Origin of the sequence: Corynebacterium silvaticum, from assembly GCF_002162115.2 — a bacterium.
Taxonomy (GTDB): domain Bacteria; phylum Actinomycetota; class Actinomycetes; order Mycobacteriales; family Mycobacteriaceae; genus Corynebacterium; species Corynebacterium silvaticum.
In genome coordinates this window covers 2474914-2532584 of sequence record NZ_CP021417.2, presented here as the reverse complement: position 1 = coordinate 2532584, position 57671 = coordinate 2474914, and the positions used below count along the sequence as shown (strand labels likewise).

At 54.5% G+C, this 57671-nt stretch carries 40 protein-coding genes and 6 pseudogenes (1 of these 46 running past the window's edge); 26 read left to right on the top strand and 20 right to left on the bottom strand.

Going from position 1 to position 57671, the window contains the following annotated elements:
* Positions 1 to 844, top strand: partial view of a DUF1846 domain-containing protein gene (locus tag CBE74_RS24330; protein WP_087454775.1) — the 3' portion only. 650 nt of this gene lie to the left of the window's left edge; only the last 844 of its 1494 coding nucleotides appear in the window; its start codon lies beyond the left edge, outside the window; the stop codon is at positions 842 to 844.
* A 119-nt stretch (positions 845 to 963) separates the two neighbouring features.
* Here the strand turns inward: CBE74_RS24330 and CBE74_RS24325 are convergent, their stop codons facing one another.
* The gene (locus tag CBE74_RS24325; RefSeq protein WP_087454774.1) at positions 964 to 1602 is read right to left on the bottom strand and encodes a hypothetical protein; all 639 of its coding nucleotides are present in this window, start codon (positions 1600 to 1602) and stop codon (positions 964 to 966) included.
* A gap of 113 nt (positions 1603 to 1715) precedes the next feature.
* Here CBE74_RS24325 and CBE74_RS24320 point away from each other — a divergent pair.
* A pseudogene (locus CBE74_RS24320) lies at positions 1716 to 2424 on the top strand (aldose epimerase family protein).
* A 19-nt stretch (positions 2425 to 2443) separates the two neighbouring features.
* Here the strand turns inward: CBE74_RS24320 and CBE74_RS24315 are convergent.
* Entirely contained in the window at positions 2444 to 3118 is a 675-nt protein-coding gene (locus CBE74_RS24315; protein WP_225870219.1) for a TetR/AcrR family transcriptional regulator, read from the bottom strand.
* A gap of 149 nt (positions 3119 to 3267) precedes the next feature.
* On the opposite strand from CBE74_RS24315, the gene CBE74_RS24310 reads away from it, so the two are divergent.
* From CBE74_RS24310 to CBE74_RS24295, 4 genes and pseudogenes are all read left to right on the top strand, one after another.
* On the top strand, positions 3268 to 4752 hold the full coding sequence (locus CBE74_RS24310) for a flavin monoamine oxidase family protein (protein WP_087454772.1): 1485 nt from the start codon (positions 3268 to 3270) through the stop codon (positions 4750 to 4752).
* Between the two features lie 2 nt (positions 4753 to 4754).
* Positions 4755 to 5663 carry a universal stress protein gene (locus CBE74_RS24305; RefSeq protein WP_087454771.1) on the top strand — a complete coding sequence of 303 codons (909 nt, stop codon included), beginning with the start codon at positions 4755 to 4757 and terminating at the stop codon, positions 5661 to 5663.
* Positions 5656 to 7182 carry an APC family permease gene (locus CBE74_RS24300; RefSeq protein ID WP_087454770.1) on the top strand — a complete coding sequence of 509 codons (1527 nt, stop codon included), beginning with the start codon at positions 5656 to 5658 and terminating at the stop codon, positions 7180 to 7182. Before CBE74_RS24305 ends, CBE74_RS24300 begins: the two co-directional genes overlap by 8 nt.
* Before the next feature lie 12 nt (positions 7183 to 7194).
* A pseudogene (locus CBE74_RS24295) lies at positions 7195 to 8546 on the top strand (NAD-dependent succinate-semialdehyde dehydrogenase).
* A gap of 14 nt (positions 8547 to 8560) precedes the next feature.
* On the opposite strand, the gene CBE74_RS24290 reads toward CBE74_RS24295, so the two are convergent.
* Positions 8561 to 9970 (bottom strand): PucR family transcriptional regulator, encoded by a 1410-nt coding sequence (locus CBE74_RS24290; protein ID WP_225871193.1) that lies wholly within the window; start codon positions 9968 to 9970, stop codon positions 8561 to 8563.
* Between the two features lie 284 nt (positions 9971 to 10254).
* Here CBE74_RS24290 and gabT point away from each other — a divergent pair, with 284 nt between their 5' ends.
* The 4 genes and pseudogenes from gabT (at position 10255) to CBE74_RS24270 (ending at position 14848) form a co-directional block, all read left to right on the top strand.
* The gene (gene gabT / locus CBE74_RS24285; protein ID WP_087454769.1) at positions 10255 to 11589 is read left to right on the top strand and encodes a 4-aminobutyrate--2-oxoglutarate transaminase; all 1335 of its coding nucleotides are present in this window, start codon (positions 10255 to 10257) and stop codon (positions 11587 to 11589) included.
* Between the two features lie 10 nt (positions 11590 to 11599).
* Positions 11600 to 13054, top strand: coding sequence for an NAD-dependent succinate-semialdehyde dehydrogenase (locus CBE74_RS24280; RefSeq protein WP_087454768.1), 1455 nt, complete (start codon positions 11600 to 11602; stop codon positions 13052 to 13054).
* Positions 13055 to 13073: 19 nt separating this feature from the next.
* Positions 13074 to 14323: pseudogene (locus CBE74_RS24275) on the top strand (aromatic amino acid transport family protein).
* A gap of 183 nt (positions 14324 to 14506) precedes the next feature.
* Positions 14507 to 14848, top strand: coding sequence for a hypothetical protein (locus tag CBE74_RS24270; RefSeq protein ID WP_225870220.1), 342 nt, complete (start codon positions 14507 to 14509; stop codon positions 14846 to 14848).
* Positions 14849 to 14962: 114 nt separating this feature from the next.
* Here CBE74_RS24270 and CBE74_RS24265 read toward each other — a convergent pair whose 3' ends face one another.
* From CBE74_RS24265 to CBE74_RS24245, 5 genes are all read right to left on the bottom strand, one after another.
* Entirely contained in the window at positions 14963 to 15886 is a 924-nt protein-coding gene (locus CBE74_RS24265) for a dihydrodipicolinate synthase family protein (protein WP_087454766.1), read from the bottom strand.
* Positions 15887 to 15913: 27 nt separating this feature from the next.
* Positions 15914 to 16747: an ABC transporter ATP-binding protein gene (locus tag CBE74_RS24260; protein WP_087454765.1), complete on the bottom strand. Its 834-nt coding sequence runs from the start codon at positions 16745 to 16747 to the stop codon at positions 15914 to 15916.
* On the bottom strand, positions 16744 to 18777 hold the full coding sequence (locus tag CBE74_RS24255) for a dipeptide/oligopeptide/nickel ABC transporter permease/ATP-binding protein (protein ID WP_087454764.1): 2034 nt from the start codon (positions 18775 to 18777) through the stop codon (positions 16744 to 16746). The genes CBE74_RS24260 and CBE74_RS24255 overlap by 4 nt, the downstream gene beginning before the upstream one ends.
* Entirely contained in the window at positions 18777 to 19742 is a 966-nt protein-coding gene (locus CBE74_RS24250) for an ABC transporter permease (protein WP_087454763.1), read from the bottom strand. Before CBE74_RS24250 ends, CBE74_RS24255 begins: the two co-directional genes overlap by 1 nt.
* Positions 19743 to 20151: 409 nt before the next feature.
* Positions 20152 to 21774, bottom strand: a complete 1623-nt coding sequence (locus CBE74_RS24245; RefSeq protein WP_087454762.1) for an ABC transporter substrate-binding protein — start codon at positions 21772 to 21774, stop codon at positions 20152 to 20154.
* 375 nt (positions 21775 to 22149) lie between these two features.
* Between CBE74_RS24245 and CBE74_RS24240 the strand changes: the two genes are divergently transcribed.
* The 6 genes from CBE74_RS24240 (at position 22150) to CBE74_RS24215 (ending at position 30345) form a co-directional block, all read left to right on the top strand.
* Positions 22150 to 22926, top strand: a complete 777-nt coding sequence (locus tag CBE74_RS24240; RefSeq protein ID WP_087454761.1) for a FadR/GntR family transcriptional regulator — start codon at positions 22150 to 22152, stop codon at positions 22924 to 22926.
* Positions 22923 to 23837: an ROK family protein gene (locus CBE74_RS24235; protein WP_134316120.1), complete on the top strand. Its 915-nt coding sequence runs from the start codon at positions 22923 to 22925 to the stop codon at positions 23835 to 23837. The genes CBE74_RS24240 and CBE74_RS24235 overlap by 4 nt, the downstream gene beginning before the upstream one ends.
* A gap of 44 nt (positions 23838 to 23881) precedes the next feature.
* Positions 23882 to 24571 (top strand): N-acetylmannosamine-6-phosphate 2-epimerase, encoded by a 690-nt coding sequence (locus CBE74_RS24230; protein WP_087454957.1) that lies wholly within the window; start codon positions 23882 to 23884, stop codon positions 24569 to 24571.
* Positions 24572 to 24582: 11 nt separating this feature from the next.
* Positions 24583 to 25734, top strand: coding sequence for an amidohydrolase family protein (locus CBE74_RS24225; protein WP_087454760.1), 1152 nt, complete (start codon positions 24583 to 24585; stop codon positions 25732 to 25734).
* A gap of 12 nt (positions 25735 to 25746) precedes the next feature.
* On the top strand, positions 25747 to 26526 hold the full coding sequence (gene nagB / locus CBE74_RS24220; RefSeq protein ID WP_087454759.1) for a glucosamine-6-phosphate deaminase: 780 nt from the start codon (positions 25747 to 25749) through the stop codon (positions 26524 to 26526).
* Positions 26527 to 26976: 450 nt separating this feature from the next.
* Positions 26977 to 30345, top strand: a complete 3369-nt coding sequence (locus tag CBE74_RS24215) for a choice-of-anchor M domain-containing protein (RefSeq protein ID WP_087454758.1) — start codon at positions 26977 to 26979, stop codon at positions 30343 to 30345.
* Positions 30346 to 30690: 345 nt separating this feature from the next.
* Here CBE74_RS24215 and CBE74_RS24210 read toward each other — a convergent pair whose 3' ends face one another.
* Positions 30691 to 30993, bottom strand: a complete 303-nt coding sequence (locus CBE74_RS24210) for a hypothetical protein (RefSeq protein ID WP_087454757.1) — start codon at positions 30991 to 30993, stop codon at positions 30691 to 30693.
* A gap of 410 nt (positions 30994 to 31403) precedes the next feature.
* On the opposite strand from CBE74_RS24210, the gene CBE74_RS24205 reads away from it, so the two are divergent.
* Both CBE74_RS24205 and CBE74_RS24200 read left to right on the top strand, forming a co-directional pair.
* The gene (locus tag CBE74_RS24205; protein WP_087454756.1) at positions 31404 to 31994 is read left to right on the top strand and encodes a VanZ family protein; all 591 of its coding nucleotides are present in this window, start codon (positions 31404 to 31406) and stop codon (positions 31992 to 31994) included.
* A gap of 79 nt (positions 31995 to 32073) precedes the next feature.
* Positions 32074 to 33108 carry an HtaA protein gene (locus CBE74_RS24200; RefSeq protein ID WP_225870221.1) on the top strand — a complete coding sequence of 345 codons (1035 nt, stop codon included), beginning with the start codon at positions 32074 to 32076 and terminating at the stop codon, positions 33106 to 33108.
* Here CBE74_RS24200 and CBE74_RS24195 read toward each other — a convergent pair.
* Both CBE74_RS24195 and CBE74_RS24190 read right to left on the bottom strand, forming a co-directional pair.
* The gene (locus CBE74_RS24195; RefSeq protein WP_087454754.1) at positions 33105 to 33704 is read right to left on the bottom strand and encodes a response regulator; all 600 of its coding nucleotides are present in this window, start codon (positions 33702 to 33704) and stop codon (positions 33105 to 33107) included. The genes CBE74_RS24200 and CBE74_RS24195 overlap by 4 nt on opposite strands.
* Complete coding sequence (locus CBE74_RS24190; RefSeq protein WP_087454956.1) at positions 33701 to 34948, bottom strand: sensor histidine kinase; 1248 nt, start codon at positions 34946 to 34948, stop codon at positions 33701 to 33703. Before CBE74_RS24190 ends, CBE74_RS24195 begins: the two co-directional genes overlap by 4 nt.
* A 218-nt stretch (positions 34949 to 35166) precedes the next feature.
* On the opposite strand from CBE74_RS24190, the gene CBE74_RS24185 reads away from it, so the two are divergent.
* The 4 genes from CBE74_RS24185 to leuS all read left to right on the top strand — a co-directional run bounded on the left by CBE74_RS24185 (position 35167) and on the right by leuS (position 43775).
* Positions 35167 to 37719, top strand: coding sequence for a choice-of-anchor M domain-containing protein (locus CBE74_RS24185; RefSeq protein WP_134316123.1), 2553 nt, complete (start codon positions 35167 to 35169; stop codon positions 37717 to 37719).
* A 178-nt stretch (positions 37720 to 37897) separates the two neighbouring features.
* Positions 37898 to 38950 (top strand): ABC transporter permease, encoded by a 1053-nt coding sequence (locus CBE74_RS24180; RefSeq protein ID WP_087454753.1) that lies wholly within the window; start codon positions 37898 to 37900, stop codon positions 38948 to 38950.
* The gene (locus CBE74_RS24175; RefSeq protein ID WP_087454752.1) at positions 38947 to 39630 is read left to right on the top strand and encodes an ABC transporter ATP-binding protein; all 684 of its coding nucleotides are present in this window, start codon (positions 38947 to 38949) and stop codon (positions 39628 to 39630) included. The genes CBE74_RS24180 and CBE74_RS24175 overlap by 4 nt, the downstream gene beginning before the upstream one ends.
* A 1292-nt stretch (positions 39631 to 40922) precedes the next feature.
* Positions 40923 to 43775: a leucine--tRNA ligase gene (gene leuS, locus CBE74_RS24170; protein ID WP_087454955.1), complete on the top strand. Its 2853-nt coding sequence runs from the start codon at positions 40923 to 40925 to the stop codon at positions 43773 to 43775.
* A 112-nt stretch (positions 43776 to 43887) separates the two neighbouring features.
* Here leuS and CBE74_RS24165 read toward each other — a convergent pair whose 3' ends face one another.
* Positions 43888 to 44355 carry a hypothetical protein gene (locus CBE74_RS24165; RefSeq protein ID WP_087454751.1) on the bottom strand — a complete coding sequence of 156 codons (468 nt, stop codon included), beginning with the start codon at positions 44353 to 44355 and terminating at the stop codon, positions 43888 to 43890.
* Positions 44356 to 44884: 529 nt separating this feature from the next.
* On the opposite strand from CBE74_RS24165, the gene CBE74_RS24160 reads away from it, so the two are divergent.
* Both CBE74_RS24160 and CBE74_RS24685 read left to right on the top strand, forming a co-directional pair.
* Positions 44885 to 46828, top strand: a complete 1944-nt coding sequence (locus CBE74_RS24160) for a YhgE/Pip family protein (protein ID WP_087454750.1) — start codon at positions 44885 to 44887, stop codon at positions 46826 to 46828.
* A 178-nt stretch (positions 46829 to 47006) separates the two neighbouring features.
* Positions 47007 to 47527: pseudogene (locus CBE74_RS24685) on the top strand (VanZ family protein).
* Here CBE74_RS24685 and CBE74_RS24145 read toward each other — a convergent pair.
* Together CBE74_RS24145 and CBE74_RS24140 are read right to left on the bottom strand one after the other, a co-directional pair.
* On the bottom strand, positions 47524 to 49026 hold the full coding sequence (locus CBE74_RS24145; protein WP_087454749.1) for a bifunctional ADP-dependent NAD(P)H-hydrate dehydratase/NAD(P)H-hydrate epimerase: 1503 nt from the start codon (positions 49024 to 49026) through the stop codon (positions 47524 to 47526). The pseudogene CBE74_RS24685 and the gene CBE74_RS24145 sit on opposite strands and share 4 nt — an antisense overlap.
* Positions 49027 to 49088: 62 nt before the next feature.
* Positions 49089 to 49910: an Fpg/Nei family DNA glycosylase gene (locus CBE74_RS24140; RefSeq protein ID WP_134316127.1), complete on the bottom strand. Its 822-nt coding sequence runs from the start codon at positions 49908 to 49910 to the stop codon at positions 49089 to 49091.
* 62 nt (positions 49911 to 49972) lie between these two features.
* Here CBE74_RS24140 and dps point away from each other — a divergent pair.
* Positions 49973 to 50465, top strand: a pseudogene (dps, locus tag CBE74_RS24135) (DNA starvation/stationary phase protection protein Dps).
* 138 nt (positions 50466 to 50603) lie between these two features.
* Here dps and CBE74_RS24130 read toward each other — a convergent pair.
* On the bottom strand, positions 50604 to 52811 hold the full coding sequence (locus CBE74_RS24130; RefSeq protein WP_087454748.1) for an HtaA domain-containing protein: 2208 nt from the start codon (positions 52809 to 52811) through the stop codon (positions 50604 to 50606).
* A 246-nt stretch (positions 52812 to 53057) separates the two neighbouring features.
* The gene (locus CBE74_RS24125; RefSeq protein WP_087454747.1) at positions 53058 to 53717 is read right to left on the bottom strand and encodes a DedA family protein; all 660 of its coding nucleotides are present in this window, start codon (positions 53715 to 53717) and stop codon (positions 53058 to 53060) included.
* A 245-nt stretch (positions 53718 to 53962) separates the two neighbouring features.
* Between CBE74_RS24125 and trhO the strand changes: the two genes are divergently transcribed.
* Positions 53963 to 54898, top strand: a complete 936-nt coding sequence (trhO, locus tag CBE74_RS24120) for an oxygen-dependent tRNA uridine(34) hydroxylase TrhO (RefSeq protein ID WP_087454954.1) — start codon at positions 53963 to 53965, stop codon at positions 54896 to 54898.
* Positions 54899 to 54924: 26 nt separating this feature from the next.
* On the opposite strand, the gene CBE74_RS24115 is transcribed toward trhO, so the two are convergent.
* The 4 genes and pseudogenes from CBE74_RS24115 to CBE74_RS24100 all read right to left on the bottom strand — a co-directional run bounded on the left by CBE74_RS24115 (position 54925) and on the right by CBE74_RS24100 (position 57664).
* Positions 54925 to 55398 carry a hypothetical protein gene (locus tag CBE74_RS24115; protein WP_087454746.1) on the bottom strand — a complete coding sequence of 158 codons (474 nt, stop codon included), beginning with the start codon at positions 55396 to 55398 and terminating at the stop codon, positions 54925 to 54927.
* Positions 55399 to 55430: 32 nt separating this feature from the next.
* Positions 55431 to 56101 (bottom strand): annotated as a pseudogene (locus CBE74_RS24110) (SDR family oxidoreductase).
* Positions 56102 to 56142: 41 nt separating this feature from the next.
* On the bottom strand, positions 56143 to 57120 hold the full coding sequence (locus CBE74_RS24105) for a universal stress protein (protein ID WP_087454745.1): 978 nt from the start codon (positions 57118 to 57120) through the stop codon (positions 56143 to 56145).
* An 82-nt stretch (positions 57121 to 57202) separates the two neighbouring features.
* Positions 57203 to 57664, bottom strand: a complete 462-nt coding sequence (locus tag CBE74_RS24100) for a MarR family winged helix-turn-helix transcriptional regulator (RefSeq protein WP_087454744.1) — start codon at positions 57662 to 57664, stop codon at positions 57203 to 57205.
* Between the last annotated feature and the right edge of the window lie 7 nt (positions 57665 to 57671).

The window sequence follows — 57671 nt, the reverse complement described above, 5'->3', positions numbered from 1 at the left end:
CCTGGAGCACCCTGTTAACCTGGCCTACGAGGCCGCCACAGTGGATCTTAACGATGCCAATATCATTGACCCATTCCACCTTGCTGCCTATGGCGAGCAAACCGTCAACTACAACCGTGACGTAGAGGCTTTCCCCTTGCTAAAGACGCTGCTCGAGCGACTACTGGGCAAGAGCCCCTATGAGTCTCCTACGGATATGGGCGTCAATATGGCAGGCAAATACATTTCTGATGATAGTGCGTGCCGGGAAGCCTCCGAGCAGGAAATCATTCGACGCTATTTCAAGGCGCTCGTGGATGAAGCCCGTGCGGGTTCCGACTCCATACAATCGGACCGTGCTGCAGTTGTCATGGCTAAAGCTGGCATCAAGTCCGATGCGCGCGTTGTGGTACAGCCTGCTCGTGCCGTTGCAGAGCGCACCTCACTTCCGGGATGTGCCATTGAACTTCCTAGCGGCCAGATAGTCACTGGGGCAACATCAGATTTGCTGGGATGCTCCTCCTCAATGCTGCTGAACGCATTGAAAGTACTGGCCGGGATTGATTATGAAGTCCATCTCCTCTCCCCCGAGGCTATTGAGCCGATTCAGACGCTGAAGACGCATCATCTGGGCAGCACCAATCCTCGCTTGCATACAGATGAGGTCTTGATCGCCCTCTCTGTTTCTGCAGCTACGGATCAGAACGCACAGAAAGCTCTTGACCAGCTGAAGAACCTGCGAGGCTGCGACGTACACACCACTACGATCCTGGGTTCTGTGGATGAGGGGATCTTCCGCAACCTTGGCGTCTTGGTTACCTCGGACCCCAAGTTCCAAAAGAATAAGCTGTACCAAAAGCGCTAATTCCTGGTTAATTCCACCCCTTGGGCCCAACTTCGGTTGGGCCTTTCTGCTGGGTAGGGTAAAGCGTGCGAAATTAGATTGTGCACAATAATTGTGCGCAATCTAATGCGGTGCAATGACTATTGAAGCGGCCCCATTTCCATGATTGACTTCCACATCTGCCATTCCGGGTCGGATGTGTCTTGTCGGGTCTCTGTGGGGGTGATGATGGTGCCGTCGTCAAAGAAAAGTCCCCCATGTCCGGTAGCTCCATAGCGAACAACTGGCGTTAGGTTCATGCCATCAAAGGAGAGTCGGGCGTTGGGGCGCACGTCGTATCCTGCAATGGCTGCAAGGGTTGGTGCAACGTCCAGACTGGATACGAGCTCCGAGCATTCCCATGAGGTGCTGGATACCTTGGTGTGGGGTAGGTTGGCATCGGTAACACCTGGCCAATGGAGTGACATGGCAATCTGTTCTTGTCCCTCGGGGTGTCCAACAAAAAAGACGGCGCGTTTGGAGGCTAGGGCTTCCGCGATGAGGGTGCCGTCGATAGTTGCGCGTTCAATGATGGGGATTCCGGAACGGGAGAAGTCATCGGTGACGTCGTCGATAAGCGATGCAAAGCGCGTGAGTGGATGCCGTTGGGGGTATTGCCCGGTGAGGAGTGCTACTCGGGCGGCGCGATAATCGGCGGAGGGGGCGAATGCTCGATTAAAGCGGAGGCCGGGGAGGGAATGAGGATCGAGTACGCGGCCGGTGACTACGGCAATATTCATGCCCTATAGTCTGCCACGTTCGGAAACCTTCCGGGATGTGCTGGTAGAAACTCATAGTTTCACGTGAAACATGGGCTGTTGTTGCCCATTGTACAACGGTAGGCTGGGAAACCATGACGACGACTCTCACTATGCCCGAAGACCGCGGCCACCTTATCTCCGCCAACACCTCTGCGTGTGGAGAAATACTCTTTATGTCGAGCATTCCAGATATGGCATTAGGCGGTTCTATTCGCGGCGGCGTGCCCGTTATTGCCCCGTGGTTTGGCAAACTTATGGGCCACGATGAACTTCAACATGGGTGGGCGTGCCGAAAGGAATGGGAGGTGCTGGAGACTTCGGGCGGGATTGATGCTCGAATGAATCACGATGATTGGGATCTGCGCCTGGCCGTTCAGTCGACGTCGCACGGCTTTGCCATGATGCTGAAGTGTAGGAATGCTTCTAGCGTTCGTCGAAACCTTCAGCTGGCATTTCACCCCTATTTTTATGTCGCTGATGTGCTGAACACCACCGTGGCAGCACCTCATGAGACCTTTACCTCGGACGGCAGCTTGTTAGAAGAATTCCGCCTTTCCGCTCCCGCGCCTTTGCTTATCGACGATGGCCAGCGACGCATCACGGTCAAAGGGCAAGAAACCGACCACTTTATTGTGTGGAACCCTGGCGAATGAGATGTCTGACATGGGTGCCGGGGAATGGCGGAACTTTGTTTGTGTTGAGCCTGCCCTCTTGGGAGAAGGCTCTGAGGGAGTGTCGGTGGCGCCGTGGGACTGGGTTCATATTGGTATGACTGTCCAGGTTGAAGCGACTCCCGAGTAAAGCGTGTGAGGTTGTGGGGCTAGAGGTCTGCGAGCAAGGCGTTGAGCCCCACTGTGAAGGGGGCTTCTGCGTAGATATTCTGCGAGGCTGTCTGGTCGGGGGGACGGACGGAATTGTGAAACTTTACAACTGCGTCGTGGAGGAAATCGGGGGTTGGGGTCATTCCGGTGGTGTCAAAAATATTTTCCGGAGCGTGCACATCAAATGCTGAGCCGTAGATAAAGGATTCTAGGGCGATGAGTCTCGGGAGGATGAGATGCGGCTCCAGGGCTGTGAGTTGTAAAACGTGGGCGGCTTTGTTGTATATCTTTACGGTTTCTGGTGCCCCAATGATGGGAAAAGTTGCGATGATTTGGACTAGCGGGAGGTGCTGGGAGAAGACGTCGCGATAGGAACGCGCCCAGGCGGCCAGGGCCTTCTTTGGGGATAGGGTGCCTGTGATTGCTGCGTCGAGGGGGGAGGTGTCCACGGAGGTCATCACCTCGTCTTGTATCACGATGAGGAGATCGGCTTTATTTCTCACGTGATTGTAAAGGGCGCTGGGGGCTACGCCTAGGTGGCGAGCTAGTGCTGCCATAGTCAGGGCTTCATACCCTCGGGTACTTGCGATGGAAAGTCCGGCCTGGGCGATTGCTGCCCGTGTGACCACTCCTTTTGAGGGTCGGCCGCGACCGCGCGGAGAATTCATTGCCATATACCCCTTGTTTCAACTCTCATATGTACTGTACAGTGACCCGCAACACAAAATGAATGGCATTCATTAATGTGCTGTAGTCCTTCTCGACTGGTTGATTTTCTCACAAATCTTCCAGTAGATCGTGCGGAGTAAAGGAGTTGGTAGTGATGACGAGTCCACAAAAGATAGAAAGCGACGTAGTAGTTATTGGAGCTGGACCGTCAGGACTTATGGCAGCCCGCACCCTCAAAGCGCAAGGGCTGAAAGTATGCGTGCTTGAAGCTCGTGCTCGCGTGGGTGGCCGGACCTGGAACGGAAAAGTCAAAGACGCTGACGGCGTAGAACACTTTATTGAGCTAGGCGGACAGTGGATTTCCCCAGACCAAACGCGACTTATAGAGCTGGTTTCAGAGCTGGGATTGGACACGTTCCCCCGCTATCGCGAGGGAAAATCGGTGTACGTGTCCCCCGATGGCACACGACATGTGTACCAGGAAGAATTCCCGGTTAGCCCCACTACGGCCGAGGAAATGGATCGGCTTATCCGGGAACTCGATCAGTTGACCTCGGAGATCGACCCGGCATCACCATGGATGCATCCGCGGGCTAAAGAACTAGACTCGATTTCTTTTCGCAGCTGGTTGGAGCAGCTTTCTAGCGATACCGAGGCGATAGACAACGTATCCATCTACGTCGCCTCGGGCATGCTCACAAAGCCGGCGCATACCTTTTCGGCATTGCAGGCGGCGCTCATGGCGGCGTCGGCAGGCTCTTTTAGCAACCTCGTAGATGAAGACTTCATCTTGGATAAGCGTGTTGTCGGCGGAATGCAGTCAGTATCGCTGGCCATGGCGCAGGAACTTGGCGATGCCGTGATTCTTGACTCGCCCGTACGTCGCTTAGAGTGGGCTACTCCCGATCCTGATACTGAAGATCCGCTCAATGGAGTGCTTGCCGACGTCCGCAACGGGGTCCCCGATAACGGCGCTCCGGGAAACGTGACTGCGTACTCGGACAAAGCGATAGTGAGCGCTCGATACGCTGTGCTTGCCATCCCTCCCAATCTGTACAGCAGGATTGATTATGTTCCGCCACTCCCCCGCGACCAACAGATCGTGCACCAGCACATCTCCATGGGGCTGGTCATCAAAGTTCACGCGGTCTACCCGACGCCCTTCTGGCGGGAAGAAGGCCTATCGGGAACCGGTTTTGGCGGAGGACACCTTGTTCAAGAGGTCTACGACAACACCAACTACGGTGAGAATTGTGCCTCGGGGCAACCCGACAAGGAAGACACATACGGCACCCTCGTGGGCTTTGTCTCCGATGTCTACGCCGAGGACATGTGGCACCTTTCTGCGTCGGAACGCAAAAAACGCATCCTTGAGGCGATGTCCATGTACTTGGGGCCCAAGACTATGGAACCGATAGCTTTTTACCTTTCCGATATGGCTGCGGAAGAGTGGACGCGAGGCGCCTATGCCACCAGCTATGACCTCGGTGGACTTTCTCGGTGGGGACATTTGCAAAACCAGCCAACCGGCCCGATCTACTACTCGTGTTCAGACATCGCTGCTGAGGGATATCAGCACGTGGACGGGGCGATACGCATGGGCGAACACGTCGCGCGTGCGATTGCCGCGAGGGGTTAACCATGGATTTTCCCCATCGACGTGCCTCAGGGCGGATATTGGTCGCTTATGTTGCCACCGACTACGGCAAAGACGCTCTCAACCTTGGGATAGCTCTGGCCAAAGAACGGGACGTAAGCCTGGACATCGTGATGATTGCTCCCCGCAGTAATTCCTTTTCTGGGGTATATCCACATGACCGAGGCTATTCCTCGATTCTGGAAGAGCACATTGCAACGTGGTTAGAAGAAGCCCTTGCCAGCATCCCCAAAGACATCGATGCGACAGCCCGAATCGTCCTGGGAGACTCAGAGGCAGAAGCCCTGAACGACGCTGCGGTGGAACTGAACTGTGACATGATCGTTGTAGGTGCACGTAAAGGCGGGATACTCAGCCGGTTCCACATGGGTGCTGCGGTCAACGCTTTGCTGCATTCCGCGACGGTTCCCATTGCTTTGGCACCTAAAGGGTATGCGTATCCAGGGCCGATTTCTCGTCTTACCTGTATGTTTGGCCCTCGTGCGGGAAGCGTGGACGTGATAAGTAACGCCATTGATCGGGCTAGCAAGCGCGGCGTGGAACTCAGACTAGTGTCTCTGGTCATTCATGGGGAATCGGACTTGCAGGGCCTAGGCAATGATGTCCCCAACGCCATCCGACAGTATGCCGACCGCGTTCTTGGTGATATAGCCCAGCACATGCTTGACGACGGAAAAGCGAGCACCGTAGTAGCCAGCGGGAATTCCGTGGAAGACGCGGTATCAGACCTTGCGTGGGATCCCGGAGAGATCGTTATTGTTGGCTCCTCGCGGTTGGCTGTTCCTGGGCGTTTGTTTATTGGTACGACGGCTTCCCGGATGCTGCGCTCAGTGCCTGTGCCCATGGTCGTCATCCCCAACGGATATATGAGGGGAGGTGAGACAGATGGCTGAGATCATTATTGAATCCGAAAAAGGCCTGGCAAAAAACCGTGTGGGACTCATCGGCGCGGTGATCATTGGTATCAGTTGCATTGCCCCCACTTACACGCTGACGTCGGGTTTAGGTCCCACCATTTCAGCGGTGGGCAAATACGTTCCTTCGATCCTGTTGTTGGGCTTTATCCCTATGCTGCTGGTTGCGTTTGCATACCGAGAGCTCAACAACCGAGTCCCTGATTCCGGCACCTCATTTACGTGGGCAACAAAGGCTTTTGGGCCCTGGGTCGGCTGGATAGGCGGATGGGGGCTTATCACAGCAACCATTCTGGTTCTTTCCAACCTAGCCGCCGTGGCGGTGGACTTCTTTTATCTCTTGCTAGCCCAGGTACTAGGTAACCCCGCGATCGGTGAGTGGACGCGGAATCTGTGGATCAATATTCCCACGACACTCGTGTTCATCGCGATTGCCGGTTATGTTTCTTATCGCGGTCTGGAGTCTACGCAGAAGCTGCAATATGTACTGGTGGCAGTGCAGATCATTGCGGTGGTGGTTTTTGATGTTGTGGCAATTTTCCGGGCCTATCATCATGGCGGTTTTGATTTCACGCCGTTCACCATGCAGTGGTTCAACCCACTAGACATTGGCAATTTTTCCCTGGTCGCTGCTGGCATATCGCTGTCTATCTTCATGTTTTGGGGCTGGGATGTAACGCTGACCATGAATGAGGAAACAAAGAACCCGGAGAAAACGCCTGGTAGGGCAGCTACCATTACGGTAGTCACGATTATTCTCCTTTATTTGCTTACCGCTGTAGCCGTGGTTACGTGGGCCGGAACGGGCGACCAAGGACTTGGAGCGGGTAACCCGGAGAATCAGTCCTCTATTTTTGCAGCTTTGTCCTTTCCCGTTCTCGGAAACTATGCAGTCTTGATTTATATTGCAGTTCTGTTCAGTTCTTTTGCATCGCTGCAATCGACGATGGTGGGGCCTGCGCGGACGCTTTTGGCTATGGGCTATTATCGTGCACTGCCGCCAGCTTTTGGTCGAGTGAGCCCTCGGTTTAGAACCCCCAGCGTGGCCACAATTGCTTCCGCTGTGGCTGCAGGAGTTTTTTACACCATCACTCGCATCATCTCCGAGAATGCACTGTGGGATACGATCTCTACCCTCGGGCTGATGATTTGCTTCTACTATGGGGTCACTGCGGTGGCATGCATCTGGTATTTCCGCACGGAACTCTTCACCTCAGCGCACAACATCATTTTTAAATTCCTTTTCCCCGTTTTAGGTGGAGGATCCCTCCTGGTGATGTTCTTTATCACCGCGTTTGACTCGATGTCCCCGGACTATGGTTCGGGTTCGTCCCTGATGGGAATGGGAACTGTTTTTGTGTTGGGGATGGGCATTTTGATCATGGGCATTCTTCTGATGATTTTTACTCGCGTTGCACATCCCGATTTCTTTTTAGGAAGGACGTTAAGACGTAACACCTCCCGCGCCGATGACAACCTCACGTTGATTACTACATAAAGGAGCACAACGATGTATCGAGTTCAAAACCCTGTGAACAATCAGATCGTAGAGAAGTTTGATAACGCCACGGATCTCGACGTGGACAAAGCGCTAGAGAGTGCGGCTGCTGCCTATCGAGACTGGGGAGCGCGGACCTTTGCGGAGCGCGCGCAGATCGTTGGTCGGGTGGCTGACTTGTTCCATGAGCGCAAGGAAGAGCTGTCTCATATTGCTGCCGCTGAGATGGGTAAGCCGCTTTCAGAGGGAATCGAAGAAGCGGAGTTCTCAGGGGACATAATTCAGTACTACGTGGATAACGGCGAAAGCTTTGCCAAGGATCAGAGCATTCCCACTGGTGAGGGCACAGCAAGGTACGTCGCTTGCCGATAGGCCCGCTCGTGGGCATCATGCCATGGAACTTTCCCTTTTATCAGATCGCGCGTTTTGTAGGGCCTAACCTCATGCTGGGAAACACGATCGTCTTGAAGCACGCTGAGATTTGTCCCCGTTCTGCGCTGGCTGTGCAACAGATTATGGATGATGCTGGGGTACCCGAAGGCGTGTACACCAATCTCTTTGCCACTCATGATCAGATTTCGCGAATCATCGAAGAGGGAGTATCCCTCACTGGTTCCGAACGCGCCGGGGCAATCGTGGGTGCCAAAGCGGGTGCTAGCCTCAAAAAGGCGGTACTGGAACTTGGTGGCTCAGATCCTTATATTGTGTTGGATACTGCAGACGTGAAGGCGGCCGCGCGCACTGCGTGGGATACTCGAATGTATAACACCGGGCAGGCGTGTAATTCCAACAAACGCATGATCGTGATGGCCGATATATATGATGAGTTCGTCGACGAGCTCGTTTCTCTTGCGCAGCAGTCGGTGCCTGCCACACCCGATACAGCTGGTGATAACACGTATTGCCCCCTGTCCTCCAGGGAAGCTGCGGAAAATCTGGATAAACAGGTGAAAGCTGCCGTTACCGCAGGTGCGAAACTTCTTGCCGGAGGGAAGCTAGCAGAAAAAGGTGCGTACTACTCCCCCGCCGTGCTTGTTGACGTCCCCCGAAGAAGCGACGAATACTACGAGGAGCTGTTCGGACCGGTAGCCGTGGTGTACAAGGCGGAAAGTGATGACGAAGCGTTGGAGCTGGCCAATGATTGTCCCTTTGGCCTCGGTGGAGCGGTGTTCTCCCAAGACGCAGAGCGTGCGGCTCAGGTTGCCAGGCGACTAGAGGTGGGCATGGCAAATGTGAACACTCCGGCGGGAGAAGGCGCTGAATTGCCCTTTGGTGGAGTGAAGCGTTCCGGTTTTGGCCGCGAGCTGGGACCACTGGGCATGGATGAGTTTGTGAACAAACAGTTGTACTACGTGCAAGACTAGTATGCGCGTAGTACTTAGGGGGTCGGGTGCTGTAGCCGATCCCCTTTTGTATGAGCGCCATGACTCATGAGTAGGAGAAGAAGCTCGGCCCTGGTCACGGGATCGTTAAGGTTGATAGAGCAGAGATCCTCGATGTGGTGGAGATGATTACGCATGGTGTGTCTGTGGATGCCGAGCTGTTGGGCTGCGGCGGCAGCGTTGCCGTTGTGTCGTAAAAACGCCTCAAGTGTTGCCCGGTAGGCGCTATTGTTCGTGCAATCGTGCTCGTCCAAGGTATCGATTGTGCGCAATCTATGTGCGGCTGTGAGTCGGAGAAACTCGGGATTGTTAAACCAGGAATCATGGTGTGTGCTTGTGCTGGAGGTGCCTAGCATCAGATTCTGCGCCTGTACGCTTAGGCGCTCCACCAGCTCCGGGGTGAGGTCAGAAGGCGTCAGAGGGTCGCTGAAAGCAATGCGCAGCTGATGACGCGGCCCTATGGCCTGCATAAACAATGATTCCGATGTGCCGGCGTGCACTGCGATGGCGCTGGTACTGCCCAGGGCAATAGCGACTGTGCGTGGGACAGTGGCTGATGGGGTTGGTTTGGTCAGGCGGTTGAGTGCCTTGGTGATAGCTAAAGGAGAATCGGCATGGATATAGGCAATCTGTAGGGCATTGTCGTGATTGCTCAGCGCGGATAAAACGTGCTGTGCAGTTTCTGTCAGGAGGGGATGTTGGGCAAGGATGCCTAGTGCTAGTTTTTCTGCCTCATGGGAGTCATTCCCGTGATTGTGGGCAAGGATTTCTATGAGTCCTGAGGCGTGTTTGATCAAACTACGCGCGCGTGCGTCAAACCCCGTGGCGGAAGCAAGAACCAGCAGTAAAAAACCATCACCAGTGCCCAAACGCTGGGTCATTGTGACCACATCGCCGCTGTTCAAGACGGCTTCCCTTATGTTTCCCTCCCGGATAAGCGCGCGTGCACGCTGTGCAACGCCATAGTGGTCATTGTCTGGGGAGAATATGAGGGTGCCCGCTGCATCACTTAACGCCGCGTCCGCGGTAATACTTGATGCAAGCTCATGCAAGAGCTGGGTTATTCCCCCGCGCAGTGCTGCGGAATTGAGCGCCTCCTGTGCTGTATGTAGTGATTCTTGGGCGACGGTTCGGCGTCGCAGAATCTCCTGGTGTACCCGCGCTTGGATGGAGACGAAAGGGATTGCGCGGGGGACGTCGAAAAGCCCAATGCTGTGCGCTATACATGCCGCAATGAGCGATGGGGGTGGGTGCGGGTAAATGACCCCGCTGCCAAAACCGATCGCGACAACACCGCAGGAAGCTAGTCGTGAGACATAGTCGGCGGCATCTGCCTCGGTGCCCCAGGCAATTCCTGTAGTGAGTACGATCGCGCCGGGTGCGAGGAATTCCGTGGGGTCTGGCATTTCTGTGGGGTGGACGGAGCAAAACTCTACGTCAGCGGCAATAATTTCAGTGAGCTTGAGAGAGCGTTGTTGATAAAGCCAGGTGAGGTCAGGGATTCTTGTCCTAGTGGTGTGGTGTGACGCTGCTCCGACGACATAGGAAAACTCTAGCTGTGATTAGACATTGTGTCGATAAGTCTTTGAAAAATTATCCACTTTGTATATGTACTGTGTCACGTATTTCTTTTTACACTGGTGCACATCACAGATAGAGTGTCCGTGATCACAAACGTGATTGGAGAATGATGAAAGATCTCACTTACCGTCTCCCGCAGGTTCGCAAGGTAGCAGAGGCCCCCGGTCCGCACAGCGCCGAACTGGATACACGCAGGCAAAAGGCCGTCGCACGCGCGCTCAACCCGGGATTGCCCGATTATGTTGTGGATGCCGACGGGGGCGTGCTTGTCGACGCCGACGGTAACTCGTGGATCGATTTCGCCTCCGGCATCGCCGTGACCACCGTTGGAGGATCCAACCAGGCCGTCGCGGATGCAGTATCCGATGCAGTACGACGCTTCACTCACACCAGCTTCATGGTCTCCCCCTACGAGTCCTATGTGGCAGTTGCCGAGATGCTTGCGGAGCTCACCCCAGGAGATCACGCAAAAAAGTCCGTTCTTTTAAACTCTGGTGCGGAAGCCGTAGAAAATGCCATCAAGATCGCCCGCGCATATACCGGCAAGCAAGCTGTGATCGTCTTTGATAATGCCTACCATGGGCGCACCAACCTCACGATGGCAATGACGGCAAAGAACAAGCCCTACAAGACCGGGTTCGGTCCCCTGGCGGGAGACGTATTCCGGGCACCGATGTCTTATCCGTTGCGCGACAATAAAAGTGGCGCCGAGGCCGCAGCAGATGCGATTCACATGATCGAGACACAGATTGGTGCGGAAAACATTGCTTGTCTGGTGATCGAGCCGATTCAAGGTGAGGGTGGCTTCATTGTCCCTGCTCAGGGCTTTTTGCCTGCTATTTCCCAGTGGTGTACGGAAAATAATGTAGTTTTTGTTGCCGATGAGATTCAGGCCGGATTCTGCCGTACGGGTGAGTGGTTTGCCTGCGATCATGAAGGCGTAGTCCCGGACCTGATCACCACGGCAAAAGGCATCGCGGGCGGACTGCCCTTGTCGGCGGTTACCGGACGCGCGGAGATGATGGATGCTCCGGTGGTGGGCGGCCTGGGTGGAACCTATGGTGGCAACCCCATCGCCTGTGCGGCGTCGCTCGCGGCTGTTGCAGAGATGAAGCGCTGGGATTTGCGCCAGCGGGCACTAGACATCGAGGCCATTGTGCGTGAGGTGCTCGATCCTTTGACAAAGGAGCTGGACACGGTTGCCGAGATTCGCGGTCGCGGAGCAATGGTAGCTCTGGAGCTTGTCGACGCCCACGGAAAACCTAATCCTAATCTCACAGCGCGAGTTGCTGCGGCGTGTAAGAAGCAGGGGATCCTGATCCTGACATGTGGAATTGACGGAAATGTGATTCGGCTGCTTCCGCCCGTGGTTATAAGCGAAAGCTTGCTGCGTGAGGGCTTGGGAATTCTCTGCGATTCCCTTCGTGAAGAGTCCGGGCGATAGGAGGAGGGCCATGACTAGTGCCCTTTTGCCTGTAATTCCTACGGGGGTGCGTATCGGCACTCAGGTTCAGGACCTAACGGAGACCTTTTCTGTTGTCGATCCCGCCACGGAGAAAGAACTAGTTCACGTTAGTGATGCAGGATCGACGGAATGGATGCGCGCCCTTGATCTGGCAGATAAGGCGTTTGCTGAGTGGTCCGCGTGGCCTTCAAGAAAACGGTCACAGGTTCTCTACGAGATTTTTCATGAGATAGAGGAGCGTCGTGACGATTTTGCTCGGACAATGACCTTGGAGATGGGAAAGCCGTTTGTGGAAGCCCAAGGTGAAGTGAGCTATGGAAATGAGTACTTTCGGTGGTTTGCGGAGGAATCTGTGCGCGTGCAGGGCCGCTTCTCCCCCGCTCCTGGCGGCAACGGACACATCCTGACAACCCACACGCCGGTAGGACCCGTGTTGGCGATTACGCCGTGGAATTTTCCCCTAGCAATGGCTACTCGCAAGATCGCGCCAGCTCTTGCCGCGGGGTGTCCGATCATAGTGAAACCTGCTGCAGAGACTCCCCTGACGCTGCTTTTCCTCGGCGCGGTGATCTCCGAGGTATTGGAACGTCATGATGCTCCCGACGGGGTGTTTTCTGTTATCCCAACCACTCGCGCTGCTGCTTTATCGCAGGAGCTCATGGCAGACTCACGGTTGCGTAAAGTCACGTTCACGGGATCGACTCCCGTGGGGAAAACTCTCGTCCGGCAGTCGGCAGACACCTTGCAGAGGACATCGATGGAGTTGGGGGGAAATGCGCCCTTTGTGATGCACAAAGACGCTGACCTTGATCTTGTTGTGAGCTGCGCGCTACAGGCAAAGATGCGCAACGGCGGGGAGGCCTGCATCGCGGCTAACCGCTTCCTGGTTCATGAGGAGATTGCAGAAGAATTCACCCGCAGGCTAACCGAACTGATGGAAGGCTATGTGCTTGGGCATGGTCTAGAGCAGTCGACCACGCTGGGGCCAATGATCACTGAGCGGCAGCGGGACCGGATTGCTGAGTTGGTCGCTGACGCTGTCTCAGACGGCGCGCACATTCAGTGCGGTGGCGTGGTTCCCGATGGTCCTGGTTATTTTTACCCCGCGACTGTGCTGACTCAGGTGGCTCCGGACTCGCGCATAATGCATGAGGAAATTTTTGGCCCGGTAGCCACGATAACGGTTTTTTCTGATCTCGCAGAGGCGATTTCTCTGGCTAATCAAACGCAGTTTGGCCTGGCAGCTTATGGATTCAGCGAGAACGTCCATACTGCTCAACGGCTCGCCACCGAGCTTAATGCCGGAATGGTTGGCATCAATCGCGGTGCTATTTCGGACCCCGCTGCTCCTTTCGGAGGGGTAAAAGAATCCGGTTTTGGTCGGGAAGGCGGAGTCGAAGGAATTTTTGAGTACTTAGACATCCGCTACGTGGCGTGGCAATAGCGAGAAAACAAGGAGTTGTATGCCCTTCAATAAACAAGCCCTGACGTTGCCAACCCACAACGCTGGGAAAGCTCGCACAGACCATGGCGAGCATCATCAAGAACACCATAATCACCGGATTACCCTGGCCCAGGGCATCGCATTGATTTTTGGTACGAATATCGGCGCGGGTATTTTGAGTATCCCTTATGCCTCCCGTGATGGTGGTTTTTATCCCTCGTCATCGCACTCATCATTGCGGGCACGTTGACCACCTTTTCTATGCTCTATGTGGCGGAGGTGGCGCTGCGCACTCAAGAAGACTTCCAGCTTTCGGGGCTCGCGGAAAAGTATCTTGGCCAGGCCGGCCGATGGCTTGTGTTTGTGGCCATTATGGTGAACGGGATCGGGGCCCTGATCGCATATGCCTCGGGGTCGGGTTCACTTCTGCATAACCTTCTTGGGCTTCCGCCGACTCTGGGAACAGTCATCTTTTTCATCGTGGGTGCAGCGGTGATGTGGATTGGGCTGCATGCCACAGGTATCGCGGAAGGTGCTATCACCACAGCGATGGCGCTGATCATCGTCATTTTGTGCGGATGGACCTTTATCGGCCCGGGTATCACCATCTCTAACGTGGTGGTGCTGAATCCCGCATTCATCATTCCCATCATGAATTTGGCAGTTTTTACGTTTCTCGCCCAATATGTGGTGCCGGAACTCGCTCGTGGGCTACGCGACCATAATCCGAACGCCATACCTCACGCGGTTGTGGCCGGGATGGGAATCACCGGTTTTACCTTGGCGATTGTCCCCTTCGCCGCGCTTGGCTTGCTGGGTACCGACGTCACGGAAGTGATCACCATTGCCTGGGGTGATTCCTTGGGCACCGTGGCCTTTTATCTGGCTAATATCTTTGCTCTTTGCGCCATGTTGACGTCGTTTCTGGCGATTGGCTTTACGACAATGCGCAACGTCCTGAATATCTTCCACTGGAAGGAAACCGGCTGGCAGCGAATCGCAGCGCTGTCCCTTACCGTGATTCCGCCGCTGGTGATTTTCTTTGCCGGTTTTACGGGATTTGTGGCTGCCCTGACGTATGCAGGTGGTTTTGCCGGTGCGATTATGTCTATTATCCCGGTTTTGTTGCTTCGTGCTGCTAGGGCACACGGTAACCGCAACCCGGAATGGCGGGTTACCTGGCAGGCTCATCCGTTGATTCAATTAACCATTGTGGTGGTTTATTGTGCGGCATTTTTCTATTCTTTGTGGTCGCTCGTGGCGGGGTGACGGTTGTGGGGTGAAAAATATATATCTGGGCGTAAAACCCGTAAAAAGTGGTTGTGAGCTTGAGTTTTGTGTCGGTATACGGTGAAATGTGTGGGAAAAATTTTCCTGCTAATTGCCTGTAGAGTCTTCAGAGCAAGTTGATATATTTTTCTAGGTATCGCCTTCGGAATCCCCGCCACCGCTATGGCTTCTGATTTTGACAACATCACCCCCACCATCGCTACCGTTGAAGATCGAGCGGCATCACAAATCGGATTTGCTAAGCCAGACTATCTAGGCGAAGTCGGACCTGTGGGCGACTCCCACGTCTTCAGCTATGGCTACAAGTTCTACGGCACCCAGAAGTCTGCCGATGCGATTACGCACTGGATTCATGGCGGACTCTTTACTCCGACCGGAGAAACTGAGCTGGGTAACCAGACTCTGACCCTGCCATCGGGTGAAGTGGTCCAGCCTGGCCAGACTGTGGCTCTTGATATCTCTAACCAGTACTTCAGCGTCGTGCGCAACGCTACCGTGAGATAAAATTTGAGAGTATAATAAGGCTCACCGCCTCCCTGCCTGATATCTGTGTGGAATCTTCAGGCAAGAAGGCAGTGAGCTTGTTTTCCGGTTTCCGCCTGGTAAGGGCGGAGCTTATTAGCCCAGCAAACCTGCAGTGCGCAGGATTGCTGCGATGTCATCGCGGGACTCGGCGTCGTCGATAGGCGCGAGTGGTGCGGACATCAAGTTTGAAGAGAACACGCCCATGAGTTCAAGGGCGGTCTTGAAGGAGCCGACGCCGGCAGCCGGTCCGACTTTGCCGCGCGGCTGGAAGACGATCTCAAAGAGTGCGGCGAGACGATCCTGCTCAGTGCGTACGGTCTCCCAATCGCTGGACTGAGCTGCCTTCCACATGCGGACGTAGCCTGCGGGGTCGACGTTGCCCAGGCCGGGGACGCAGCCGTCGGCACCAGCGATGAAAGATCCATCTACTACTGCCTCGTGGCCGGTCAGCAGGGTCAGCGGTGAACCAGCTGCCTTGTTGAGCATCACCAAGCGGCGGAAAGAAACATCGTCGCCAGAGGAATCCTTCACACCTGCGAGAACGCCGTCCTTGCCAAGCTTGACCAACATTTCGGAGGACAACTTGGAGTGCACGCACACGGGGATGTCATAGGCAATGATGGGAAGCTCGGTGGCCTCTGCGATGGCGCGGAAGTGTGCTTCGATCTCGTTGGGGCCACAGATGGCATAGAAGGGAGCCGTGACAACCACAGCGTCCACGCCAGCTGCCTCTGCCTGGCGAACATGCTTGATTACGCGGTTTGCCTGAGTGTCAATGACTCCGGCGTACACGGGCACGCGGCCCTTGGCCAGCTTCACGATCTCGTTGATAACGATGCCGCGATCCTCATCGCTGAGGAATGCGACTTCGCCGGAGGATCCCAGGGCGAACAAACCGTCGACACCAGCACCGATGAGGTGCTCAACAAGACGAGCGAGCGATTCCAGGTCAAGGCTGCGATCAGCGTGCAGCGGTGTGAGGACTGGGGGGACGATACCGGAAACAATGGAAGACATGGTAAAACTCGATTCTTAAAAACGTATTTAGAGGAGGGACGGCGTTGCGGCAAGCAGCGTCTTTGTGTATTCCTGCTGAGGCTGAGAGAAGAGAAGCTCGGTGGGTTGTTCCTCAATAATCTCGCCCTTGTACATCACGCACATGCGGTCGGAGACATAACGCACGGTGTTGATATCGTGCGAAATGAACACGAGGCCGAGTCCCAATTCATTGCGTAGGTCGGTGAGCAGGTTGAGAATCTGTGCACGCACCGAGACGTCAAGCGCAGAAGTAGGCTCATCAGCGATGATCACATCCGGTTCCAGCGCAAGCGCACGGGCAATAGCCACGCGCTGACGTTGGCCACCAGAGATCTGACGGGGCAGAACATCAAGAGCGGATTGTGGGAGGCCCACGAGGCTCAGGAGAACGCGGACCCTCTTGAGACGACCGGCTTCATCGTCGATCTTATGCACGCGCATGGGATCGAGGAGCTGGTCCTTGACCGTCATACGTGGATTCAGCGCAGTGGCTGGATCCTGGAAAACAACGGAGATGGCACGGCCCAACTCTTTACGCTGGTGACCGCGTCCCGTCATTTTCTCCCCACGGAAGTAAACCTCGCCGCTGGTGGGCTTCTGCAGACCGACCATGACGCGGGCTAGCGTGGATTTACCGCAGCCGGACTCGCCAACGATGCCAACAACCTGGCCACGGTCAACGTGGAAGTTGATGTCCTTGTTGGCGTGAAGGGTTTCGGGGCGGAAGAGCTTTCCAGTGCGCGTTTTGTGGATCACGTTGACGTCGCGAAGCTCAATGATAGGAGCATCGCTGTCACGACCCGTGAGATTGTTGCGCTGCTGCATCTGGGGATTACTCATCGGATTTCACCTTCCAAACCTTCAACATCGAGGTTGCTGCTAGCGGCTGCTTCCTCGCGGCGCAGTGCGAGCAACGCATCTGTGGCGGCAAAGCAGTGGGTCTCTGAACCGTCAACAAGGCGGAGGAGCGGACGCTGATCCAAGCCCGTGGTCGGGTAGCTGGAACGCGGTGCAAAGCGGTCACCGATAACAAACTCGCGAGGGCTCGGCACGGTTCCCGGTACCTGGTAGAGACGATCCGCGCCAGCTTCGATGGACAGCACAGCACCCAGGAGGCCTCGGGTGTACTCATGCTGCGGTTTGGAGAGAAGCTCGCGGGTATTACCCTGCTCGACGACCTGACCTGCGTACATGACCGTGATCTTGTGAGCTAGCTTAGCCACCAAAGCAAGGTCGTGGCTGACAAAGACCATGGAGAAACCGAGCTTTTCACGCAGGTCATTGAGCAAATCGACGACCTGGTGCTGCACGGTTACGTCGAGAGCTGTTGTCGGCTCGTCGGCGATAAGCAGGCGCGGGTTGCGTGTAAGAGCCATAGCGATGAGCACACGTTGGCGCTGACCACCGGAAAGCTCATGCGGATAAGACTTGAGGGTACGCACTGGGTCAAGACCGACAAGCTCCATCAGCTCTTCTGCAGTGCGCTTTCCACCACGGCGGATCAGCTGCTGCAGTTGCGTGCGAATCAACATCGAGGGGTTCAAAGAGCTCAGGGCATCTTGATAGATCATGGCCATGTCATGTCCGCGGAGGGCATTGTGCTCTTCTGGCTTAAGATCGAGAAGATTCTTGCCGTCAAAGAGGATTTCACCAGTGATCTTGGCGGTGGGCGGAAGTAGACCCATGATGGCCATAGACACCAGGGACTTGCCACAGCCCGACTCGCCCACGAGGCCCATCGTCTGGCCCGGTGACACGGTGAAGTTCACTTTATCCACAATGCTCACGTCGCCGTGCGCAGCAGGGAAAGCAATGGAGAGATCCTTGACCTGAATCAGTGGTGCCTCGCCGCGGGTATAAACAAGCCGGCGGTCTTCACTCATTTCCGCTTCTCGGAGAGCTGCGAGAGAGGTGTTCAGCGAGCGAGCCGCTTCCTTCTCTGTGGACTGGCCGAGGGTATTGCGGGTATCGATGCTGGGGTCGTTGTCGGAGACCTTTGCGGTGAGCTTGATGCGTGGCGACGCCATGGCGTCGGTAAGCCCCTCGGAGAGGATGTTCAGCGCGAGCACAGTCACAAGGATCATGAGGCCGGGGAAGAAGGTAGGCCACCAGGAACCGGTAAGGAGAAGCTGCTTACCATCAGCGAGGATGTTGCCCCATGATGGTGAAGGTGGCTTCACACCAGCGTTAATAAAGGACAGGGAGGCCTCGAACACGATGGCGTCTGCAACCAGCACCGTAGCAAAAACTGCAATGGGGGAGATCGTGTTGCGAGCAACATGCTTGATCAGGATATGAGGGATCTGAGCGCCCATCACCTTGGCCGCAGAGACGTAATCCTCACCGAACTCGCTGAGCACATTAGCTCGCACGATGCGGGAAAGCTGCGGAACATAGAGGAAGCCAATAGCAAAGACCAAGACCGGAATGGACGTGCCAAAGACGGCAACGAACACAGCTGCAAGAGCGATACTGGGGAAGGACATGATGATGTCCAAGATGCGCATCAGAACTTCAGAGACGACCTTGCCGGCAGTCGCTGCGATAGAGCCAATGACCGCAGCCACGACGAGCGCTGCACCAGTGGCGCACAGGCCGATGATCAGCGATGCGCGGGCGCCATAGGCCACACGAGCAAAGATATCGCGTCCAATGGCGTCGGTGCCAAACCAGTGTTCACCGCTTGGCGGCTGAACTGGCGTAGAAGACGCTAGCGGGTCATATGCAGTGATGAGTGGCGCAAAGATGGCCATGAGCGCGACCAACGTAAGGAACGTCAGCGCTACCTTGGAGGTAACAGGCAAAGAACGAATTCCGGCGAACCGCTGCCCTGCGCGATTTTCGAGTTTTTCAGTCAGGTTGCGTCGCATTAGATGCTCCTGATGCGTGGGTTGACGAGCACATAAAGCATGTCAACGATGATGTTGATGATGATGAACGTGATAGCGACGGTGAGGGTAACACCCTGAACGAGGTAAACATCGTTGCGGGTAACGCCGTCGAGGATCAGCTGACCCATAGCCTGGATGTTGAAGATGATCTCGATGATCACCGCGCCACCCATGAGGTAACCAACGCGGAGGCCCAGAACCGTGATTGGGGTAATGAGCGCATTCCGGAGAACGTTGCGGGAGATGACTTCAGCCTTGGGGATACCGGAGCCGATGGCAGTACGCACGTAATCCTTGTCGAGCTCCTCCACCATGGCGGTACGCACCACGCGGGTGAGTGAGCCAGCAACGGGAACGGCCAAGGCCACAGCCGGGAGGAAGAGGTTATTGAGGTAAACGCCAGGGTCCTCGGTGAACTTCACCCATGAGGTAATCAACGCAGGGAACAGTCCCCATGCGCCGGGGATCGTGCCTAGCCACTGGATGAGCAAGATAGCCAACCAGAAAGAAGGGGTGGCCAGTGCGGCGATGGAGACAACGCGGATTACCTGATCGGGCCACTTGTCTCGGTAGAGGGCTGCGATGACGCCAAAGACGAGGGAGAACACGGCAGCGAGGATCAACCCTAAGAAGGTGAGCTGCAGCGTAATCGGGAATGCCTTAGCGACGACGTCTGTGACGGAGGCGCTACCAGTTGTGGTACCAAGATCGCCGTGGAGCATGTCCACGAGGAAGTGGTAGTACCGCACCAACAGGGGGTCGTTGAGGCCGTGGGACTCACGGTATTCTTCGAGTGCCTCCAGAGAAGCCGTCTCTCCTAGCGCCAGGCGCGCGGGATCGGCAGGGCTGAAGGACATGATGAAGAACACCAAGAAGGTCACGCCAAGGATCATGATGGGTAGCGCGATTAGGCGCCGACCGATCAGTCGTAGCAGGTTAGACATAGTAAATGTCCTGACTTTCGTGCGATGTACGTGTGCAAAGGCTCAACCGGAGAGGAGGGAGCCTCATCTTTACAAGTTGGCGCGGAAAACGTAGGTGCTCGGAGAGAGTCTTATATGTAGCGCCGTGGTTCTTTGCGGCCGATAGTGGCCTAAGGATGGGGTTACATAAGGCCTCAACGTGCGATGTTCGATTTCGAGACCCTGTATGTGTTTCCGTGAGCTTGCGCTCGACGGGGTGAAACGCTCTGTGTAGTTATTGTGCGCCCAATCGGGGTGTTGAACAGCGCGTAGGAAACACAGCTGCCGTGACCCCCCTAGGGCAACGTGGGAGTTCTCCTCCCAGCCAGCGTGCTTCCCATCGGAAGACCTATGGAGCGGCATAGCTGGCTGGGATGTGGAGAAGGTGTTTTTACTTGGTGGAACCAACGCCGACGAAGTTCAGACCAGTCAGAGAGATCGGCTTGAAGTCGACGAGCGAGGAAGCATCCCATGCGGTTGGCACCTTGCGGTGGAACAGCGGGTAGAGCGGGACGTTCTCGGAGATGAGGTCGAGGGCTTCGTTCCACTTATTTTTCTGCTCAGTAGCATTTGTGGACTTGAGGCCTGCGTCGAGGATCTCCTGCAGCTTGGTGTACTCAGGGGTGCCCTTCCAGTGCATACGGGACTCGGTCCAGGTGTCTCCGGAGTACCACCAGCGCATAAGCAGGTCGGGGTCGAGGCCGAAGACGCTGGGGTCGCCGGGGGCAATGACCACGTCGTATGCTTCTGGCTTGCCGTCGATGGTGTTGTACACGTCGGAAGACTTCTTCTCGGTCAAATCAACCTTGATGCCGATTGCAGAGAGCGACTCCTGGATCAGCGGGGTGCACTTCTTTACCCAGTCGTGGTCGGTGCACAGCATGCGCAGTTCTTTGAGCCCGGTCTCAGCGAAGAGCTTCTTGGCCTTCTCTGCGTCGTGAGCGTACTGAACCTTTGCCTCGTGGTACTGCGGGTGCTCCTTGTACAGGAACGAGGTGACAGGGCTTGCCTGGCCCAAGAGAGCAGTCTCGATGATCTGCTTGATGTTCACACCGTAGAGGAATGCCTGGCGGTTCTTTACATCGCTGAAGGGGTTCGACTTATCGTTGTTGAACATGGCAAACAGCAAGCCAAAGCCCTGAACTGATTCCACGGAAGAGCTGGACTTCAGCTGCTCAATGGAGAGGTAAGGGATGGAGTCGATAGCTTGAACCGTCTTGGACTGGATGGCATTGGTACGGGTCGATGCATCCGGGATGATCTGCCAGACCATGTTCTTGGCAAGCGCTGGCTTTGGACCGTTGTAGTCCTCGAAACGCTCGAACTTGATGGTCTTGGAGGTGCCACCATTGTCGGTCATCTTGTAGGCGCCGGAGCCGATGGGGTTAGCAGCGAACTTGTCCAGGTTTGCCTGGACTAGGGCCTTGGGGACGATCTTGACTACTGCGAGGCGGCTAGCAAAGACGCCGGTCTCTTCGGTGAGGGTGAAGGTGACGGTCTTGTCGTCCTTCTTTGCAACCTTCTCGATGAAGGGGATGAAGGATGCGTACAGGCTCTTATTTGCCTTGTCGAGGACGCGCTCGAAGGAGAACACAACGTCGTCGGCGGTGACAGGGGTGCCATCGTGGAACTTTGCGCCGTCGCGAAGCATAACGTCGATCGACTTGCCCTCGCCCTTAGGCAGTTCCTTTGCCAATGCGGCGTAGGGCTCGCCGTTGGTTGGGTTGAGCTCCGTGAGGCCCTCCATGGTGTGCCAGTTTGCTGCAACGGTCAGTGCTGCAGTGGTGGACATGGGGTCGAAGCCGTTGGTTCCGAGTTCATAAGAGATAGCTGCCGTGATGGTGCCATCTTTGTTCAATGAACCGGCACTCGCGCCTGCCGAGGGGCTCGAGGTGTCATTCCCCTTAGGGGCGCAAGCAGAGAGGGTGGCTGCGAAACCAGCCGCTGCGCCGAAAGCGGAAGTGATCTTAAAGAAATCGCGGCGAGTGTACTTTTTTTCTGAAGCATTGCTCATGGGTTATTCCTTTCCCCAAGTGTGCGTACAAGATGTCTTGCTGCGGCGACCAGCTTGGATGGGTGGCAGTTGCCGTGTCGCGGGTCATTCTAAAGAATACATCAGACGTCTGACGTCCGCTAGGTTTTGTGTTAGGATTTCAATCGAAGTTGCCAAACAGCACTGTGATCATGCTTGTTTCTCCCCCGCTTTATACCCCATGTGTGGGAGGACGCGGATCCCCTGCTGCTAGGAAAAACCGCAGCACACAGAAACCAGCACTTAAAAATTCTCTCACACCGAATAGCTGCAGATAAGGGCTATTTTTGGTAGTCAAGAGGCATGTTTATCGGTCCATCAGCATGTCCGATCGGCCGCAGATGAACAGGAGAAAAGATGAATTCACACGTGGGTCCGGCGGTAGGAAAGAGTCCTACCGCGGCGGCAATCGAAGATTACATCCGTGATAATAATCTCTCTCCGGGGGACCTCCTTCCCTCGGAAGCGGCGCTTTGTGAGCGCCTTTCCGTGTCACGTTCCTCCGTCCGCGAGGCCATGCGAACGCTCGCTTCCCTGGACGTTGTTGAGATTCGTCATGGGCACGGAACGTTTGTAGGAAATATGTCGCTCGCTCCCCTTATCAATGGAATGGTGTTGCGGCTGACCCTGAACGAGGAGCTCGCCTTAGAGAACCTCTCGTACGTTGTGGACATGCGCATCGCGCTGGACCTGGCCAACGCCGATGAGCTGGTCAACACTTATAAGGGACAATCCACCGAGGTACTCGACCGGATTGTGGAAGCAATGCGGGAAAAGTATCTGCGCCAGGAGTCTTTTGTGGAAGAAGATTGGCAGTTCCACAAAGTGATTTCCGAGAAACTCTCCAACCCTTTGATGCGAGAAATGTCGATGGCCCTTTGGGAGATTCATACCAAAGTGGTCCCGGTTCTTGGCCTGGGTGATCCGGAGGATATGGAAGACACCGTGGAGGCGCACTCGAAAATGATTCAAGCGCTTCATAGTGGCGACGCAGATGGCTATTGTGCATTGATCTGCGAGCACTACGGCCCACTTCTTCGTGTGATCAGGAAGAAAAGAGAGCAACAAGATCGCGCTCGGAGTGTCAACTCTGCCGAAGCCGATAAGGAATCGGGTAAGGAACAAGCATCATGATTGACAAAGGCGCTGAAGCACAAACAGCTGTGCGCATCGGCGTGGACATCGGCGGGACCAAGATAGCAGCCGGCATCGTCGCGGATTCGGACCCCACCACCGTTATTGATTACCGCCGCCGCCCCACCCCCAAAACCAACGTCATAGACGAGGTGGCGGGCGTTATCCAAGAGCTTATCGACGCCTCCCCCATCGCTGTGTCCAGCATAGGAATCGGTGCGCCAGGGGTCATTGACCCCATTGCGGGTGAGGTCGTGTCTTCGGGGCCGACCATGCAGGGTTGGGCGGGGACTAAGATCGCAGATACTTTGAGGGAGCAATTCCATCTCCCCATTGCGGTGCATAACGACGTCCGCGTTATGGGGTTGGGCGAATCCATCTATGGTGCTGGTCAAGACTTTGGCAACGTTTTGTTTGTTAGCCTGGGTACCGGTGTGGGCGGGGCGCTCGTGCGTGATGGTGAGCTTGTTGCCTCGTCGCATTTTACTGCCGGAGAGCTGCGCTACCTGTGGGGTCGGCTCCCGGATGGCTCCGCAGCCCTGCTGGAGTCTTTCGCCTCTGGTCCTGGTCTTGCTGCCTGCTATAACGCACATGCGGAGAACCAAGCTGCGGATCTCCACGAGATCATGTCTCGGTACCATGCCGGCGAGGAATACGCACGGGATGTTATTGAGGAACACCTCTTTGCCTGCGGGGTTTCGATAGGCGGGTTTATCAGCGCCATTGATGTGGACGCGGTGATCGTTGGCGGCGGCGTGGGCACTATTGGCGATGCCATCATCAATCCCTTTGCCCGTGGGGTCAGAGACGGCGCTATTCCGCCGATCAATGAGGTGCCAGTCATCCAAGCGCAACTAGGCACCCATGCTCCCATCGTGGGCGCTGCATACCTGGGTAAGACCCAAGGCTGAATCAACAAAATATCTACATAAGAAGGAACTCTCGAACTCTCATGATGGATCTCAAGAGCTTTATTCAACAGGTCAACAACAAACTCATCGTTTCTGCTCAGGCGCCCACCGGCCACCCACTACGGGACACCCGTACGATGGCTTTTCTTGCCAAGGCTGCTGAACATGGCGGATCGGCAGCGATACGCTGTGGCGGTTACGGCGGACTCGAAGATATTCGGGCGATCGTGGATACTGTGTCCGTTCCCGTTATCGGCCTGACCAAAGAAAGCGATACGGGCGTCTACATCACCCCATCGGTGAAGTCGGCGGAAGACGTGATTAAAGCGGGCGCCACGGTCGCGGCTATCGACGCCACCTTCCGACCACGCCAAGACGGATCTACCTTTGCCGACCAAGTGGCTGCGGTTCATGCGCTGGGCGGACTGGCGATGGCGGACATTGCGACTGCCGAGGAAGCAGTGGCAGCACATGAAGCAGGTGCCGACATTATTTCCACGACCCTAGCTGGGTACACGGAGCACCGCGAGAAAACCGAAGGGCCGGATCTGGACCTGATTCGAGAAATCCGTGCGAAGTTGGGGCCAGACGTATTCCTTATTGGTGAAGGTCGATTCCACTCCCCCGAGCATGTGAAGCAAGGACGCGAAGCCGGAGCCGACGCGCTGATCGTAGGCACCGCGATTACTGATACTGCGTGGATCACCACGCAGTTTGCCGCGGTAGCTAAATAGGAGCAGCACTCATGACCGCATCCATCATAGGAACCGTAGTTACGGCTGACGGCGTGCTCGAAGGGCATCGCATCGACTATGACGCAACGGGAACGATCACCGCGATTGTCCCAGCGCCGGATGAGAAGCTAAACGACGAGCTGACGATCCTTCCGGGGCTGGCCGACATTCACAATCACGGAGGCGCTGGAGAATCGTTTCCTACCTCAGGGATCGAGGGCTGCGTTACGGCCGCACGGCATCACCGTGCGCATGGGTCTACCACTCTGCTCGCATCCACTGTCTCCATGAGGGAAGAGGTGTTGTTGCCGCAGCTGAGCTTGCTTTCTGAGCTGGCTAGCGACGGCGAGATAACAGGCATCCACGCGGAGGGCCCGTTTGTTAATAGTTGTCGCTGTGGTGCGCAAGATCCCGACGCGATTATTGGGGGCGACCCAGAACTATTTGCAAAGATGATCAAAGCCTCACGCGGTTTCTTACGCTCGATGACTTTTGCGCCGGAGACGCCTCATGCGCGGAAGCTCGTTGATATGTGCGCAGAGCACAACGTGGTTGTGTCGCTGGGGCACACAGATGCCGACTTTGATCTCACCATGGACATGATCCGCTATGCGGAACAGCGCGGGGCTGTGGTCACTGCAACTCACCTGTTCAACGCCATGCCCCCGGTTCATCACCGCGCGCCGGGCCCTGCGGCTGCGCTCATTAGTGCAGCCGCGCGTTCCTTGGCTCATGTTGAGCTCATTGCCGACGGCGTGCATCTGGATGACAATACGGTGAGCATGGTTTTGGATGCTGTGGGCTCGGAGAACGTCACCTTTGTTTCTGACGCGATGGGTGCCGCAGGTAAAGCGGATGGGGACTATATTCTCGGGGCGCTCGCTGTCACGGTTATTGATGGCGTCGCACGCTTAAGTACCGAGGATGGTTCGCAGGGTGCTATCGCGGGTGGGACGTCGCGCGTGATCGACCAAGTGCGGAGACAAGTAGCCGCAGGCCATAGCGTGGTTGATGTGGTTCGGGCGTCAACCAGTGGACATCGCCTGTTAGGGCTCAATGATCGCGGTGATATTGCCGTGGGTAAGAAAGCAAACTTTGTTGTGTGCCGCAACGACTTTGACGTGGTTGCGGTTTATGAAAACGGGAAAAAGCTCGACTTTTAGGAGACAGTAACCATGGAAATCGTCATTACTCCCACCCACAAAGAAGCGGCAATTATCGCTGCGGACATTTTTGAGGGATATATCAGGCAGGGAAAGACCCTAGGATTGGCTACTGGTTCGACACCGGGCAGCACCTACGCTGAGCTGGTGCGCAGGCACCGGGAAGAGGGATTATCCTTTGCTCAGTGCCAGGCATTCCTGCTTGATGAGTATGTGGGTTTGCCTCGTGAACACGAGCAGACTTATTACCAGACCATTCGTCGGGAGATCACGTCTCATGTGGATATCGACGATGCTGCCGTTCATAGCCCCGACGGCACAGCGGAAAACCCAAGCGCTGCCGCTGACGCCTACGACCAGTCGATACGCGATGCAGGAGGTGTAGATGTCCAGGTCTTGGGCATTGGAACCGACGGGCACATCGCTTTTAATGAGCCGACGTCATCCTTAGTAAGTCGCACCCGCATCAAGACCTTGCACCCGGACACCGTCCGCGACAATTCGCGTTTCTTTGATAACGACGAATCCCAGGTGCCGCACCACGTGATGACCCAGGGTATCGGCACAATCTGCGAAGCCGGGCATCTTGTCATGCTGGCCTTCGGCGAAAACAAGGCCGACGCAGTCAAGGCCATGGTGGAAGGTCCCGTCAGCGCAATGATCCCTGCCTCAGCACTACAGATGCACAAGCACGTAACCGTGCTTTTGGATGAAGCAGCTGCTAGTAAGCTCGAAAATACCGAGTACTACAACTACGCATTGACCCATAAGCCAGAATGGCAGAAGTTTTAAGTCATATCTGTTTGATGTGGTTGGTGTAGTTGGCGCGGGAGCCTAGAACCGTTTTCTCTGTCTAGCTGTAGAAGCCGCCTCTGTATAAGGAGGCGGTAACGGCGGGTATGGAGGAAACATGGTGGCAGCGGGATAACTTTAATCTTGCGATATATGGGTTCTACCAGGTATTAGGGATGAAGTTTCCCCACTCTCGTGGGGGAATACGCTGTGGATGCGTGATGTGCCTTGAAAGCTGTGGGGTGGAGCGGGGCCGTTTTATTGTCAATTATTGGCGTTGTACAAGGGTGGGAAGGGGGCGGCTTTCGCTGGAGATTGCGTTCCGCGAGCAGTGTCGAGCGGTGATGTTTTAGGTGCTCTCTCCCTCGTATGGGGAGGATGTTGACGTGGAAAATGATTCTCATTAGGTTAAAGAGTGTTATTTTCAATAACTCAACAAAGGATCCCCCCGTGCCTAGAAGAATATCGGCAGCCTGCCTGGGCTTTTTAGCCGTTGGCGGACTTATCGCTTCAAGCGTAATCCCCGTTCCCTCCGCGAACGCGGACTCGAACGAATCCCTCACCGTTCGTACCCAAGTGCATGTTGATTCACCGCACGCAGTGTGGCAGGACAATAATTTTTCCCTGGTCTCTAAGAGCAGCGGAATGATTCCGATCGAGAAAACAATCAACTGGGTTAGTAAAGGAAAAGTTGATCGCGGACTCTATGCGTGGAATGTTCCGGAAGACGAGCGCTTAGAGTTCTTAGGGAAAAAAGACCAGCTCATGTACTACGGGGGACCCGCACACGGCTCCCCTTCTGACGGCATGCCGATTTGGGCTGGTTTTGGTGCATCCATTGACTTGCCTACTGAGAAATTCCGTGATGAGTCCTTCAACCTAGACATCGTTGACTTTGATGGCCCGGGCAAAATGGAACTCTTCACGTACAGCGACGAGGACATGCCCCTCCAACGCCTATGGTCGTCGCATGATGCTGGTTACCGCTCTACGTGGGTGGAAAAGGGAAGCCACACCCACAACGCCACTACCTTTACCCGTCCCGGTCTATATGAGATCAGCTATCGGGCCTCTGCTCGTGGCAAAGATGGAAAGTTGATTGCTTCCGAGCCGCAGAAGTTGATATGGCAGGTAGGTGGGCCGGATCCAGCAGATGCAAAGTTGGGGAATGTAAAAGAGGCCTACGATAAGGCTTCAGAGTCTGCGAACGACGATGCGTCGGGGACCTTTAATCCTGAGTTCACCATGTCTCCCGATACTGGTAATGCTTATGGAGCGAAAAAAGGCCTGCTAACCAAGCTGGACTTTACAACCGGAAACACCAAAGACTCCGGACACGCCGTTTTCTACATCGACGGCTATTACCTGGCCGAAGTCCCTGTGAAAGAGGGCAAGGCTACGTGGTCTGAGATGATCGGCAGCCTCGAATCCAAGTTCCAAGTTGTTTATATTCCGGGTGAAGATTCTCAGAGCCCCTCGTGGGTATCTAAAGAGCTTGAGCATGCGACCGGTAGCGATAAAAACTCAACAAAAGAAGAGGGGTCGTTCCCCGAGGCTAAGGCAGAAGAACCTCGCGAAGAATTCGACCTAAAGGACATCAAACCAACAAGCCTGGATGTTGCCGTCTCAACGAGCGAGATCAACAGCGAAAGCGGTGAAAGCTTCGACCTCACCGTGAAGCCTAAAGATGACAGGTTGACCGTGAATGCGGTGGGCGGATTCTATGAGAAGGAGTCTGGGAAGGCGCTCTCGAGTGTTCCTAAGGATCGTGCAGCCTCGTGCCCCATCACCTTTACGAGTGCTCCCGATAACCGAACCAGCCGTCAGATAGTCGATGGCTGTGAAGGTGAGAACTATCAGCTGTTGTTGGATATTATTCCAAGCTCGCGCACTGAAGCTCCAGGTAAAGCGACTGTCATCGATTCTCATGACGGTAAATATCGCCCGCTTGAGGAGACAACCGTCACACTCGGCAATGGGAAAACTTCCGAGGAGTCCGAGGACGAGCAGTCTGATGAAAGCGGCGAAACCTCTGATGACGCAACGTCTGAGGACGATCCTGCGGATGAGTCCGAAGATGGTGGAGAGCCCGAGGAGAGCACTGGGACGACTACGAGCAGCAAGCCGGACAAGGGCAAGACTCCTGAGAAGGGGAAAGATTCCAAGGAGCCTGAGTCTGCATCGGGAGTTTTGAGCAAGGAAAAAGTTGAAATTTCCAAGGGACATGTGGATATTTCCCCCAAGGAGATCGACAACACTTTGGCCGTGGTGGTTAAAGATGAGAGCGGTCAGCATAGCTCTAAGGCAGTGCTGCGCGATCCCAATTCGGTGACTTTTGTGGTGCCGCAGTCGGCCAAGACCTTGCTTAAGGGCGACATAAAGGACATCGCTAAGAAGGGTGAGCGGGTGTATATGCTCCCCGAGGTGCAAAAGACTGGTCTGGTGTGGCCGGGCTTTAGCACCGAGGAGATTTACGGTGTGACCGAGGATAACTATGAGTTCACGATAACGCCGAAGTCCACGCCTCAAGGCGGAAAGTGGGTCGCATATAGCGGTGATGCTAACTCGTCCGAGAACCGGATCGGAGATTCCTCCGGGAAGCACGTGTACAAGGCTGAGGGGTCGACCCACCGCCACCTCAACTGGGTGTTTACCAAGCCGGGTAAGTACACGATGGACGTGGAGGTCAAGGACACGTGGGATGAGGTCAGCAAGCCGGTGACTCTCACCTTTGACGTGCGTGACTCTAGCGTCCCTGCTGGCAGCACCCCAGGGTCTGAAACTCAGAAACCGGGTAAGCCGGATAAGGGTACGTCCGGCAACTCGAAGACCACCGTTCCTCAGCAGGATTCGTTGGCGCGTCCTACCACTAAGCCCGTCGCTAAGCAGGACCGCAGTGATGGACGTCGTGAGCTTGTCGATGGCCACCTGGACTTCGGCCCGGCGTTTGTTGACGGAAAACTGGGCTTCTACATTGGCGATGACGTAAAGCGTGAGCACGACGCAGTCTCTGATGGCGGACATAACCTTGACCACCCCGATAAGGTTGCGCTGGTTGTTGGAGAGAATCGACGCTTTACTATCGGGGAAAAGGGCAACCGTGGCATCCCTGAGAACGATGACACCGCATTCTTGGGTAAGAAGGGAGACCATGTTTACTACTTGCCCAACACCCAAGATCACAACGCGGTGTGGCCGGGCTTTGACACGAACAAGGTGCGCAATGCATTCCCCAAGGGAATGAGCATTGAGATTGAGCCAGAGTCGATGCCAGACGGTGCAAAGTGGTGGGCTGGGCATCTTCCGAGCCTGTCCAATGATCTGATTAAGCTTGCGGATTCTAGTGGCAAGGCAGTGATTGATCGTGAAGAACCGTTCCATGAGCATGCTGATTGGTTCTTTACTAAGCCGGGAACCTACAAAATCAAGATGCGCGCAGTGGCCAATGAGTCGGGCACATCCACGCAAGCCATGACCTCTGATGGCAAGACGATCAACATTGGCTTGGTCGCAAGCGGCGAAACTGCGACAAACTGGGAGACGATTGTCTTTGAGGTAGGAGGTGAAGGGGCCATTCGGGCTGCGTCCGGCAGCGGCTCCACAGGTGTGCAAAGCACGTCGTCATCGTCTAAAGGAACCCAGAGCTCTAAAACAGTTGCTCTGGCCAAAAACGATAACGCTCCTAAAAAAGGCGTGAAGAGCTTGCTGGCAAACACGGGTGCTTCTCCTGAGATAGCACTTGCGTTGGCGATGCTCTTTGTTGGCGTAGGATTCGCGGCGATTGGTTACCGTCGGATGAAAGGCGCAGAAGAGCTCTAAATTATGAGTTGGTAGGGGGTGCTCCGGTGTTTTGCCAAGAGGTAGTTTGACCTTTGAAAAACGAGCACCTGGTGTACTTCAAAAAAACATAACTAAAAGGCCGGTGAGTGAAAACTCACCGGCCTTTGCACTTGGTCGTAGGGCCTGCACCGCAGGACAAATAGCAGTCCGGGCGGGCGCTCCCCTGCTCATGGGTACGTATAGCTTCCTACTCCGACAGACATAAGCATCGACGATGCTCACGTCTCCGAGAACAAACTCGAACAAATTAATAGGCAGGAGAAGTTATTTAGATGCCAGACCACTAGAACAGTGAGAGTATGAAGACAAGTTAACCTTCATGAGCTAACTACTTAGAAGCATGTCTGTTACTAGGCCGACGAGGTTGATGCCGAACCAGAGCATCCAAGCAAATAATAGAGGGGATAATCCTGCGACGACGGCTAGGACTATAAGCCACCATGAGTGAATACGATAAGCAAAGATTCCAGCGATAATCCCTAGGGGCATAGTGATGGTGTAATACGGCATTGTTCCTTGGGGGAAAATGGAAGGAAAGATATAGGGAAATGCGATAGTAAATATTGAGAGCAAGATTGAGATCGATTTAGCCCAAGGCCAACGTCTTTCTTCTTTTACTGCGTCCATGTCTTTCCTTTCTTCTTTCGTATTTTTAGCTACTTAAAGGGGGCGCACAACGCAGAGTTAAAATACGTGGCAATTGCAAGGACATTGCGTTTTCTTCTGCTCTTTTACGTGTTCCTCGGTTGTTGTGAATGTCTTGGACTAGATATTTGTCACAGGAATGAGCCAAATATCCCAGGGTTGCATGGTGTTTATTGGGTGCCGGTCCACTATGTGTCCTGTGCTGCACTAGGTTCCTTAACCAGGAATACCTCAATTTTCGAGCATATTGAAGGCTTCACTTTTATTGCAGCTAACCGATGGAGCTGCTTATTCGCTTCAAGCAGATATTCGGAGCTAGTTCTCGGACTTGGTAGGGGGTGCTGTGAAGCTCACAGCACCCCTTTTCTTGTGGGTTACGTAGCATGAAAAGCATGCCTCTACGTGAAAATTTTTCTGGGCGCAATGCTGCACACCACCATGGCCCGGGAAACCTAGCTCTCGTTGCTCTGATTGTGTATTTGGCGGTCATGGTCTCATTGGCCATGTTGAAGGCTTTCTATCGCATCGGTTATCTGTGGGATCCCGCGGCACATCGCAATAGGTCTGTGGAATTGGTGCCGTTTAACGAGGTCATGAGTAATTCCAATTGGTTTATCCCAGTGTTTGGCTACGGGGGAAACATCGCTTTCTTTGTGCCTTTTGGAATGCTGGCCTATGTGTGGTTCCACCAGTTGCGCGGTGTTGGTACGCGTATGGTGCTGTGGTCTACGCTTACAGGATTTCTGGTTAGCCTTGCTATCGAGGTGAGCCAGTTTCTGTTTTCGCTTGGATACTCGGATATTGACGATCTGTTGATGAACACCCTGGGTGCTTTTGTAGGGACATTATGTGCCAAGGCGTTGGGTCCAAGATTTTTCCGTCTGTGGGTCTGGCTAGCGATCTTATTGGGTCTCGTTTTTGCAGTATTGGTTGGCTTAGGAGAACGTTTAGGCGACCCGGACAAGATTGTGAAAAACACATAGGGCTTGAGGTGTGTGGTAAGGGGCATGTGTTGCCAATCCCATAGTCTCACACCTTATAGGTTTGGCTATCCTAAAGATTATGATCCCCTCCTGTAGCCGTCGAAAAGCCCTCCTTGTGGGCGTGACAACGTGTCTCTGTTGTACTTCTAGTGGGATTGCTGCGGCGATGCCCACGATTCCGGACAACCCTTCTCTCTTTTCCTCTGGGCCAGTTGCGGAGTCACCGCGCATTACTGTGACCGATGAGGCAGGAAATCCACTCCGCGGACCTGTCCATCGGGGTGATGTCATCGTTGTGCACGGCACTGGTTTTAGTCCGCAAGCTAACCGTGGGGGCTTCCCAATCCCCATACCGCCAGGCGTTCCTAACGGAGTATATGCCGTGTACAGCGCTTTTCCTGATGCGTGGAAGCCAAGCGAAGGCGCTCCCGGCAGCGCACGTAAGCACCCTCATAATCGGATGGCCTGGGTCATGCCTGACGGGACGCTTGATGCCATCCCGACTATTCCTTTTGATTTTCGTCGTTCTATCGCAAGGGAATCGCAACGGATGAACCCCGATGGGAGTTTCCATGCCCGTCTGGTTGTGGATCCTCCGGAGACTGTTCCTGGCAATAACTGGGGAGTGTATGTGTATGCTGCCGCGGGGTCCGTTAATCCGGCAGAGGAATTTTACGTTCCGATTCCCTATTCGCCGGAACCTGGGCCGAACACCCCGGCAGAACCTACCCCTGATCTGCGTTTTTCTGCCGAGATCCTGAAAAAACTCACGACCGCGGCGGGTGGGGGCCTAGCGCTTGCCGACGGCGCACTGCTTGCTGGGAACGACGTGGCTTTTAGCAAAAATGAGGCACAGAGTAGTGACGGCATTGTGCGTTTCCGTGGAGCCGTCACGGCAACCGCGAAATATAACGTGGTGGAGATAGCGGCGGCAAACCCATGGTTAGAGCCACGAGGTAACGGACGCTGGGCCCTCACTCTTGACGTCTCAACAGCCTCCAATGTGGGCAAAGACATCATGCAGCGCCGGGAAGTGGGGATTGTCCACGGTATTCATGGAGTGCAGGATGTCTTTGCTGGTCCGATTGCTATTGGAAAAATAGCGCTGAGCTAGATGAGTCGTTGCTGTCGGGCTGCGGTGATGGCTGCTGTGCGGTTATCTACGCCTAGTTTGGCGTAGATATGCACGAGATGCGTTTTTACCGTTGCTTCAGAGATAAAGAGTTTTGCTGCCAGCTGCCGGTTGGATAAGCCCTGCTCTAGGTTCTGAAGAATCTCGATTTCTCGGGTAGATAGGGCTTGTCGAGGTTTGCTCACGCGCTGCATAAGCGCGTTGGCTACTTCCGGTGCTAGCGTGCGCCGGCCTTCAAACGTTGCCACCACTGCGTCATGCAGGGCTGCCTCGGGTGCGTCTTTGAGGAGGTAACCCATGGCACCGGCCTCAACCGCCGCGAGAATGTCTGCTTCTGTGTCGTAGGTGGTCAAAATGAGCACCGGGGGGCCGCCAGCGGCGGCAAGCGCGCGGGTGAGACTAATGCCGTCGGTTCCCGGCATTTGAATGTCTGTGACAACGACGTCGATTCCCTCGGTGTCCACGTTGGCGCCATTCCTGGCTTCCGCGACAACGGAGATGTCTTCAAAACTGTCGAGTATTGTGCGTAATCCGGCTCGGACGACGGGGTGGTCGTCGATAAGCATGACGCGGATCATTGAGTCTCCCTACGGCTGGTGAGCGGGATACGGCACGCCAATGCGGTACCGTACTCATCTGATTCAATCACGAGAGTGCCGCCAACGGTGGATATGCGTTTTCTGAGTCCTCCGAGTCCAAATCCTCCCTCGGTTTGTTCTGCGGAGACGTTAAGGCGTGTGGCGTCGAATCCTAGGCCATTGTCTACAACGTCAATGCTGACCTCATCCTCCCATGTCCCAAGCGTGACCACTGCTTTACTGGCCTGGGCATGCTTGACAACGTTGTTGAGCCCCTCTTGTGCTACCCGCAGCGCAGTACGAGTAACCGGCTCGGGGAGACTCGTCTCCGCATCTCCGACGAGCTCAAGATGAACGTCAAGGGGGCATCCGAGTGCCGCCTGTTTTTCACGGATGCCGTCGATAACGCCTTGGAGGGCTGTGGACAGCGAATCGCCTAATGATGGGGCTGCGAGATCGCGAACAAATCGCCGTGCCTCAGCGAGGCTCTCCCCCGCTTGCTTCTCAATGACAGCGAGCTGCCGTTGAACATTTTCTAATTCTCCGCGCTCAAGGTGTCCATGTGCGGCTCGGGATAAAAGGACGGTAGAGCTAAGACCTTGGGCCACAGTGTCGTGGATTTCTCGCGATAATCGTTCGCGCTCCTCAAGACGTCCCGACTGGTGCTCTGAGGCCGCAAGATCTCGTTGGGCGGCGAGTAATTCGGCGGCCACTTGTCGATAATGCATGGCATCTTGGTTTAAAACGTAGTAACCGTAATAGACCGCGACGCTAAAACAAGCGCCGATTACGGGGCCAAGCAGTTGCCCGAGTGTCCAGTCTTCTGGTCGGGCTAGCCAGGGAATAATGGTGGCAATCCCCAGCAGCGTTAGCACCCCTAGTACGCCACGGATCCCGGGTAGCAGGTTGAGTGCAATAAACACCAGCGGAAACATCAGCCATGTGAAGCTGCCCGACGTCCCCATCAAAAGTGCCCACATCAATGTGATCGTGAGCATCCACCAGCCGCTCAGGGGCATGGGATCTTTGATGTTATCGCCACGGGCAAAACGGTTTTCCCAGGCGGTTCCAAACATATAAAAGGCGCCCAGCCCTAGTGCTAGGGCGATGATCGATAGTTTCCACGGTGATTCGGACTCCGGGTTAAGGGTGAATCGGATGATTCCAAAACCAAGCAGCGCGGCGAACATCAGGTGCAGGCTGACGCGGAGCAATGTAAGGATTTGAATCACGTGGGGTCTCATGCTCTTGAATCTAATGCGGGGCATCAACATTGACACCCCCGATGTCTCCCCTTGGGTGTTAAAAACCGGTTTGACGTGGTGATTTGCTCGGGTCTTTCGGGGAAGTTCATTGCCTTGTGGGAGTGTTTTGCACCATAGTGAACTTAGAACTTGCTAAACAAGATGTTTGGGTTTACCTTATGAAAATAAAACCCAATATCAACAAGGAAGCTACTTCCATGCGCCTTCCCTCCCGCAGAATCCTTGGCATTGCTGCCACTTGTTTTGTTGTCGCTGCGACTGGTGCGAGCCCCGCACTAGCGGGCCCAGACCAAAACAAGAAGCTCGTCTACGGGACGCACGTAGACTTATCGCCAGCAGCGAGCGTGAATGGGAACGATATTCAAAGCTTAGGCGTGGTGACCGGAACGGGCGCCAAAGAAATTCCTGCGCAGGCGACCGTCATGTGGGTTCCGATGAGCGGAAACTACTACTTCTATCCGACTGATGACACGCAGTTTCTTGGCACTAAAGATAAGGGCGTGTGGCAGGCTCCCCAAGACGTCGGTCCGAGCCAGCTCCCCATCTATTTCGGATACAACACAGATAGCTCGCTCAAGTCCCATACTGAGATGCTTAAAAACGGGAACTACTCCCTGGATCTACTCGGGGTAGAAGGACCTGGTGACGTGGAGGTATTCACAAAAACCGTCACGGGCGTTCGGAGGGTGTATTCAAGCACCGATACCTCTTTGCGATCCCTCATTCAGCCACGTCACTCGCACTTCCACACCACTTTTTCTAAGCCAGGTCGATACGTCTTTACCTATCAGGCAGTGGGATATAAGGAAGATGGAACCCCCATCCCGACTATGCCCATGAAAGTGGCATGGCAAGTGGGCGGACAAGATCCAAAGAGCGGAAAAATTCTGGACTTTGCCAAGAGCTATGAAGAGGCCAAGGAGAAAGGGCATGAGGAGCAAGAGGCGTCGATAACTTTTAAGCCTGAAGGGGTCTTTACCAACATCACGTTTGCCGGTAAAGGCAACGGGCGCCTTGTCCTGACCAACCAAGGACACTTCCTTGATGAGTTGGAAGTGAAAGACGGCAAAGCAACAACCAAAACGTATCTAGCCTCCGATAGCTCCACCTACCAGGCCATTTTTATCCCTAACGACTCGGATGATGCGGCCCCATGGCTCTCTAAAGAGATCAAGTACCAGACCGGCGGCGATGCTGTCACCGTCAGCGAAGAGTCTGAGTCCATAGTTGAGCCGGGTGAACCGGAGAACTTTACTTCTTCAGCCCCGGCCTCCCTGAGCAACGGTGGGATCACCCTCAAAGCTGAGCAGACTGATTCTTCCACCACAAAACTGACCATTGAAGCCAAAGACAAAAATATGCGGGGCGACTTTGTTGTTGGTTTATATGGCAGCAAAGACAAAGCAAAAGGATACGCCGATTGCAGCGTTGAGGGTGCGTTTGATGCAGAAGGAAAATACGAAAAAGAAGTCGACCTTTCCGCATGTAAAGACGATAAATTCCTAAGACTGCGCGTTACCCCGCACCCGCTGGTGAACGCGGACCCCCTGGATGAGATCAAAGAAGTTGATCTCACAAAGGGTTCTGAACTGCAGTTTGAGTTGTCCGTCACCGAGGAAAAAGACAAGCTGCCAACCGTCGAAGAATTCAATGGCTACAAGCCCGGCGACGAAGACAAGAACCCCTACCCCAAAGACTCCTATCAGGATGAAGAGCACGAGGATCCTGAAACCGAAAAGCCAGGGGATGAAGACGAGGAAGAAGAGGATCTGGACAAGGGCGACTCTCCTTCCACTCCTCCCCCATCGCGCGGTGATTCGAACTCGGATACTGGCTTGATTAAGCGACCCGACTTTGGCTCGGAAGTCGTTGAGTTCTCTGAGGGACACATGGATATTCGCCTGTCAGACGACTCTGGAGACCCGTTTGTTGCGCTCAAGGCAGATAAACCCAGCCCCTCGGTTGTGCGCCCTATCCAAAAGACTGCTATTCGGGTCGGCGAAAATGCCAAGATGACGCGTACTCAGAAGCTCAAGGATACGGAGCTGGATTTCTTGGGGAAGATGGGAGAGGATTTCTATCTTCTGCCGCAGGTTGAGGCACCGCAAAAGCCGTGGCCGGGCTTTAGCACGGAAGACCTTGATTATAAGAAGCCAGACTATGCCAAAGGCGTTTCTTTCAAGCTGGTGAAGTCAGAGGTCCCTGAGGGTGGGCGTGCCGTGTTCTTTACGGGAGACATCGGTGGGTCTCCTATCCGCTACTTTGATACTGATGATTCCGAGCATCAGGAGATGAAGACTACTAAGCACATGCACCTGCATGGGTCTTGGTTGTTTAGCAAGCCGGGTACTTATCGTTTGTATCTTCAAGTGGTAGGTACAGGGAAGGATGGGAAGGAAAAGGTTCTGACTGAGGCGCAGCCGTTGACCTTCCTCGTGGGGAAAGACGCGAAGGCCCCCACTCTCTCTAAGGCACCGTCTAAGACGACTAGCCGCACTAGTGCGCCTAATGAGCCGGTAAAGCTTAAGAATCTTGCACGTAGCTTGACCAACTCTCCCAGTCGGTCTAACGCTGTGTATGCGTCCTCCAAGTCTGAGGCTCTGAAGCGCTCAGAGTCCAAGAATCCCGCAAAGAAATTCCTGGCGCAGACCGGTGCGGATGCCGAGTGGGTTGTGCCCATTGCCATGCTCGCGTTTGGTGTTGGTTTTGCCGTGCTGGGATGGGCGCGGTTGCGTCGAGAAGCCCACTAGCACCCTGCATTTCCATAGACAAAGCTCGAAAAAATCTTCTGAGGGGGCTGGAATGTCTATGGAAATGCAGGCAACTCATGGATCTGCGATCAACCACATGGTTGATTCGAGTTTCGCCTGAGCCACCGATGGAAAAGATCTCCGGAACGCCGAGAATTGATGGCGGAAAGGAGAAAAGATGTTTCTCGGTTTACGTGATATTCGTTCGGCGGGCGGTCGCTTCGCTTTGATTGCCTCTGTGGTGGGTTTGATCACCCTTTTGATTGTGATGCTCACTGGTCTGACGCAGGGGTTGGGGTCGCGAAACACTGCGGCGCTGGAATCCCTGGGTAAAGACGGTGCCAAGTTTGTTTTTACGGCGCCTACGGGTGAGGCTTCTTTTAGCTCGTCGGAGATTAGCCAGGAGATCCTGGATAAGTGGAAAGACGCAGCTGGCGCAGAGAACGTGACGCCACTAGGTGTGAATCAGACGCGAATTGAATCACAGGATAAAGCCGATTCGGCTGCAGTGATGGGCCTGCCCGTGGGGACCGCAGTGGAGGGAACATCCGCGACGATAGGTGAAGGCGCGTTTGTTCCTCAGTCCATCGCAGACAAGATTGGTGTCAAGGCGGGAGACACGCTCAATATCGGCGGCGTCGCTGTACCGGTGGATGGCGTGGTGGAAGATACGTATTACAGCCACTCCTCTGTTGTGTGGGTAAATTCCGAGGTCTGGAAGAAGGAAAGCCATAGCCCCGGAATTGCCACGGTGCTCCTTGTGCGCGGTGACGCCCAACCGCAGGACCTGAAGAATGAGAAGGTCACTGACCTCAAGGGAGCGTTTGCTGCCCTTGCTTCTTACAAGTCTGAGCAGTCATCACTGAAGAGCATGCAGGGATTCCTCTACGCAATTTCTGCTCTGGTTACTGTTTCCTTCCTTACCGTATGGACGCTGCAGCGCACCCGCGACATTGCAGTCTTGACTGCTCTGGGTGCATCCAAGGGCTACTTGCTTAAAGATGCGATCGGCCAGGCAGCGATCGTTCTTGCCATAGGCGTTACAGCTGGTGCAGCCGTTGGCGCGATTCTTGGGCTGATTGTTTCCCAGGCCGTACCGTTTGAGGTGTCTGTGTTGAGTGTTCTTGGCCCGGCAGTGGGGATTTGGTTGCTTGGGTTGGTGGGATCGTTTGTTGCGGTCCGAAATGTTACTAAGGTTGATCCGCATATCGCGCTAGGAGCTGCAGCATGATTCTCGTTCTTTCTCTTAAAAAAGCAAGCGTTGTATACCCAGATGGTTCGTCTACGGTTACCGCTTTGGATGCCGTTGACCTGGAGGTTCACTCTGGCGAATTGTTAGCGCTGGTCGGCGAGTCCGGTTCGGGTAAATCCACGTTGTTGTCTGTGGCTGGTGCGCTTCAAACTCCGACGTCGGGCACGGTGATGGTTGCGGGTCATGACATCCAAAATTTAGATGATGCAGGTCGTGCGAAGCTGCGGCGTGAGGAGATTGGTTTTGTTTTCCAGCAGGCTAATCTTTTGGGCTCGCTCAATGCCCGGGAGCAGCTTCTGGTAACGGATCACGTTCGCGGGATACGCGGCGCGGAGCTGAAAGCTCGTCGTGATCGTGCTGATGAGTTGCTGGCGCGTGTGGGGCTTGAGGGCAAGGAGACCCGCCGGATTGCGCAGCTTTCTGGTGGTCAGCGCCAGCGCGTGAACATTGCGCGTGCGCTTATGGGCAGCCCCTCGTTATTGCTTGCCGACGAACCCACCTCCGCGTTAGATCGCCGCATGAGTGTGGAGATCGTGTCGTTGCTTTCTGAGATCACTCAAGAGTTTGACGTTGCCACTGTGATGGTCACTCACGATCTGAGCCAGCTTTCCTATGCTGATACCGTCGTGGAGCTTATCGACGGCGCCCGTAAAGACTAAACACCTCAATATCACGTAAACACGCATAGAGCCCCACGAGTGAACTTCCACTCGTGGGGTTTTGGCATATTTGTTCAATGCTTTACGGGATGCGGAACGTACATGGCGACCTAAGAGTGGGAAAACGACCTGCAAATATGAAATAATTGAGACTATTCACAGCATTTACTTACATTAGGGTGCTTCTGTTGTTATAGTGGCTATGTTGCATGGCTAACCTGCTACTTTCTGGGGTGGCATTTCTCAGTAAATTCATATCCTCATGGAAAGGGTGGCCTGTGTGGTGCTCGGGCGCTTGTTTGAAACTGCGTGCGGGGTTAGCTTCAAAGTATCGGCAGCGAGGGGCTGTCAGATCTAGATGGAAGATCAACGAAAGGAGTCGGCTATCGCGTATGAAAGTCCAGCAACAGGGAATTCCTGTTGGTAAATACGGGGTAGTTCCGAACTGCTCCTGGTAGATAATGTGAAAACTTTTCCCACAAGAGTGAGGGACTTGGTGGCCCGCTGTAACTAGCTCCATATCTGGAGCAGGGCGCCAAGACTGCCCCACTTGCTAAGGAAGACATAGAAGAAGGTCCATGCTCATGAGAAACATTAAGGTTAGCCAAATATGTTGCTTGCCTGAATGGGGTTCTGATGGGTGGCGGGAATGTCAGTGCTCTACACCGGAACCGATGGGGTTTTCCGGTCCGCCGCCTTAGCAGATTAACACTTGCTCGGCTCTCGACGGGCTCCGGCTTGGCAGGCTAGGGTCTGTTGCTACATGGGAGACTAAGAAAGCCCACTACAGGAAACACGGACTGTAGTGGGCTTTTCTATTATGTGCGATGAGAAAAAACCGCCATAAAGCTCGGGCTTAGGAGAAGATTCCCTTGATCTTGAGGAGGATCTGCACGAACGTGAAGAGCGGCTTGAGGATATGGAAAGCGCTGGACAGGCTTGGGAGGCTGGATGCGCTAGCGAGAATTTCGGGTGACATAAATAAATCCAATCGGTAGAAGTGACAAGAAGTACTTATAAAGTAACAAGGGATGGTTAAGGCTGCGAGAGAATGTGTCTAAGAATAAAAAATTTTCATCACCCTCACTGACATGGGGCTAGTGAGCAGGGAATATTCGGATGGGTCTAGAGGGGTCAGTGGGGTCAACTGGGTGTAGTGATGGGGGAATAAGCAGAAAAGTGCGCTGAGGTTCCCCGGAATGCGTGGGTGAAAGAGGCTCGGAGGCGTCGTTAAGCACTCAGTGATGGCTCTGATGGGGGAAGCGCTGCGAGGTGCTATTACACTGTTTTCCATGACTAATCCGAGCGAGAGCACTACTGGTCCTGCGTTCCGGTATACCGCGCAGTTAGCCGGGGATATTGAGCGTACGTGGCAGAAATTCTGGATCGACAATGGCACATTTAACGCGCCTAACCCTGTCGGCGATCTAGCCGTCGCGGGGCAGGAACTTCCAGAAGACAAACTCTTCGTTCAAGACATGTTCCCCTACCCTTCCGGCGCTGGTCTGCACGTAGGCCACCCCCTGGGATACATCGCTACGGATGTATATGCGCGGTTTAACCGAATGCTGGGCAAAAACGTTTTGCACACCTTGGGCTATGACGCCTTTGGCCTGCCGGCTGAGCAATACGCGATCCAAACAGGGACGCATCCTCGGACCACCACCATGGCCAACATTGAGAATATGCGGCGCCAGCTCGGGGCTTTAGGCCTAGGCCATGATGCGCGCCGTAGCGTGGCAACCACGGATCCGGAGTTTTACAAGTGGACGCAATGGATCTTCCTGAAGATTTTCAACGCCTGGTTTGACAAGGATCTCAACAAGGCCCGTCCGATCTCTGAGCTCATTCCGCTGCTTGAGTCTGGCCAGGTTGAAACACCTGTCGAGTTCGGCGCGCCGTATAACGAGCTGGATTCTGTGACTCAGCGCAAGGTCGTGGACGCTTTCCGTCTTGTGTATCGCTCCAACTCCACGGTGAACTGGTGCCCTGGTTTGGGTACGGTTCTGGCCAATGAGGAAGTCACCGCCGACGGTCGCTCGGAGCGCGGTAATTTCCCGGTGTTCCGCAAGAACCTTTCCCAGTGGATGATGCGGATTACTGCGTACTCTGACCGTTTGATCGATGATCTTGAGGTCCTCGATTGGCCTGAAAAGGTCAAGAGCATGCAGCGCAACTGGATCGGTCGTTCCCGCGGCGCAGAGGTTGACTTTGAGGCGGCCGGCAAGACCATCACTGTGTTTACCACTCGCCCCGATACGCTGTTTGGCGTGTCCTACATGGTGCTCGCTCCGGAGCATGAGCTTGTCGACGCCCTCGTTGCCGCCGGTACCGGTTCCTATGAGGGGGTTGATGCCCGGTGGACCTTCGGCGAAGCTGACCCGGCCTCGGCTGTGGCTGCGTATCGCGCCTCTATCGCAGCAAAGAGCGATCTTGAGCGCCAGGAGAACAAGGAAAAGACCGGCGTTTTCTTGGGCGTATATGCCACTAACCCTGTAAACGGTGAACAGATCCCGGTATTTATCGGAGATTATGTTTTGACCGGTTATGGCACGGGCGCAATCATGTCCGTCCCAGCGCATGATGCGCGTGACTACGAGTTTGCCACCGAGTTTGGCTTGTCCATCCGTGAGGTTGTAGCAGGTGGTGACGTGAGCGTTGGGCCTTATGTAGAGCCTGGCACTGCGATTAATTCCGCCAATGACCGTGGCCTGGATATCAATGGTCTGGACAAAGCAGAGGCTATAGCTCGGGTTATCGAATGGCTGGAAGCACAGGGTGCTGGAGTGGAAAAGATCCAGTACAAGTTGCGGGATTGGCTCTTTGCCCGTCAGCGTTATTGGGGCGAGCCATTCCCCGTGGTCTATGACGAGGATGGCGTTGCTCATGCGCTACCCGAGTCCATGCTGCCGGTGGAGCTGCCTGAGGTTGAGGATTACAAACCTGTGTCCTTTGACCCAGACGATGCCGATTCTGAGCCGCAGCCACCGCTGGCTAAAGCCACGGAGTGGACCACCGTGGAACTCGACCTAGGCGATGGGCCGAAGACCTATACCTGCGACACAAACGTTATGCCGCAGTGGGCCGGTTCCTCTTGGTACCAGTTGCGCTATATCGACCCCACCAACAGCGAGCACTTCTGCAACATAGAGAATGAACGCTATTGGACTGGCCCGCGCGGAGAAAACGATCTCGGTGGCGTGGATCTTTACGTTGGCGGTGTGGAACACGCGGTGCTGCACTTGCTCTACTCGCGCTTCTGGCACAAGGTTCTCTTTGATCTTGGCTATGTCACTTCTGGCGAACCCTACCGCCGCCTGTTCAACCAGGGCTATATCCAGGCTTTTGCCTACACCGATAGCCGTGGAGTGTACGTTCCTGCCGCTGAGGTAGAAGAAAAGGATGGAAAATTCTTCTACAACGGCGAAGAAGTGAACCAGGAATACGGCAAGATGGGCAAATCCCTGAAGAACGCCGTGGCGCCGGATGAGATCTGCTCTGATTTCGGTGCAGACACCCTCCGCGTCTATGAGATGGCGATGGGTCCTTTGGATACCTCTCGTCCGTGGGCTACCAAGGACGTTATCGGTGCGCATCGCTTCTTGCAGCGGTTGTGGCGCTTGGTTGTCAACGAGGAGACCGGTGAGCTTTCGGTCACCGATGCCTCGCTCACAAATGATGATCTCAAGGCACTCAACCGCACCATTGCAGGTATTCGCGATGATTACCAAGGTCTGCGGATTAATACGGTAGTGGCTAAGGCTATTGAATACGTTAACTACCTGACCAAGACCTATTCCAAGGGCGCACCTCGGGAGGCTGTGGAGCCGCTGGCGATTATGGTTGCGCCTGTTGCGCCACACATCGCAGAAGAACTATGGAAGCGCCTCGGCCACGAGGAGACCATTACCTTTGAGCAGTTCCCTTCCTACGAGGAAAAATGGCTCAAAGACGATGAGGTAGAGCTCCCTGTACAGATCAACGGTAAGGTGCGCGCCCGCATTATGGTGCCTACCGACGCCACCCAGGATCAGATTGTAGAGATCGCGCTTGCGGAACCTACTGTGCAAAGCCACCTTGAGGGTAAAAACCTGTTCAAGCAGATCGTTGTGCCGGGACGTATGGTTAACCTCGTGATCAAGTAGCACGTATATGCAACTGGCCGGGCTCTGTGAAGGAGCCCGGCCTTGTTCTTTGGCTACCTAGGGTTCGATTACCGAGTCCGGGAGAGGAACCTCATGGAGATCGAATTGGTGATTAAGAGAAGTACTCCCACGCCGACATAGGAAAAAAAAGAATGCCCACCCCTTCTTGAGTGGATACTCCGAAAGAGACACCTAGTGAAAAGGCAGTGGCAAATCCGGCAGCGGTGCAGATGGAGAAACTTAGTGGGCTATAGGGCGTTCGCACGGTGCGGCTAAGAAACAGTGCATTCACAACTATGAGCGTCATGCCACATCCCATAACCTGCCATGCAGCAAAATCTACAGGTGCACCATAGGTGAAGACCCTGCTTATCGGAGTGCTGGGACTCCAGGACAGCCATAGTGCAGCAGTGAGGAAGCCTATGAAAAATCCGATGAAAAAGATCGATTTCACATTCGATTGATGGCGCCGTGATTCCAGCGTGGAAATACGTGATAGGGCTATCGCAGTGGGAAGCAAGACGAGAATGAAGGTCGACCATAGGAATTGATCAAAGAAGAATTCTGGTTTGGTCACCATCTATGCTCCTCAAAGTCATTGCAGCGTGTCGTAGTGACTGTGACTAGGCGGTCCATTAGGCAAGGCTCCTAAAATTTCCACCCCTCTAGTATCCCATGTAATGGGGGGCGAGAAGGGTATTTCTCAGCTGAACAATGACGGCAGATGTGCAACGGGTCAACTGGGTATATGTTCCGAGTAGCTTGTCCGACGGGTATGACTCGAGAAGAATCCTGATGTTTTTCTAATGTGACGGTAAATTTTATATTTGAGCTACTTTTGCGAGTTATGTGGGGTGTAACTGCTGTCACTTATAAGGGGTGGTGACTGGCTCGTAAATAAGGGGTTTACGTCGATGCGTGGGGGATGATTTCGCAGCTTAAGGCTAATTTTTTTGAATTTCAAAAGCTGGCAGACCTGCTATTTTCATGTGGTGCAGGGGTGTTGTGGGGGTACTTTTTTGACTGTGCCACGCTGTTTTGGTTTTAGATACAAAACCGCATAGGTAATAATTGTCCGGTATTTAATTCTAAAACCGGAGGATTCCCTCATGTCTCAACTTACGTCTCAGGCCACGAGGCACTTCAGCTGGAAGCGGCTGTGCGCCGTGGTGTTCCTGCTCCTCCCCGTGGTTGCTTCAGTTGTTTATATGTGGGCCATGTGGGATCCCACTAAAAATCTGCGTTCAGTAGACCTTGCTGTGGTCAACGAGGATGCTGGTGCGACTCGCAACGGTGAATTTGAGCGCTACGGCGACAAGGTGGTCAAGGGGCTGTTGGCTCGCGACTATCTGGCCTTCCGTGAAGTCGATGCCAACGAGGCTAAGAAGGGGCTAGACAGCGGTAAATACCTGTTCACGGTGACCATCCCGGAGTCTTTCTCCGCGAACGTCAACACTTTGCTGGCGGAAAAGCCCACCAACCCAGAGATCACGATCTCCTATAACGACTTCAACGGCACCAATGGTTCGGTGCTTACCGGTGGACTTGTGCCTAAGATTCAGCAAGCTGTGTCTGCCTCAATCTCGGAGTCTTATGCCAAGAAGCTCCTCAACGGTGTGAATAACCTCGGTGGCGGCTTGACCCGTGCAGCTGATGGATCTGCAAAGCTTGATGAGGGTGCCGGCAAACTGCAGGCGGGTTTGGCTAAGGGCATGTCTGGCGCGCAGCAACTTAACGGTGGCGCTCATCAGCTTTCCGACGGCACCTCCCAACTCGTAAACGGTAGCTCCCAGCTTGCTGCTGGTGCTGGTCGCCTAGCACAGGGCACTGCTCGCCTGGGTGATGGCGCACAGCAGATTGACGCGGGCGTCGGCAAGCTTACGGATACCCTCATCCCCGTGCTGACCACCGCGCAGAACGCGGCACCACAATTGCAACAGGCGGCAGACGCACTCCGTGCAATCGGAGCTGTGGAGCAAGCCAACAAGGTGCAGGAATTGGCCACCAAGTTTGACGCCAACAATCCTGATAACCAGGTCGCTCAGCTGCACAAGCTGAAAAATGGCACCGCTACCCTAGCGACTATGCTCAGCGACCCTAACTCTGAGTACTACGGCGGCGTTCTCAAGCTCAAAGACGGTATCGAACGGCTCAACACCGGCGCTGTCAAACTCAACGAGGGTGCAGGCAAGCTTGCCGACGGAACCACCAAGCTTGCCGACGGAACCCAGCAACTTCACGACGGCTCCATGAAGCTGAAGGACGGAACCTCGCAGCTGGCCGGCAAACTCGGAGAGGGTGCTTCCACCGCACCAAGCGCCAAGAACGTGGAAGCATCCGCAAAGCAGGTTTCCGTGCCAATCGTTTATAAAGAGAACAACTCCAACCCGGTGCAAACTGTGGTGGACTCCCATGACCCCACGGTCAAGTCTCTCTCCGGTGGCGCCTCGATGCTGATCGTTATGGTCTTCGGCTTCCTGCTTATGGCTATGGCTGCGATCCTTATCCCCCACGTCTTTGGCACTGATCGTCGTTCCGCTTTTGTTGGCCCGACGCTGAAGTCTTTCGCTGGTCTTGCTGGAATCGGAGTGATCACCCTTGCCGTGCTCGCTACGGGAGCATCTCTGGTGGGTTGGAAGCCGGCTTCTGTTGCGGGTATCGCTCTAGGCTTCTTGCTCACTGCCACCGCAGCTGCCGCAACAAACCAGATGCTGCGGGCTCTGCTCGGTCGCTTTACCGGCGGCATAGCCATTCTCGCGGCCTTTGCCTTTGGAATGTTCTCCTTCGGTGGCGTGTGGCCGTTGGCTACGGTCCCATCGTTCTTCCAGGTGTTCCACCCGATCACCCCGATGACCTATGCACGTAACGCCTTTGTTCAGGCATCGCAGGGAGAACTCAATGGTTCCTATGTAGTAGCCATCCTGGTTCTTCTCGCCTTCACCCTCATTCCGCTAGCCATTACCCTTGTGGTTAGGGCTGCTCGTGTGAAGAAGCTGCGCGAGGAACACGGCAACGACACCTCCGCTGAGGCCCCAGAACCCGCACTGGTCTAATGTAGGCGGGACTTGAACAAGCTGGCAGGGCAGAAGCTCTGCCAGCTTTTTGTATTCAGAGAGCTAGAAACGTTTGCATGAGGTATCGGTCGAGGTCAAAGCTGTAAAGGTATAGCGCCAAGGTTGTAGCAAGGAAACGGACAGTCTATTGTCAGACTCCCTGCCTAGGGTGGCCGGCATGGTTTTGCAACGAATGGGTTCTGTGAAGGCGGCGTCGGCGACGCTTGTGGCGGCGCTGGCTGTGGTATTTGCGCTGACGTTGATGAAAAGAACCTATTCGTTCGGCGGTTTCTGGAGCACCGAGGCACACAGGAATCGTTCCATTGACCTCCAGCTTTTCGACGCCTGGAGCAACCCCACGCTGTGGTACGCGCCCTGGTTAGATGCCGTGGAAACGTGGCGCTTTTTATCCCCTTTGGTTTCCTCCTGGTCACCATCATTGCTGAGCGCTGGCGGATACCCATAGTTTTTTCTACGCTGCTCGGGTTCTTTGTGAGCGTGGGAATAGAGACCGCCCAATACGTCTACGCTATCGGATACACAGACGTAGATGATGTTGTATGCAACACGGTCGGCGCCTTTTTGGGTGCCTGCTTTGCCCGAGTCCTAGGACACCGCGGACGCGGTTTCGTGGTCACACTTTTCTTGGTGGATGCTCTGTGCATCCTTGCAGAGATGGTGCTCTCCGTCGTCTTCTAACTGCTGTGTTGGTGAAGTAAAGCAGCCGTTGCCTGCGGAATAAAATCAGCGATTTTTGCCGCCCACGTGGGGGCTGGGCCATAGTCTGTTTGTGCAGACAACCACGCGGCCATGGCGTGGATGGAAACGCAAAGGGGAACAACATCCATGCCGGAACGGGCGACCCAGGCGCCTATGAGACCAGTGAGTACGTCGCCACTACCGGGAGTTGCAGCCCAGGAGTGTCCGGCATTGATGCACACCACGGAATCGGCTGATCCGATAATCGTGACCCGACCTTTCAAAAGCACCTGGCACCCTAATGCCTGCGCTAGATCCTGGACTGCACCTATCCGATCCTCATGAACATCTCGGATGCCGGTATACCGTGCGGCTAACCGAACGAACTCGCCCTCGTGAGGCGTGATCAAAGTGTTCCACCCATGCGCGCTACGACGAGTCAGCACGTTACGCAGCTCGGACTCTTGCGCTAATTGGGTGATGCCATCGGCATCGATGATCAGTGGTTCTGGTCGCTGGAGCAGGTCGGACAGCCAATCCGTGTCGCCCGCGCCGGGGCCATAGGCCCAGGCTTGGACGCGGTCGGCGTCGATAAGCATTTCCGTAGCCACTACCTCGGGACGCGCACGAACCACATCCCGTGCGCACGAACCGACGAAGCGCACCATCGACGGCGTGGCGTGCACTGCCGCCGTAGCGGTGAGAACAGCCGCGCCGGGGTACGTTTCCGAGCCCGCAATAACACCAACTACTCCCCCGCTGTATTTATTGTGCTCAGCCGCCGGCTCCAGGGGCTCTGTGATGCGTAGCGGCTCAGGGCGAAGAAAACGATCTGGCCAAGAGAAGCGATTCCGTTGGAGTGTCTGGAAGAACTCGGCCGCGGGGTTCTGTGTAGAAAGAGCCTGCGCGAGTGACTGACCAGCGTCTATATCGGTGACAAGGACCTCACCGCAACGTGGGGAGACAGCATGTGCAATGCGGGCGGCCCCAAAAGTGATGGTTACATCTGCGGTCACGCAGGCGGAGTTGGGGCCGGTTGACCCGGTATCAGAATCTACGCCGGAAGGGACGTCGACGGCGAGTATCGCAGGTCCCTGTGTCACTGCTTCCCGCCAGATGCTCCATGCTTTGTCTCGCAATCCAGCGGTTCCTCCCAGCCCGATGATCGCGTCGATCACCAGGTCTGCATCCGGGAGTGGCGCCAGCACGCCGCCTGCTTGATCAAAGGCCACAAGCGCTGGTGCCTGGGCCGAGGAAGATGTCAAGACTGCGTGGACCGTGTGGCCAAGCTGTGCAAGTAGCGCGCCGGCATAAAGTCCATCGCCACCATTACCGCCGCTACCCGCTACGACCAGTACTTTTGCTGGTGTATGTGGAAGCATGCACAGGGCTGCCTCGGCGACCGCCTGCGCTGCTTGCCGCATCAGCGCATCAGGTTCGGCGGCTTGGATAAGGGGATTCTCGGCTGCACGAATGTCTGCGACGGAGTAAGCATGCATGTTCCATAGGATAGCCCGCGTGCTGTAGGGTCTGCGGCGATTTCGGCACCACTATTGGCGGGTTATGGCTGAGGCTGGCAGGTGGGGCACCAGAAGAGGTTTCGTCCCTCCATCACTTGTCCGCTGATCGGCGTGCCGCATATATAACAGGGCTGACCCAATCGGCGATACACGTACACTTCCCCGCCATGGTCATCTTTACGGGGTGCCCGGCCCATGGCTTGAGGCGTGTGTTCAGGCCGGACGGTGTCGATACGCCCTACTCGTACGCCTTCCTGCATGAGATAAACCAAGTCTTCCCAGATGGCGTCAAGATTTTCCACTTCGCGGCCGGGCAAGAAGGGGCTTATCCCCAGCCGAAAGAGCGATTCCGCACGGTAGATATTCCCCACCCCAGCAAAAAGATGCTGGTCCATGAGCAATGATCCAATTGATTTCCGTGAACGAGCGACACGCTGCCGCACGACGCTGAGGTCCGAGTCTGGACGCAGCGGGTCTGCGCCAAGCTTGCCGACGGCTACCTCCATCTCTTCTGCCGTAATGAGGCGGCACCACTGCGGTCCCCGTAGATTTGCCGCTACCCCGTCGTTCTCTATCCGCAGCCGGATCTGACCCTTGAGCTCGTCAATTGGGTCAAAATGCAGGCTGCCGATAAGGCCTAAATGAATGTGCACAATGTGCTCTGGCGTGGGAGCCTCGAATTCGAGGAAAAGATGTTTACCCCATGCATGGGCCTCATGGAGTGGTGTGGCATGGATAAGCGCAGCTTCTGCGGCGAATCTCCCCTGAGGGGAGGTGACACGTGGCGCTTTTCCTTGGAAATGCTTATTGAGCTCGCGAGCGAGCCGGTGGATGACATGGCCTTCTGGCATACCATCTATCATAGATAAATACGGAAACCCTAACAAACCTTGCTTATTAAAAAGTAGAGTGTATTATAGGGATCATGAAGAATTTCACTGTTCCAGGAATCAATGAAGCAGACGCCAAGCAGCTTATCGATCACCTGCAGGAGCGGCTCACCGACTATAACGATCTTCATCTCATTTCTCAAGCACGCCTATTGGAATGTCCACGGTCAAAACTTCATCGCAGTCCACGAGATGATCGACCCCCAGGTCGACATCGTGCGCGGTTACGCCGATGAAGTAGCAGAACGAATCGCCACCCTTGGTGGCTCCCCCATCGGTACACCAGCCGGCCACGTGGAAAACCGCACGCCACTGGAGTACACGGTCAACAGCGCAAGCACCCACGACCACCTCATGGAACTGAACAAGGTATACACCAAGGTTCTAGAAGGAGTTCGCGAATCCATGGCTAGCGCCGGCGACCTCGACTCGGTTACCGAAGACATGTATATCGGGCAAGCGGCTGAACTAGAGAAGTTCCAATGGTTCGTGCGCGAGCACATTGTCGACGACAACGGGAACTTGTAAAGAGTTGTTCTCAAGGGGTGTTTCCCAACGCAGAATGGTTGGGAAACACCCCATTTTTATCTCTTTGAACTAGTGCTGTGCAGCCACTTATTTTTTACTGTGGCTGCACAGCTTATCTCCGGAGGTTAGGAGCTAAGGCTATCGGGCTAGAAAAGTCTGGAAGAGGAATCCGACTAAGGCACCGACTAGGCCGAGGCCGCCAAGGACACTAAGGACAATTTTCCAGATTGGTGTGGCTGGTTGATGAGTGTCGGAGTTATCTGGGTTTTCTTTTAGTAGATCTTCCCGATTATCCGTATCTTTAACTGAAGGAACGAATTTCGGATTGTAAACTTTCCTCAGCGAATAAGTCTCGTTGCCTTCGCCTGCAGAGGCATCATAAGACGGCACATAGAAGGTGCCCTCATCGAGTTGAAGAATTGGGCCATGAATATGCTCGTAGGTTTTATTTCCATCAGGGATTGCAACAGGATCAATATCTTTAATTGGCTTGAATGTTTGGGAATCGCGCCATTCGAGTTTGCCAGTACTGCCATTTAAGGAAATGACCTGTCCTTCTTTGTTTACAAAGAGATTGCCCCATCCGGCGATGTCTTCAGTCTGAACAGGTTCAAACGATGAGAGGTTTCCAGAACTGTATTCAAAACTTTGAGCATATGAAAGTTTTGAATACGAATTATTATTTGCTCTTACAATAGTCGAGCCATTGCTATGTGCTGCTGACCTTGCAAGACTCACAAAAGAAGTACCAGATTCTTTTAGCAGTTTAGCGGTAACTCCATAGGTCTTATGTGGGTCAATTGAAACCATAAGACCGTATACTTTACTTCCATCTTTTTTGCCTTCTCCGTCTGCATTCAAGATAAAAGTTCCGTCATCCATGGGTAATAGTTCGAAAGGCTCATTAAGGTTGCTAGGAGAACCGTATAAATAACTCTCTGAATAGTCTTCGAAGTTCTCTTGTTTGAGCAGATCTGAACTACTGGGTAGAGGCTGGGTCGTAAATTTTCCTTGCTCTATGATTCCTAGTTGGGATGGGGTGACTATAGCGACTGTTTTTGTTTGTGGATGATACCCAAGAGCTGTGATCCCCTGTTCAAAAGTGTGAACTTTTTCAGGATTTCCAAAGCCACTTTTCTGATCAACATGAACTTTAAATAAAGTTGTTTTATCGTCGGTATATATTTTTTTGTTTCGCGTAGTTTCTTCTTTTTTACCTACGTAATAGAAGTCTCCATTCTCTGGATCGAATGTTGTTGCCCCGTACTCGTTAATCTTGATATCTGTGAAATGTTTTTGATTCAAATCACGGTCCAATAGAGCGATTCCCGATCCTTGATGCTGGGTAAATCTGTACCCGGACGTTGCAAGAACTATATTGCCATTGAAGTTGAATATACTTCTGTGAAGCTCGTAGGGCACTTTGTTGTTGAAGCTGTTGCTTGCTACGCGGAACTTAGCATTATCAAAAGTTGGCCGTTTAATTTCCGGATGTTGAGTGGTGTTAAAAGTAAAAGAGAGTGGCGCTAATCCGCTTCCCACGCTGTAGAACTCGGAAAACATTTTGTTGCCAGCTTGGGTCAAAGTAGAGGGGATATTGCTCCAAGAAGCAGTATCATCTGTGTGTTTAAAATCTGCACCGGCGGTATAAAGTTCTGCGATAGGGACATCACCGTTGTTAGTATAGGTTTCCGATTTTTTATATTGCTTGGAAGTCACTTTTCCATAGATGAAAGAACCTTCTTTTTCTATTACAATGCGTGGATTTTCCAGTTTTAGATCTAATTCACAAGTGTCTGTTCCATTACAATACTTTTTATACTGGATGCCACCCTTGAACTGGGCTTCAAAGCGTTCGGTGGTAGGGTTGTAGCTTGTTTTTTCTAGTTCAAAAGTAAACTCGTTTTTGTTCGCGTTTTCTTTAGCTCCACCAAAAACCGACGTAGGACCACCGGTGTAATTATTGAAAGAGGTTCGGATTCCCCACGTGAGGGATCCTGTGTTGGAAATGCCTTCTGCGAGCTCTGCGACCGGGGTCTTTGATTCTTTCTCTGCCGGATTGTTATTCCTGGTTCCGGTGGGAACGTCGGTAGGCGTCGCAGCTTTGTTTTCTTTGTTATTAGAATCTGCATCGCTGTCTTTTTCGTCCGTTGTGGACGTTCCCTCTGGGGTTTCAGATACTGCAGTGTCTGCGGTCGGCGTGTTTGTGGCGCTGGGTGCGCTCGGGGCAGGTAGAGGGCTGTTGGAGGCACTTTCTTCTGCGGTCGCATGTAGTCCGGTTACGGGCAGTAGTGCGGCGAGGGTGGTCGTCGCGATGAGCGAACGATAGAAATATTTGTTCTTCACGGGTTATCTTTCCGACAGATGAGGGAAAACTTGCTATGTCGGGGTCTAAATATAACCAAATAGGTAAGGGATGCCTAACCTTTCTTTTTGTGGGGGTAAGGTTTGTCTTACTTAGGTGCTACTTAGTTGTTGCTGCGACTAATGGTTGACCCCCCAAACAATTCCTTTGATACAGGCAAAACGATGCTCGCAAGCAAGAAAAAAGCCCGCGGGAAGCGGGCTGAAGAACGTTGGGGAAAGACTCACTTATGCCTGAGTGCGCTCCATGGGCTCGGTTGAAGCGATGATCTTCACCCGATTTTTGCGGCCGCGCAAGAACTCAATGAGCACTGGGATGACTGAAACAAAGATCACGGCGAGGAGCAGGATTTCAATGTTGTTGCGCACAAAAGGAATACCGCCGAGTAGATAGCCAAGGACGGGAACTCCCATGCCCCAGACGATGGCACCAGCTAGGTTGATCAAGGAGAACTTTTTGTAGTTCATCTTGTTCATGCCTGCGAGTACTGGGACAAGGGTTCGCACGATGGGGATGAATCGACCCAGGAATACGGCAGCGGATCCACGGCGCACAAAGAATTCTTCGGCGGAATGTAGCCGCTCTATTCCGATCTTTCGGCCTGCCCAGCTATTCATAACGGCTGGGCCGACTTTCTTCCCCACAAAGTAGCCGACTTCGTTGCCCACGAATGCGGCGATGCCTACGGTGAGGCACACTACCCATAGGGGAGCGAGAGGTTTGTCGCCGTTGGCGAGCATTCCGGCTGCAAATAAGAGTGAGTCGCCGGGAAGGAAGAATCCCAGCAGGATGCCGGTTTCAGCGAAGACGATCAGTGCTAGACCAATCAGGCCAACGCTGGTAAGAAGCCCCTGAGTATCTTGGAGCATATGTAAAAATTCGGTCACGACGAGCCTCTCGGTGACTAAAGAAAGATAGTTGAGATTGCTGAGATGTCATCAAAACAATCAGTCTTGGAAACTTTAGACCTCTTTGTCGGGTAAAGCTATGGGAATACCCTGTGGAATAATCGTGAAAATCGAACCTCTTGGCTGGTAGCTACGGCCCTATGGTGGTTTGTATGACGCATCGCGCCTTATGAAACACCATTTTCGCTTTTTCTCCTTCTGCTCTACAGAGTACGATGACCTTTGTGTCCCAAAGCAAAATCCTCCTATATTACAAGTTCACTCCCATCGTTGACCCCAAGGCATTGATGCTATGGCAGCGCGATATGTGTGAGCTGCTTGGTCTTAAAGGCCGCATTCTCATTTCTGAGCATGGAATCAATGGAACCGTTGGCGGTGACATGGAAGCCTGCAAGCGATATATCAGGAAGTTCCGTGAATATCCTGGTTTCCGTGGAACAGAATTCAAGTGGTCTGATGGCGAGGCAGAAGATTTTCCCAAGCTCAGCGTGAAAGTTCGCGATGAGATCGTGGCGTTTGGCGTGCCAGGTGAACTCAAGGTGGACAAACGCGGCGTGATCGGCGGCGGCGTTCACTTGAAGCCGGAGGAAGTTAACAAACTCGTTGAAGAGCGTGGCGACGACGTCGTCTTCTTCGATGGCCGTAATGCGATGGAAGCGCAGATCGGTAAGTTTAAAAATGCCGTTGTGCCAGATGTAAACACCACCCACGATTTTATTCGTGAGCTGGAAAGCGGTAAGTACGATTGGATGAAAGATAAGCCGGTCGTCTCATACTGCACTGGCGGCATCCGCTGTGAGATCCTCTCCTCGCTTATGAAGAACCGCGGGTTCAAAGAGGTGTATCAAATCGATGGCGGCATCGTGCGTTATGGCGAAAAATACGGCAATGAGGGCCTGTGGGAAGGCTCCCTGTATGTCTTTGATAAACGCATGCACATGGAGTTTGGCAATGGCGTACAAGACCCAGGATTTATTCAGCTAGGGCACTGCGTTCAGTGCGGTAAAGCCACCAATAAGTTTGAGCACTGCATCAATGAAGATGAGTGCCGTGACCTAGTACTGATGTGCCCGGAATGCTATGAGAATCCTGCTACCAGGAACTGCGGCCGGGACCACTGTGTGGAGGTCGCGCGGGAAGCCACCCTCGCCCAAGCATGAGGGCCTTGGGGCGTTAGCATTGTTGCCTAATGCCCCACGATGGTCATCTGGAATACAGTGACCATCCACAGCATCATCCAGGGCACAAGCACCCAAAATGTGCCCATCCACGGGCGCCACCGGGTGTATGTGATGTACTTGCGCCACAAGATGATGCCGCAGCTGAGAGTGCTGGCAAGGGGGATAAGGCTGGTCAGCAGTGGCCACCAGATTTCCGCAGAACGGCTGCAGATCCAGGTGGCGTGGCCGGAATCGCAGAGTGGGCCGCCGAGTGTGCGGGAGACAATCGCCAGAATGAATGCGACGATCCCCGTGACAATCGGAGTGCCAATCGCCCAGGCCACGGCTTGTCGTGTAGAATGCCGGTTGAGTGTTGCTTGGTGGAGCGGGTCGGGGGCGTCGGCAAGCTCATCAAAGGTTGTGGGATCCGGGCGGTGCCGATTGACATAGTCTGCGTCGGACTGGAGGTCGTTTTCTGGGTGTTCGAGGTGCTTGGCCATAAAGAACTCTCTTGTCCTTCCGGCACTACGCGTTAACGCGGCCGGACGATGATCTCGGGTATGTGGGCGTCCACGGTGGTTTCTAGAGAGGTGAGCACAAGTTTTGCCACGGAAGCAGGGGCGATAAACGCAGATCCGTTGTAAACGCCACTCTCTTGTTCGACGATGCTTCGTTGCATCCCTGTGTCGATCCTTCCCGGAAACACGGATGTAACACAAATCATAGGCTCTTCAAGGCGAAGTGCGTCACACCAGGCCCGTGCAGCGAATTTACTAGCGGAATAAGCCCCCCACTGTGGGTTCGTCCGCATTCCCGCTCCCGAGTTTATGTACACAACATGGCCGGAAGCAGATCGTAGCTGCGGCAGCAAGGCCGCGGTGAGCTCCACCGGGGTATGGAGATTGACGGACATATGCAGTTCCCAGTCGGAACGCTTAACGGTAGAGACTCTGCCTAGGGAAGCGACACCGGCGCAGTGGATGAGAGCGTCGATAGGGCCGATCTGGGTCAGCTCCGAGACGGCACCTGCGGGGAGATCTTGTGCAAAATCTGCCTGCCCCACCAGTGCACATTGGGGTGGTTGATGGCGGCGGGGGCAGTGCGATAGTGGGTGTAGACGGTCCAGCCGTGTTCCAGGAGTAATTGGGTAACGCTTAACCCCACGCCCTGGCTGGCTCCTGTGACTACTGCGCAGCGACTCATGACGTACCTTCCTTGCCGTGTGTGATGTCGTGCGTTCGAGGCTACTTTGAAGACTTGCTCGTTGCCGGAATCATCAACACGGGCACGCTCACGTAGGGGAGGATCTCCGTTGCTTGAGACCCGATGAACACCCGCTCAAAAGCACCAAGAGGGGTGGAGCCAAAGCACAGAAGATCGCCTTTTTTCCATTTCACTGCGTCTATAGCTCCCTGCCATCCGGCACCAGAAGCAATGTGCGTCTCTACGTTGACCTCGGGTTGTTCCTTGTGCACGGTATCTCTGGCTCGATCCAGTACCGCAAGGGTGTTTTCCCGCCACTCAAGGGCGATGTCTCGCGGCAACTCCACGGAGTCTGAGATAGGCGGAACCCCAAAATCGCTAGGGGAAAGAGCAAGAACGCGCAACGGTACATTCCATGCAGCGGCAAGGGCCGCGGCGCGGATGAGCGCTTGACTATCGGTGTCGTCGCCGGTGTAGGCAAAGTTGACCCTGGTGACGCCGCGCTTGGAAAGGCTGGGTTTACGTGGCGTAAGCGCCAGCGGGTTAGGGGAGGAGTGCAGCAATGCGTCGGCGGTCGATCCAGCGAGGAAACGACCTTTAGGGGCTGCAGCGTCAGAACCCAATATGACTATGTCTGCGCGGAAGTCTGCGGCAGCATCGGAGAGAAGTGCCGCCTCGTTGGTTCCGTCACAGAAGACGGAGACGGTTGAGTTCCAATGTTCTTGGGAGATATCCGCGCGGATAAGGTCCCGCTTTACGGCTTCTTCGCAGGCAGCGGCTTCTTTTTTGAACCACTTTTTGTATTTCGTTCCGAGTTTTTTGCCCGTGCGAGAGGGCCAGGGCCGGAGGAAAGTGGTCACGCAGCGGACTTCCACGCTGGTGGTTCGGGAAAACCATGCGGCACAATCAAGGGCCGCTGAGCCTGTGGAATTAGGGGTCCATGCGACGAGGACGCGGACTGGGTCGTGCGCGAAGCCTGTGGGGGAGGACTTCTTAGAACTATCTGACTTCTTTGCCATCGACTCAAAACTCTACCGCAGCATGAGAGATTCGCTGAGCGCGTGAGCGGGAAAGCGAATCTTCCTACGCAAGATGTTGGGATTAGTCCTTTTCGTTTTCCAACATGGATGACGTGTACGTGGTGGAGAGCTTGTTGATAACGTCCGCAACCTTGTCCATCTGGGCGTATTCCTCGGGCGGCAAAGTGGCGAGCATATCTGCCAGGTACTTTGTGCGCTCTTCTCCCACGCGCAGCAATTCAGCTTGGCCGAATTCTGTGAGCTGCACCTTGACGCCGCGGCGGTCGGACTCGTCGCGAATGCGTTCGACGATCCCGCGTTTTTCCAGGTGATGAAGCGCATTAGACGCAGTGGGCATACGGATGCCTTCAGCCTGGGCGATGTGGCTGATGCGGGCGGGGCCGGAGTTGGACAGACGCGTCATGATGGTGAGCTGAGGCTGCGTCAGGTCAGACTGCTCCGCGACCCGAAAGTACAGCACATAGAGCTGGGTCAGAGCCGGGCGGATCTTTTCTGCAAGTTCGTAAGGAGTCTGCGACGTCATAAAACGT

Bases quoted from the DNA above. Each gene is read 5' to 3' on its own strand.
- CBE74_RS24290 (WP_225871193.1), bottom strand. From the start codon at position 9,970: ATGCCAGACCCCACGGAATTCCTCGCACCCGGCGCGATCGTACTCACT.
- CBE74_RS24280 (WP_087454768.1), top strand. From the start codon at position 11,600: ATGACTAGTGCCCTTTTGCCTGTAATTCCTACGGGGGTGCGTATCGGC.
- CBE74_RS24175 (WP_087454752.1), top strand. From the start codon at position 38,947: ATGATTCTCGTTCTTTCTCTTAAAAAAGCAAGCGTTGTATACCCAGAT.
- CBE74_RS24145 (WP_087454749.1), bottom strand. From the start codon at position 49,026: ATGCATGCTTACTCCGTCGCAGACATTCGTGCAGCCGAGAATCCCCTT.
- gabT (WP_087454769.1), top strand. From the start codon at position 10,255: ATGAAAGATCTCACTTACCGTCTCCCGCAGGTTCGCAAGGTAGCAGAG.
- CBE74_RS24245 (WP_087454762.1), bottom strand. From the start codon at position 21,774: ATGAGCAATGCTTCAGAAAAAAAGTACACTCGCCGCGATTTCTTTAAG.
- CBE74_RS24255 (WP_087454764.1), bottom strand. From the start codon at position 18,777: ATGCGACGCAACCTGACTGAAAAACTCGAAAATCGCGCAGGGCAGCGG.
- CBE74_RS24225 (WP_087454760.1), top strand. From the start codon at position 24,583: ATGACCGCATCCATCATAGGAACCGTAGTTACGGCTGACGGCGTGCTC.
- CBE74_RS24265 (WP_087454766.1), bottom strand. From the start codon at position 15,886: ATGTCTTCCATTGTTTCCGGTATCGTCCCCCCAGTCCTCACACCGCTG.
- CBE74_RS24100 (WP_087454744.1), bottom strand. From the start codon at position 57,664: ATGACGTCGCAGACTCCTTACGAACTTGCAGAAAAGATCCGCCCGGCT.
- CBE74_RS24160 (WP_087454750.1), top strand. From the start codon at position 44,885: ATGTCTCAACTTACGTCTCAGGCCACGAGGCACTTCAGCTGGAAGCGG.
- CBE74_RS24190 (WP_087454956.1), bottom strand. From the start codon at position 34,948: ATGAGACCCCACGTGATTCAAATCCTTACATTGCTCCGCGTCAGCCTG.
- CBE74_RS24210 (WP_087454757.1), bottom strand. From the start codon at position 30,993: ATGGACGCAGTAAAAGAAGAAAGACGTTGGCCTTGGGCTAAATCGATC.
- leuS (WP_087454955.1), top strand. From the start codon at position 40,923: ATGACTAATCCGAGCGAGAGCACTACTGGTCCTGCGTTCCGGTATACC.
- CBE74_RS24305 (WP_087454771.1), top strand. From the start codon at position 4,755: ATGGATTTTCCCCATCGACGTGCCTCAGGGCGGATATTGGTCGCTTAT.
- CBE74_RS24200 (WP_225870221.1), top strand. From the start codon at position 32,074: ATGATCCCCTCCTGTAGCCGTCGAAAAGCCCTCCTTGTGGGCGTGACA.
- CBE74_RS24325 (WP_087454774.1), bottom strand. From the start codon at position 1,602: ATGAATATTGCCGTAGTCACCGGCCGCGTACTCGATCCTCATTCCCTC.
- CBE74_RS24180 (WP_087454753.1), top strand. From the start codon at position 37,898: ATGTTTCTCGGTTTACGTGATATTCGTTCGGCGGGCGGTCGCTTCGCT.
- CBE74_RS24195 (WP_087454754.1), bottom strand. From the start codon at position 33,704: ATGATCCGCGTCATGCTTATCGACGACCACCCCGTCGTCCGAGCCGGA.
- CBE74_RS24185 (WP_134316123.1), top strand. From the start codon at position 35,167: ATGCGCCTTCCCTCCCGCAGAATCCTTGGCATTGCTGCCACTTGTTTT.
- CBE74_RS24300 (WP_087454770.1), top strand. From the start codon at position 5,656: ATGGCTGAGATCATTATTGAATCCGAAAAAGGCCTGGCAAAAAACCGT.
- nagB (WP_087454759.1), top strand. From the start codon at position 25,747: ATGGAAATCGTCATTACTCCCACCCACAAAGAAGCGGCAATTATCGCT.
- CBE74_RS24240 (WP_087454761.1), top strand. From the start codon at position 22,150: ATGAATTCACACGTGGGTCCGGCGGTAGGAAAGAGTCCTACCGCGGCG.
- CBE74_RS24230 (WP_087454957.1), top strand. From the start codon at position 23,882: ATGGATCTCAAGAGCTTTATTCAACAGGTCAACAACAAACTCATCGTT.
- CBE74_RS24105 (WP_087454745.1), bottom strand. From the start codon at position 57,120: ATGGCAAAGAAGTCAGATAGTTCTAAGAAGTCCTCCCCCACAGGCTTC.
- CBE74_RS24115 (WP_087454746.1), bottom strand. From the start codon at position 55,398: ATGGCCAAGCACCTCGAACACCCAGAAAACGACCTCCAGTCCGACGCA.
- CBE74_RS24260 (WP_087454765.1), bottom strand. From the start codon at position 16,747: ATGAGTAATCCCCAGATGCAGCAGCGCAACAATCTCACGGGTCGTGAC.
- CBE74_RS24205 (WP_087454756.1), top strand. From the start codon at position 31,404: ATGCCTCTACGTGAAAATTTTTCTGGGCGCAATGCTGCACACCACCAT.
- CBE74_RS24250 (WP_087454763.1), bottom strand. From the start codon at position 19,742: ATGTCTAACCTGCTACGACTGATCGGTCGGCGCCTAATCGCGCTACCC.
- CBE74_RS24165 (WP_087454751.1), bottom strand. From the start codon at position 44,355: ATGGTGACCAAACCAGAATTCTTCTTTGATCAATTCCTATGGTCGACC.
- CBE74_RS24270 (WP_225870220.1), top strand. From the start codon at position 14,507: ATGGCTTCTGATTTTGACAACATCACCCCCACCATCGCTACCGTTGAA.
- CBE74_RS24140 (WP_134316127.1), bottom strand. From the start codon at position 49,910: ATGATAGATGGTATGCCAGAAGGCCATGTCATCCACCGGCTCGCTCGC.
- CBE74_RS24315 (WP_225870219.1), bottom strand. From the start codon at position 3,118: ATGGCAATGAATTCTCCGCGCGGTCGCGGCCGACCCTCAAAAGGAGTG.
- CBE74_RS24310 (WP_087454772.1), top strand. From the start codon at position 3,268: ATGACGAGTCCACAAAAGATAGAAAGCGACGTAGTAGTTATTGGAGCT.
- CBE74_RS24235 (WP_134316120.1), top strand. From the start codon at position 22,923: ATGATTGACAAAGGCGCTGAAGCACAAACAGCTGTGCGCATCGGCGTG.